General features: G+C 65.2%; 52 protein-coding genes, 2 tRNA genes, 1 rRNA gene and 1 riboswitch (1 of these 56 cut by a window edge). Of the genes, 23 read left to right on the top strand and 32 right to left on the bottom strand.

Features of this window, described 5'->3' with window-relative positions:
• Positions 1–243: 243 nt before the first annotated feature.
• The 3 genes from X268_RS01875 to X268_RS01865 all read right to left on the bottom strand — a co-directional run bounded on the left by X268_RS01875 (position 244) and on the right by X268_RS01865 (position 2,104).
• Positions 244–319, bottom strand: a tRNA-Ala gene (locus X268_RS01875).
• A gap of 33 nt (positions 320–352) precedes the next feature.
• Positions 353–429: transfer RNA gene (locus X268_RS01870), tRNA-Ile, on the bottom strand.
• Between the two features lie 186 nt (positions 430–615).
• A 16S ribosomal RNA gene (locus tag X268_RS01865) occupies positions 616–2,104 on the bottom strand.
• A 1,126-nt stretch (positions 2,105–3,230) separates the two neighbouring features.
• Between X268_RS01865 and X268_RS01860 the strand changes: the two genes are divergently transcribed.
• Together X268_RS01860 and X268_RS01855 are read left to right on the top strand one after the other, a co-directional pair.
• Complete coding sequence (locus X268_RS01860) at positions 3,231–5,294, top strand: M23 family metallopeptidase (protein WP_128923357.1); 2,064 nt, start codon at positions 3,231–3,233, stop codon at positions 5,292–5,294.
• A gap of 156 nt (positions 5,295–5,450) precedes the next feature.
• Positions 5,451–7,070 (top strand): NHL repeat-containing protein, encoded by a 1,620-nt coding sequence (locus tag X268_RS01855; RefSeq protein ID WP_128923356.1) that lies wholly within the window; start codon positions 5,451–5,453, stop codon positions 7,068–7,070.
• A 235-nt stretch (positions 7,071–7,305) separates the two neighbouring features.
• Here the strand turns inward: X268_RS01855 and clpB are convergent, their stop codons facing one another.
• A complete protein-coding gene (clpB, locus tag X268_RS01850) occupies positions 7,306–9,945 on the bottom strand; it encodes an ATP-dependent chaperone ClpB (RefSeq protein ID WP_128923355.1) in 2,640 nt (879 codons plus the stop codon).
• Between the two features lie 239 nt (positions 9,946–10,184).
• Between clpB and X268_RS01845 the strand changes: the two genes are divergently transcribed.
• Entirely contained in the window at positions 10,185–10,973 is a 789-nt protein-coding gene (locus X268_RS01845; protein WP_128923354.1) for an MOSC domain-containing protein, read from the top strand.
• Positions 10,974–11,175: 202 nt separating this feature from the next.
• On the opposite strand, the gene X268_RS01840 is transcribed toward X268_RS01845, so the two are convergent.
• Positions 11,176–11,841 (bottom strand): NlpC/P60 family protein, encoded by a 666-nt coding sequence (locus X268_RS01840; RefSeq protein WP_128923353.1) that lies wholly within the window; start codon positions 11,839–11,841, stop codon positions 11,176–11,178.
• Positions 11,842–12,057: 216 nt separating this feature from the next.
• On the opposite strand from X268_RS01840, the gene X268_RS01835 reads away from it, so the two are divergent.
• Entirely contained in the window at positions 12,058–12,921 is an 864-nt protein-coding gene (locus X268_RS01835) for an alpha/beta fold hydrolase (protein WP_128923352.1), read from the top strand.
• 115 nt (positions 12,922–13,036) lie between these two features.
• Here the strand turns inward: X268_RS01835 and metW are convergent, their stop codons facing one another.
• Together metW and metX are read right to left on the bottom strand one after the other, a co-directional pair.
• Complete coding sequence (metW, locus tag X268_RS01830; protein WP_128923351.1) at positions 13,037–13,699, bottom strand: methionine biosynthesis protein MetW; 663 nt, start codon at positions 13,697–13,699, stop codon at positions 13,037–13,039.
• Between the two features lie 2 nt (positions 13,700–13,701).
• The gene (gene metX / locus X268_RS01825) at positions 13,702–14,907 is read right to left on the bottom strand and encodes a homoserine O-acetyltransferase MetX (RefSeq protein ID WP_128923350.1); all 1,206 of its coding nucleotides are present in this window, start codon (positions 14,905–14,907) and stop codon (positions 13,702–13,704) included.
• A gap of 90 nt (positions 14,908–14,997) precedes the next feature.
• Positions 14,998–15,077, bottom strand: a riboswitch (SAM riboswitch).
• A 154-nt stretch (positions 15,078–15,231) separates the two neighbouring features.
• On the opposite strand from metX, the gene X268_RS01820 reads away from it, so the two are divergent.
• From X268_RS01820 to X268_RS01810, 3 genes are read left to right on the top strand one after another with little or no spacing between them, the layout of a single operon-like run.
• Entirely contained in the window at positions 15,232–16,080 is an 849-nt protein-coding gene (locus tag X268_RS01820) for a chorismate mutase (RefSeq protein WP_128923349.1), read from the top strand.
• 36 nt (positions 16,081–16,116) lie between these two features.
• Positions 16,117–17,214 carry a histidinol-phosphate transaminase gene (gene hisC, locus X268_RS01815; RefSeq protein ID WP_128923348.1) on the top strand — a complete coding sequence of 366 codons (1,098 nt, stop codon included), beginning with the start codon at positions 16,117–16,119 and terminating at the stop codon, positions 17,212–17,214.
• Positions 17,211–18,146, top strand: a complete 936-nt coding sequence (locus X268_RS01810; RefSeq protein WP_128923347.1) for a prephenate/arogenate dehydrogenase family protein — start codon at positions 17,211–17,213, stop codon at positions 18,144–18,146. Before hisC ends, X268_RS01810 begins: the two co-directional genes overlap by 4 nt.
• A gap of 122 nt (positions 18,147–18,268) precedes the next feature.
• Here the strand turns inward: X268_RS01810 and X268_RS01805 are convergent, their stop codons facing one another.
• On the bottom strand, positions 18,269–19,453 hold the full coding sequence (locus X268_RS01805; RefSeq protein WP_128923346.1) for a DUF2125 domain-containing protein: 1,185 nt from the start codon (positions 19,451–19,453) through the stop codon (positions 18,269–18,271).
• A 210-nt stretch (positions 19,454–19,663) separates the two neighbouring features.
• Here X268_RS01805 and X268_RS01800 point away from each other — a divergent pair, with 210 nt between their 5' ends.
• Positions 19,664–20,275 carry a gamma-glutamylcyclotransferase gene (locus X268_RS01800; protein WP_164937474.1) on the top strand — a complete coding sequence of 204 codons (612 nt, stop codon included), beginning with the start codon at positions 19,664–19,666 and terminating at the stop codon, positions 20,273–20,275.
• A 95-nt stretch (positions 20,276–20,370) separates the two neighbouring features.
• On the opposite strand, the gene X268_RS01795 is transcribed toward X268_RS01800, so the two are convergent.
• The 4 genes from X268_RS01795 to ftsE form a co-directional block, all read right to left on the bottom strand.
• Complete coding sequence (locus tag X268_RS01795) at positions 20,371–21,141, bottom strand: lysophospholipid acyltransferase family protein (protein ID WP_128923344.1); 771 nt, start codon at positions 21,139–21,141, stop codon at positions 20,371–20,373.
• 35 nt (positions 21,142–21,176) lie between these two features.
• Entirely contained in the window at positions 21,177–21,881 is a 705-nt protein-coding gene (locus X268_RS01790) for a YdcF family protein (RefSeq protein WP_128923343.1), read from the bottom strand.
• 73 nt (positions 21,882–21,954) lie between these two features.
• On the bottom strand, positions 21,955–22,923 hold the full coding sequence (locus X268_RS01785; protein ID WP_128923342.1) for a cell division protein FtsX: 969 nt from the start codon (positions 22,921–22,923) through the stop codon (positions 21,955–21,957).
• Positions 22,916–23,575 (bottom strand): cell division ATP-binding protein FtsE, encoded by a 660-nt coding sequence (gene ftsE / locus X268_RS01780; RefSeq protein WP_018646542.1) that lies wholly within the window; start codon positions 23,573–23,575, stop codon positions 22,916–22,918. The genes X268_RS01785 and ftsE overlap by 8 nt, the downstream gene beginning before the upstream one ends.
• Before the next feature lie 199 nt (positions 23,576–23,774).
• Between ftsE and X268_RS01775 the strand changes: the two genes are divergently transcribed.
• A complete protein-coding gene (locus tag X268_RS01775; protein ID WP_164937473.1) occupies positions 23,775–24,653 on the top strand; it encodes an MJ0042-type zinc finger domain-containing protein in 879 nt (292 codons plus the stop codon).
• 36 nt (positions 24,654–24,689) lie between these two features.
• On the top strand, positions 24,690–25,064 hold the full coding sequence (locus X268_RS01770) for a response regulator (RefSeq protein WP_128923340.1): 375 nt from the start codon (positions 24,690–24,692) through the stop codon (positions 25,062–25,064).
• Positions 25,065–25,223: 159 nt separating this feature from the next.
• Here the strand turns inward: X268_RS01770 and X268_RS01765 are convergent, their stop codons facing one another.
• On the bottom strand, positions 25,224–26,366 hold the full coding sequence (locus tag X268_RS01765; protein WP_128923339.1) for a DUF4175 family protein: 1,143 nt from the start codon (positions 26,364–26,366) through the stop codon (positions 25,224–25,226).
• Positions 26,354–28,291 carry a TIGR02302 family protein gene (locus tag X268_RS01760; RefSeq protein WP_128923338.1) on the bottom strand — a complete coding sequence of 646 codons (1,938 nt, stop codon included), beginning with the start codon at positions 28,289–28,291 and terminating at the stop codon, positions 26,354–26,356. Before X268_RS01760 ends, X268_RS01765 begins: the two co-directional genes overlap by 13 nt.
• Positions 28,292–28,466: 175 nt before the next feature.
• Here X268_RS01760 and X268_RS01755 point away from each other — a divergent pair, with 175 nt between their 5' ends.
• Positions 28,467–28,850, top strand: a complete 384-nt coding sequence (locus X268_RS01755; protein WP_128923337.1) for a carboxymuconolactone decarboxylase family protein — start codon at positions 28,467–28,469, stop codon at positions 28,848–28,850.
• A gap of 61 nt (positions 28,851–28,911) precedes the next feature.
• Complete coding sequence (locus X268_RS01750; protein WP_128923336.1) at positions 28,912–29,820, top strand: NAD(P)-dependent oxidoreductase; 909 nt, start codon at positions 28,912–28,914, stop codon at positions 29,818–29,820.
• 38 nt (positions 29,821–29,858) lie between these two features.
• Here X268_RS01750 and lysA read toward each other — a convergent pair whose 3' ends face one another.
• The 3 genes from lysA to argH form a co-directional block, all read right to left on the bottom strand.
• Positions 29,859–31,124 carry a diaminopimelate decarboxylase gene (lysA, locus tag X268_RS01745; RefSeq protein WP_128923335.1) on the bottom strand — a complete coding sequence of 422 codons (1,266 nt, stop codon included), beginning with the start codon at positions 31,122–31,124 and terminating at the stop codon, positions 29,859–29,861.
• A gap of 23 nt (positions 31,125–31,147) precedes the next feature.
• Complete coding sequence (lptM, locus tag X268_RS01740) at positions 31,148–31,444, bottom strand: LPS translocon maturation chaperone LptM (protein WP_128923334.1); 297 nt, start codon at positions 31,442–31,444, stop codon at positions 31,148–31,150.
• A gap of 94 nt (positions 31,445–31,538) precedes the next feature.
• Positions 31,539–32,936, bottom strand: coding sequence for an argininosuccinate lyase (gene argH / locus X268_RS01735; RefSeq protein WP_128923333.1), 1,398 nt, complete (start codon positions 32,934–32,936; stop codon positions 31,539–31,541).
• Positions 32,937–33,037: 101 nt separating this feature from the next.
• Here argH and tlpA point away from each other — a divergent pair, with 101 nt between their 5' ends.
• A complete protein-coding gene (tlpA, locus tag X268_RS01730) occupies positions 33,038–33,703 on the top strand; it encodes a thiol:disulfide interchange protein TlpA (protein ID WP_128923332.1) in 666 nt (221 codons plus the stop codon).
• 60 nt (positions 33,704–33,763) lie between these two features.
• Here tlpA and X268_RS01725 read toward each other — a convergent pair whose 3' ends face one another.
• From X268_RS01725 to X268_RS01700, 6 genes are all read right to left on the bottom strand, one after another.
• Positions 33,764–33,958: a hypothetical protein gene (locus X268_RS01725; RefSeq protein ID WP_128923331.1), complete on the bottom strand. Its 195-nt coding sequence runs from the start codon at positions 33,956–33,958 to the stop codon at positions 33,764–33,766.
• Between the two features lie 86 nt (positions 33,959–34,044).
• Positions 34,045–34,926, bottom strand: coding sequence for a 3-hydroxybutyryl-CoA dehydrogenase (locus X268_RS01720; RefSeq protein WP_128923330.1), 882 nt, complete (start codon positions 34,924–34,926; stop codon positions 34,045–34,047).
• Between the two features lie 194 nt (positions 34,927–35,120).
• Entirely contained in the window at positions 35,121–36,065 is a 945-nt protein-coding gene (locus X268_RS01715) for an electron transfer flavoprotein subunit alpha/FixB family protein (protein ID WP_128923329.1), read from the bottom strand.
• Positions 36,065–36,814, bottom strand: coding sequence for an electron transfer flavoprotein subunit beta/FixA family protein (locus X268_RS01710; RefSeq protein ID WP_128923328.1), 750 nt, complete (start codon positions 36,812–36,814; stop codon positions 36,065–36,067). Before X268_RS01710 ends, X268_RS01715 begins: the two co-directional genes overlap by 1 nt.
• Before the next feature lie 125 nt (positions 36,815–36,939).
• Positions 36,940–37,524: a cob(I)yrinic acid a,c-diamide adenosyltransferase gene (locus X268_RS01705; protein ID WP_128923327.1), complete on the bottom strand. Its 585-nt coding sequence runs from the start codon at positions 37,522–37,524 to the stop codon at positions 36,940–36,942.
• 2 nt (positions 37,525–37,526) lie between these two features.
• A complete protein-coding gene (locus X268_RS01700) occupies positions 37,527–37,721 on the bottom strand; it encodes a twin transmembrane helix small protein (protein ID WP_028134126.1) in 195 nt (64 codons plus the stop codon).
• Positions 37,722–37,993: 272 nt separating this feature from the next.
• Between X268_RS01700 and X268_RS01695 the strand changes: the two genes are divergently transcribed.
• Positions 37,994–38,887 carry a YihY/virulence factor BrkB family protein gene (locus X268_RS01695; RefSeq protein ID WP_128923326.1) on the top strand — a complete coding sequence of 298 codons (894 nt, stop codon included), beginning with the start codon at positions 37,994–37,996 and terminating at the stop codon, positions 38,885–38,887.
• Here the strand turns inward: X268_RS01695 and X268_RS01690 are convergent.
• Complete coding sequence (locus tag X268_RS01690; protein WP_128923325.1) at positions 38,814–40,076, bottom strand: ATP-binding protein; 1,263 nt, start codon at positions 40,074–40,076, stop codon at positions 38,814–38,816. The genes X268_RS01695 and X268_RS01690 overlap by 74 nt on opposite strands.
• A 105-nt stretch (positions 40,077–40,181) precedes the next feature.
• Complete coding sequence (gluQRS, locus tag X268_RS01685) at positions 40,182–41,051, bottom strand: tRNA glutamyl-Q(34) synthetase GluQRS (protein ID WP_128923324.1); 870 nt, start codon at positions 41,049–41,051, stop codon at positions 40,182–40,184.
• A 117-nt stretch (positions 41,052–41,168) separates the two neighbouring features.
• Between gluQRS and X268_RS01680 the strand changes: the two genes are divergently transcribed.
• Positions 41,169–41,822, top strand: coding sequence for a DNA-3-methyladenine glycosylase family protein (locus X268_RS01680; RefSeq protein ID WP_128923323.1), 654 nt, complete (start codon positions 41,169–41,171; stop codon positions 41,820–41,822).
• Here the strand turns inward: X268_RS01680 and X268_RS01675 are convergent.
• The gene (locus X268_RS01675) at positions 41,819–42,706 is read right to left on the bottom strand and encodes a LysR family transcriptional regulator (RefSeq protein ID WP_128923322.1); all 888 of its coding nucleotides are present in this window, start codon (positions 42,704–42,706) and stop codon (positions 41,819–41,821) included. The two genes, X268_RS01680 and X268_RS01675, sit on opposite strands and share 4 nt — an antisense overlap.
• A gap of 177 nt (positions 42,707–42,883) precedes the next feature.
• Between X268_RS01675 and X268_RS01670 the strand changes: the two genes are divergently transcribed.
• From X268_RS01670 to X268_RS01645, 6 genes are all read left to right on the top strand, one after another.
• Positions 42,884–43,858, top strand: coding sequence for an NAD(P)H-dependent flavin oxidoreductase (locus X268_RS01670; protein WP_128923321.1), 975 nt, complete (start codon positions 42,884–42,886; stop codon positions 43,856–43,858).
• Positions 43,859–43,894: 36 nt separating this feature from the next.
• Positions 43,895–45,079, top strand: a complete 1,185-nt coding sequence (locus X268_RS01665) for an ABC transporter substrate-binding protein (RefSeq protein ID WP_128923320.1) — start codon at positions 43,895–43,897, stop codon at positions 45,077–45,079.
• Between the two features lie 24 nt (positions 45,080–45,103).
• Positions 45,104–46,630 (top strand): acyl-CoA synthetase, encoded by a 1,527-nt coding sequence (locus X268_RS01660; protein ID WP_128923319.1) that lies wholly within the window; start codon positions 45,104–45,106, stop codon positions 46,628–46,630.
• 150 nt (positions 46,631–46,780) lie between these two features.
• Complete coding sequence (locus X268_RS01655; RefSeq protein ID WP_128923318.1) at positions 46,781–48,544, top strand: flavin-containing monooxygenase; 1,764 nt, start codon at positions 46,781–46,783, stop codon at positions 48,542–48,544.
• Positions 48,545–48,605: 61 nt separating this feature from the next.
• Positions 48,606–49,583, top strand: coding sequence for a peptidyl-alpha-hydroxyglycine alpha-amidating lyase family protein (locus X268_RS01650; RefSeq protein WP_128923317.1), 978 nt, complete (start codon positions 48,606–48,608; stop codon positions 49,581–49,583).
• Between the two features lie 211 nt (positions 49,584–49,794).
• Positions 49,795–50,352: an HNH endonuclease gene (locus tag X268_RS01645; RefSeq protein WP_128923316.1), complete on the top strand. Its 558-nt coding sequence runs from the start codon at positions 49,795–49,797 to the stop codon at positions 50,350–50,352.
• A 17-nt stretch (positions 50,353–50,369) separates the two neighbouring features.
• Here X268_RS01645 and X268_RS01640 read toward each other — a convergent pair whose 3' ends face one another.
• Positions 50,370–51,251, bottom strand: a complete 882-nt coding sequence (locus tag X268_RS01640) for a DMT family transporter (protein WP_128923315.1) — start codon at positions 51,249–51,251, stop codon at positions 50,370–50,372.
• A gap of 174 nt (positions 51,252–51,425) precedes the next feature.
• On the opposite strand from X268_RS01640, the gene X268_RS01635 reads away from it, so the two are divergent.
• Entirely contained in the window at positions 51,426–51,647 is a 222-nt protein-coding gene (locus X268_RS01635) for a dodecin (RefSeq protein ID WP_128923314.1), read from the top strand.
• Positions 51,648–51,730: 83 nt separating this feature from the next.
• Positions 51,731–52,378, top strand: a complete 648-nt coding sequence (locus X268_RS01630) for an HAD-IA family hydrolase (RefSeq protein WP_128923313.1) — start codon at positions 51,731–51,733, stop codon at positions 52,376–52,378.
• 20 nt (positions 52,379–52,398) lie between these two features.
• Here the strand turns inward: X268_RS01630 and X268_RS01625 are convergent, their stop codons facing one another.
• The 5 genes in view from X268_RS01625 to X268_RS01605 are tightly spaced (at most 29 nt apart) and all read right to left on the bottom strand, a layout consistent with a single transcriptional unit that may run on beyond the window.
• On the bottom strand, positions 52,399–53,367 hold the full coding sequence (locus tag X268_RS01625; RefSeq protein WP_128923312.1) for an ABC transporter ATP-binding protein: 969 nt from the start codon (positions 53,365–53,367) through the stop codon (positions 52,399–52,401).
• Complete coding sequence (locus X268_RS01620) at positions 53,364–54,359, bottom strand: ABC transporter ATP-binding protein (RefSeq protein ID WP_128923311.1); 996 nt, start codon at positions 54,357–54,359, stop codon at positions 53,364–53,366. The genes X268_RS01625 and X268_RS01620 overlap by 4 nt, the downstream gene beginning before the upstream one ends.
• Complete coding sequence (locus X268_RS01615; protein ID WP_128923310.1) at positions 54,359–55,276, bottom strand: ABC transporter permease; 918 nt, start codon at positions 55,274–55,276, stop codon at positions 54,359–54,361. The genes X268_RS01620 and X268_RS01615 overlap by 1 nt, the downstream gene beginning before the upstream one ends.
• Positions 55,242–56,201: an ABC transporter permease gene (locus X268_RS01610; protein ID WP_128923309.1), complete on the bottom strand. Its 960-nt coding sequence runs from the start codon at positions 56,199–56,201 to the stop codon at positions 55,242–55,244. Before X268_RS01610 ends, X268_RS01615 begins: the two co-directional genes overlap by 35 nt.
• Before the next feature lie 29 nt (positions 56,202–56,230).
• Positions 56,231–56,808, bottom strand: the 3' end of a protein-coding gene (locus X268_RS01605) for a peptide ABC transporter substrate-binding protein (RefSeq protein ID WP_128923308.1). It continues 1,216 nt past the right edge of the window; 578 of the gene's 1,794 nt are visible here — the last part of the coding sequence; its start codon lies beyond the right edge, outside the window; it ends in the stop codon at positions 56,231–56,233.

The raw sequence follows: 56,808 nt of genomic DNA, 5'->3' as shown, positions 1-56,808 counted from the left end.
GCGGTCAAGCTTCGCTAAAAGGATCATTTTACAACTTGCATCCAACCTCACGGCTGGAAGCAAGCGCCGAAAATGATCCGGAGATAATGAAGGATTCGCGCAACAATCTGCTGCACGACCCAACTCGGATCGATCTCCTCTTTACGATGTCAGAAAACACGCATCTTGCTGTCTATCCAGACTAGCAGGATGCGAAGTGATGTTTCGCGGACGACGGTATGAGATCTCGGTGATCAAACCATCTGGTGGAGCCAGACGGGATCGAACCGACGACCTCATGCTTGCAAAGCACGCGCTCTCCCAGCTGAGCTATGGCCCCGTAACCAGAAGACGAATGCTCACTCGATGAAAGTGGTGGGCCTGGGAAGACTTGAACTTCCGACCTCACGCTTATCAAGCGCGCGCTCTAACCAACTGAGCTACAAGCCCCTAACGCATATCCCGTTAAGGACCCTGGATCCTGCCGTTGCAGGCCCAGCGCGTGTTCGTCCGCGAAGAAAGAGAAACGAAGACGGCGAAATCCCGCCAATGCAGCTCAACGATCTGGCGATCTGTTGGCCACTGATGTTTCTAAAACGGTTCGATAGAAGCAAGCTTCTGAAGAACCATCCTTAGAAAGGAGGTGATCCAGCCGCAGGTTCCCCTACGGCTACCTTGTTACGACTTCACCCCAGTCGCTGACCCTACCGTGGCCGGCTGCCTCCCTTGCGGGTTAGCGCACCGTCTTCAGGTAAAACCAACTCCCATGGTGTGACGGGCGGTGTGTACAAGGCCCGGGAACGTATTCACCGTGGCGTGCTGATCCACGATTACTAGCGATTCCAACTTCATGGGCTCGAGTTGCAGAGCCCAATCCGAACTGAGACGGCTTTTTGAGATTTGCGAAGGGTCGCCCCTTAGCATCCCATTGTCACCGCCATTGTAGCACGTGTGTAGCCCAGCCCGTAAGGGCCATGAGGACTTGACGTCATCCCCACCTTCCTCGCGGCTTATCACCGGCAGTCTCCTTAGAGTGCTCAACTAAATGGTAGCAACTAAGGACGGGGGTTGCGCTCGTTGCGGGACTTAACCCAACATCTCACGACACGAGCTGACGACAGCCATGCAGCACCTGTGTTCCAGGCTCCGAAGAGAGGGTCACATCTCTGCGACCGGTCCTGGACATGTCAAGGGCTGGTAAGGTTCTGCGCGTTGCGTCGAATTAAACCACATGCTCCACCGCTTGTGCGGGCCCCCGTCAATTCCTTTGAGTTTTAATCTTGCGACCGTACTCCCCAGGCGGAATGCTTAAAGCGTTAGCTGCGCCACTAGTGAGTAAACCCACTAACGGCTGGCATTCATCGTTTACGGCGTGGACTACCAGGGTATCTAATCCTGTTTGCTCCCCACGCTTTCGTGCCTCAGCGTCAGTATCGGGCCAGTGAGCCGCCTTCGCCACTGGTGTTCTTGCGAATATCTACGAATTTCACCTCTACACTCGCAGTTCCACTCACCTCTCCCGAACTCAAGATCTTCAGTATCAAAGGCAGTTCTGGAGTTGAGCTCCAGGATTTCACCCCTGACTTAAAGACCCGCCTACGCACCCTTTACGCCCAGTGATTCCGAGCAACGCTAGCCCCCTTCGTATTACCGCGGCTGCTGGCACGAAGTTAGCCGGGGCTTATTCTTGCGGTACCGTCATTATCTTCCCGCACAAAAGAGCTTTACAACCCTAGGGCCTTCATCACTCACGCGGCATGGCTGGATCAGGGTTGCCCCCATTGTCCAATATTCCCCACTGCTGCCTCCCGTAGGAGTTTGGGCCGTGTCTCAGTCCCAATGTGGCTGATCATCCTCTCAGACCAGCTACTGATCGTCGCCTTGGTAGGCCATTACCCTACCAACTAGCTAATCAGACGCGGGCCGATCTTTCGGCGATAAATCTTTCCCCGTAAGGGCTTATCCGGTATTAGCACAAGTTTCCCTGTGTTGTTCCGAACCAAAAGGTACGTTCCCACGCGTTACTCACCCGTCTGCCGCTGACGTATTGCTACGCCCGCTCGACTTGCATGTGTTAAGCCTGCCGCCAGCGTTCGCTCTGAGCCAGGATCAAACTCTCAAGTTGGACTTGAACTTTGAACCGGCTGATCACAACGTTTGACGAGGTCCCACCATTTTTCATCGACCGAAGCCAATGAGCTGCCTGCGATTCACATCGCTGGCAACGATGGTGTTTCCTTTAAAACGTGTACCGCCGAAGTCTTTCGTCCGGTCTCGATCAGAAAAGCCGAGGCTTTTCAGAAGCGAGACCCGCAAGGACTCCGCCGTCCACGTTTCTCTTTCTTCATCTTCACTTGTCAAACAGCCCGGGACCGGAGAGGCCCCAACCTTCCCTAGCAGGAAGGGTTCCGACACCCTTACCGACGATGAATGAACTCCAACCGACTTGTGTCGGCTGTTGTGTCACTCAACAAGGTGAGGAGCATCAGTGGCGCGTTCGCTCGCCTTGGTCAGTGACCCGGCGGCGCCGCGCTCAGTGGTTGGGGTTATAGGCCCCACCTTCCGGGCTGTCAACGCCAATCGTCAACAAATCGTCGCACAGTGCATCGTCGGAAATATTCTAGCGATTCCAGTTAATTAGAGGGGCGGGAAGGGCGGCAACCGGACCCGGGCGGCAAAAAATCTGAAAAAAAGTTTGGCTGCCTGCGAGCTCCGGAGGGGGCTTTAGGGCCCTTCCCGGCGACCTCCCCGGCCCCTCCCCCGGCGCCCAGCCGCCCGAGGCGGACGGGGCCCGCGCCCAGCCCGACGGTCCCCGGCCAGAGGACCGTTCCCACGCCATAGAGCACCGTCCCAGCTCGGCCGAGCTCCGCCCGCGTGGTCAGACGGGGCCTCTTGGGGCCCGGCGTTCAGGAAACATTTTCCGTATTAGGCGCCGTACTTGAGCCACAATCCCGCGGCGTTCTGATAAGAGACAAGCTTGAATCGCAGGGATGCCAGTGGGGGCTGCCGGCGGTTTTCATGGGGTCAAAGGAAGGCGATCTTGCAGATGACGCGGCCTTCCCCGGACATTCGAGAGACATCGAGAGAGCTTTTTCCGTCCAGCTGTTCGTAATTTTGGCCGGGCTCCTTGCGGGGCCTCCTGAGCGCGAACGCCTGTGCGGCTTGCCTTTTTCCAGCGATCCCCCTTCAAGAGGGCGACCAGGGAGAAGGTTCGAAACGGGCCTTCTCGGGTCGTTGATTGGGGGACTTGAGTGAACCACAGGACGTCACGCGGTGCTTACGGGCGTGAGACCGGGATCATTGATCTCGGCCACGAGCCGCCGCTGTCCGTCGATGGTTCTGAAGCCGCCGTGATCGACCGCCGCCGCGTCTCGGTGCAATGGTTCAGCGGCACAATCCTAACCGGACTCTGCGGCGCAGCCCTGATCGGCGGCGCCGTTTTCGCATCGCTCGACGGCGAGATGACCTTCGCCAAGGTGCCGGAGCGCGTCGAGGGCGCGCTACGCGGGGCCTTCGGCGCCGCCGATCGCGCCGCCACGCTGCACAAGAGCGACCGCCTGCCGCCACCAAGCGAATCCACGGCGTCCCGCAACATCGTGCGCGTCTCCACGGTCGCACGCGTCGGCAACCGCGACGTGATGCGGGTGCGCCCCTTCGTGCGGATCGCCGGCAATCTGTCGATGACGACGAGCGATCTGTCGGCGAAAATTCCGCCGTTCAACGCCCAGCGCCTGCTCAGCGATGTCGGCTCCGATCCCAAGACGGCTGCTGAAGACCCGAACAATCCGGAAGCCGTCGAGCCCGACGCGGAAGTCTCCTTCGTCACCAAGGACCTGTCGTCGGTGCTGCCGAAGGCCAAGATTTCCGCGGTGGTGGCGCTCGACGACATCCTGATGCGGGTGCGCGATGCCGCCAACTGGCGCGGCAATGGCGGGGGGCGCTACGCCTCGCTCGCCAACGCCGCCGCCGACGTCTCCGGCGCGACCGGCCCGTCCGACATCAAGATGGCCTACGCCACCGAGGCGTCGCCGTCCGATCCCTACGCCGGCTTCGAGACGCGCGTGGTGCCGGAAAACGTCACGCTGCTGCCGAAGACCAAGGAGCAGATCACCGGCGGCAATCCCAACGGCGAACGCGTCCATCTGGTCAAGAAGGGCGACAGCGTCGCTGGCGTGCTGCGCGATCTCGGCGCCACGGCCGACGAGATCAAGGCGATCACCGCAACCCTCGGTCCGCGCGGCCGCGATGGCGGCCTGAAGGAAGGCGAAAAGCTCCGCATCCTGATGGCGCCCGCAAGTCCCGGCGCCCGCCTCCAGCCCTATCGCGTCGTGGTTGCAAACGACACCATGGTCGAGGCGATCGCGGCTTTGTCCGATCTCGGCAAATACGTCGCGGTCGACGTCTCCAGCATGAACACCGTCGCTGACGCTGCGGCCAACGCCAACAGCGACGACGATGACGACGATGACGGCACTGGCGTCCGGCTCTACCAGAGCATCTACGAGACCGCGATGCGCAACAAGGTGCCGATGCCGGTCATCGAGGACATGATCAAGATCTACTCCTACGACGTCGATTTTCAGCGCAAGGTGCAGCCGGGCGATTCCTTCGACGTCTTCTACGCGGGCGAAGACGAGGGCGTGACGTCGAGCGAAAAGAACGACGTGCTGTTCGCTTCGCTCACGGTCGGCGGCGAGACCAAGAAATACTATCGCTATCAGAGCCCCGACGACGGCGTCGTCGACTACTACGACGAGAGCGGCAAGAGCGCGAAGAAGTTCCTGGTCAGGAAGCCCGTCAACAACGCCATCATGCGCTCCGGCTTCGGCGGCCGCCGCCATCCGATCCTCGGTTATGTGAAGATGCATACCGGCGTCGACTGGGCCACCGCCTACGGCACGCCGATCTTCGCCTCCGGCAACGGCGTGATCGAAAAGATTGGCACTGAAGGCGGCTACGGCAAATATGTCCGCATCAAGCACAATAACGGCTACGAGACCGCCTACGGACACATGTCGGCCTATGCCAAGGGCATGGAAGCCGGCAAGAAGGTCCGCCAGGGCCAGGTCATCGGCTTCGTCGGCTCGACCGGCGCGTCGACTGGCCCGCACGTGCACTACGAAATCCTGGTGAACGGCCGCTTCGTCGACCCGCTGCGCGTGAAATTGCCGCGCGGGCGCTCGCTGGAAGGTCCGATGCTCGCAAGCTTCGAGAAGGAGCGCGACCGGCTCGAGGCCATGATGAGCGGCCGCAGCGGCGCCATCGCCCGCATGTCGGACGCAACCGGCGGCCCGCTGCAGGTCACCAACCGGTAAGCCGGCAACCGGCCAAGATCGCCGGACGTTTTCAAACAGGATTTCAAACACGGGACCTGCGCGGCGCAGACCGCTTCGCAGCGTCACAACGTCAAGTTTCGTTTGCCAAAGCAGCGTGAGAAGCGAATACTTTCCAAAAAAACGGGAGGTCTCGCCATGAAGAACAGGCTCGCCTGCGCAGCCCTGACCGCTGCGCTTTTCGCCGCCACGACCGCATCGGCCGACAATTGGGAGGTCACGAGGCTCGTCGCGGGCTCGGCATTCCATGGCGTGCACGGGCTTGGCATCGACAAGGCCGGCCATCTGTTCGCCGGCAGCGTCGCCGGCGCGGCGCTCTACGAAGTGGACATATCGGGCGGTACCGCCAAGGTTGCAATCCCTTCTCCCATCGGGATGGCCGACGACATTGCGTTTGCGCCCGATGGCACCATGGCCTGGACCGGATTTTTGACCGGCGATCTCTATTCGCGCAAGGGCGACGGCCCGATCAAGAAGCTCGCGAGCGGCCTTCCCGGCATCAACTCGCTCGCCTTCCGCAAGGACGGCAGGCTCTACGCCACCACCGTTTTCCTCGGCGACACGCTCTATGAGATCGACGTCGAGGGTGTGAAGCCGCCGCGCCAGATCATGGAGAAGATGGGCGGTCTCAACGGCTTCGAGTTCGGTCCCGACGACAAGCTCTACGGTCCGCTCTGGTTCAAGGGCCAGGTCGCAAAGGTCGACGTCGACAAGGCCGAGCTGACCGTGGTCGCCGACGGCTTCAAGGTCCCGGCCGCGGTGAACTTCGATTCCAAGGGCAATCTCTTTGTGGTCGACACTGCGCTCGGCCAGCTCGTCCGCGTCGATCCCAAATCTGGCAGCAAGACCACGGTCGCGCAATTGAAGCCGTCGCTGGACAATCTGGCGATCGACGACAAGGACCGCATCTACGTCTCCAACATGGCCGACAACGGCATTCAGGAGGTCGATCCGGCAACCGGCCAGGCCAGGCAAATCATCATCGGCAAGCTCGCACTGCCCGGCGGCATCGGCGTCACCTCGGAGAACGGCAAGGATACGATTCACGTCGCCGATGTGTTCGCTTATCGCACGGTGGACAGCACGACCGGTGAGGTCACCGAGAGGGCGCGCATGCACGCCGCCGGCACCACGCTCGAATATCCGATGAGCGCGACCGCGAAGGACAACGACGTGGTGCTGTCGAGCTGGTTCACTGGCACCGTGCAGGTGATCGACGCCAAGACCGGCGCGACGCGCGACATGCTGCACGGCTTCAAGGCGCCGCATGATGCGATCGTGCTCGCCGACGGCAGCATTCTGGTGGCCGAGCTCGGCACCAAGTCGCTGGTCAGGGTGAGTGGCGAGCACGGCAAGGACCGCACCACGGTGATCGGCGGCCTCGAGGGCCCGGTCGGGCTCGTTCGCGGTAAGGCGGACGACGTGTACGTCACCGAGGCTTTTGCAGGCACCGTGTCCCGGATCGACGCGAACGGCGAAAAGACCGTGGTCGCCAAGGAGCTGAAAATGCCGGAAGGCATCGCGCGCGGCAGCGACGGCCAACTGATCGTGGCGGAAGTCGGCGCCAGGCGCCTGATCGCGATCGCGCCGGAGAGCGGTACGGTCACCGAGATCGCGGCCAATCTCCCGATCGGCCTCGAGGGCGCGCCTGGCGGGCTGCCGAGCAACATTCCAACAGGCGTCGGCATCGGAGCGTCGGGCGTCATCTACTTCTCGTCGGACATCGAGAACGCGATCTATAAGGTGGTGAAGAAGTAGCGGGCTTGCTCAGCCTGCTCCGCTTGCACGGCCGGGTGAGCGCACTTCATCATTCAGGAGCGGCCGTCATACCCCGGGCTTGTCCCAGGCATCCACGTTCTTGGTGCCGCAGGGGGAGGCGTGAATGGACGAGCCCGGACATGCCTTGCGGAAGCCTCACGCGCCCAAGACAAACCGCCCCGGAGAGGCTGACCTCTCCGGGGCGGCTATCATTTCAGGCTTCGAATGCCGGCGCTCAGTTCAGCTTCCGCTTCGCCGCCGGCGCCTCGAACTGGGTGATCTCGGCGGTCTGCGGCGCCTTGCCGTTGAAGGTCAGCACGTTGCCTTCGGACGAGATCGCAACCGTGTCGCCGTCCCTGACGTCGCCGGCCAGGATCATCTCGGCGAGCGGATCCTGGAGGTGGCGCTGGATCACGCGCTTCAGCGGCCTTGCGCCGTAGGCGGGGTCCCAGCCCTTGGCAGCGAGCCAGTCGCGGCCAGCGGCATCAAGCGTCAGCACGATCTTGCGATCGGTCAGGAGCTTTTGCAGCCGCCCGAACTGGATCTCGACGATCCGGCCCATCTCGCTGCGCTGCAGGCGATGGAACAGGATGATCTCGTCGACGCGGTTGAGGAATTCGGGGCGGAAATGTCCGCGCACCATTCCCATCACCTGCTCGCGCACGGCCGAGGTGTCCTCGCCCTCCGGCTGGTTCACCAGGAATTCCGAACCGAGATTCGAGGTCATGATGATCAGCGTGTTGCGGAAGTCGACGGTGCGGCCCTGGCCATCGGTCAGGCGGCCGTCGTCGAGCACCTGCAGCAGGACGTTGAAGACATCAGGGTGCGCCTTCTCGATCTCGTCGAACAGCACGACCTGGTAAGGCCGGCGCCGCACCGCCTCGGTGAGCGCACCGCCCTCGTCATAGCCGACATAGCCCGGAGGCGCGCCGATCAGCCGCGAGACCGAATGCTTCTCCATGTATTCGGACATGTCGAGGCGGACCATCGCGGTCTCGTCGTTGAACAGGTACTCTGCCAGAGCCTTCGTCAGCTCGGTTTTGCCGACGCCGGTGGGGCCTAAGAACATGAACGAGCCGGTGGGACGGTGCGGGTCCTGCAGGCCCGCGCGCGAGCGGCGCACGGCGGTCGCGACCGCACGCACGGCCTCGGCCTGGCCGACGACGCGCTGTCCCAGCTGCTCCTCCATCTTCAGGAGCTTCTCCTTCTCGCCCTCCAGCATCTTGTCGACGGGCACGCCGGTCCAGCGCGAGACCACCTGTGCGATGTGGTTGGCGGTGACCGCCTCCTCCACCATCTCGCCGGAGTTCTCCTTGGCCTCGATGTCGGCAAGCTGCTTCTCGAGCTGCGGGATCCGGCCATAGGCCAGCTCGCCGGCCTTCTGGAATTCGCCGCGCCGCTGCGCGTTGGCGAGTTCGACCCGCAAGCCGTCGAGCTCGGCCTTCAGCTTCTGGGCATCGGAGAGCTTGTTCTTCTCCGCGCTCCAGCGCGCCGTCAGGGCCGCCGACTTCTCCTCGAGCTCGGCAAGATCCTTCTCCAGCGTCTGGAGCCGGGACTTGGAGCCGAGATCGCTTTCCTTCTTCAGCGCCTCCTGCTCGATCTTGAGCCGGATGATTTCACGGTCGAGCGAATCCAGCTCTTCCGGCTTGGAATCGACCTGCATCTTCAGCCGCGCCGCCGCCTCGTCCATCAGGTCGATCGCCTTGTCGGGCAGAAAGCGGTCGGTGATGTAGCGGTTGGACAGCGTCGTCGCCGCCACCAGCGCGGAATCGGTGATCCGCACGCCGTGGTGCTGCTCGTACTTGTCCTTCAGCCCGCGCAGGATCGAGATGGTGTCCTCGACCGAGGGCTCGCTGACGAAGATCGGCTGGAACCGGCGGGCCAGCGCCGCGTCCTTCTCGACGTGCTTCTGGTACTCGTCGAGCGTGGTCGCGCCGATGCAATGCAGCTCGCCGCGGGCGAGCGCCGGCTTGAGCAGGTTGGAGGCGTCCATCGCGCCGTCGCCCTTGCCGGCGCCGATCAGCGTGTGCATCTCGTCGATGAACAGGATGAAGGTGCCCTCGCTGGCGGTCACCTCCTGGAGCACGGCCTTCAGCCGCTCCTCGAACTCACCGCGATATTTCGCGCCGGCGATCAGCGCGCCGAGGTCGAGCGACAGCAGCTTCTTGTCCTTCAGGCTCTCCGGCACGTCGCCATTGACGATGCGCAGCGCGAGGCCTTCGGCAATGGCGGTCTTGCCAACGCCGGGCTCGCCGATCAGGACGGGGTTGTTCTTGGTCCGGCGCGACAGCACCTGGATGGTGCGGCGGATCTCCTCGTCGCGGCCGATGACCGGGTCGAGCTTGCCGTCGCGCGCAGCCTGGGTCAGGTCGCGGGCATATTTCTTCAGCGCGTCATAGGCGTTCTCGGCGGTCGCGCTGTCGGCCGTGCGGCCCTTGCGCAGCGCCTCGATTGCCGCGTTGAGGTTTTGCGGGGTGACGCCGCCCTTGTTGAGGATCGTGCCGGCCTCGCTGGTCTTCTCCAGCGTGAGCCCGAGCAGCAGCCGCTCGACCGTGACGAAGCTGTCGCCGGCCTTCTCGCCGGCCTTTTCGGCCGCGTCGAAGGTGCGGGCGAGCTCGGGCGCCAGATAGATCTGGCCGGCGCCGCCGCCGGAGACCTTCGGCACCTTGGCGAGGGCGTCCTCGGTCGCTTTCAGAATTGCACGGGAATTGCCGCCGGCGCGGTCGATCAGACCGGAAGCCAGCCCCTCATTGTCGTCCAGCAGGACCTTCAGCACGTGCAGCGTGGAGAACTGCTGGTGCCCCTCGCGCATCGCCAGCGACTGCGCGGACTGGATGAAGCCCCTAGAGCGTTCGGTATATTTCTCGATATTCATCTTTTATGTCCCTCGGCCTGCCCTCGGGGCCCTCTAAGGCACCCCAAACGGCATCTTCATTGGGTTTCCGATTACCGCATTGACGTTTCTCAACCGGTAACGGTCGTCTTTTGCCGGCGTTGCCGCCGGCCTGAGCCAGATGTGGGAAGCAGGTTGCGGATGCGAAAGAGGCGCCTTCACAATTTCGTGCGCTGATGCGCCGGCTTGGCGGGACCGGGGCGAATCCCTTAAGTAACGGCATGACAGCTAGCCATACCGCCGAAATCACCGGCCTCTACCGCTACCCGATCAAGGGCCTGACGCCGGAGCCGCTGCGCCGCGCTCCCTTGCGGAGCGGCCAGCCCCTCCCCGCCGACCGCCGCTACGCCATCGAGAACGGCCCGAGCGGCTTCGATCCCGAGCAGCCCCAGTGGAAGCCGAAAATCCAGTTTCTGATGCTCGCGCGCAATGAGCGGCTGGCCGCGCTCGACAGCCATTTCGACGACGCCACCAATCTCCTGACCATCCGCAAGGACGGCCAGATCGTCGCCAGCGGTGATCTCGAGACCGCCGCAGGCCGCACCGCCATCGAGCGCTACTTCGCGGAGAATTTTCAGCCGGAGCTGAAGGGCCCGCCCAAGGTGCTGTCGGGCCGCGACCACAGTTTTTCCGACGTCGCCCGCAAGGTGGTCTCGATCATCAATCTGAACAGCGTGCGCGCGATCGAGACCATGCTGGGCGGCGCCGCCGTGCATCCGCTGCGCTTCCGCGCCAATCTCTACGTGAAGGGCTGGCCGGCCTGGTCGGAGCTCGACCTCGTCGACCAGACGCTCGCGATCGGGCAGGCCCGGCTGAAGGTGGTCAAGCGCATCGTCCGCTGCCCCGCCACCAATGTCGACCCGGTGACGGCCAAGCGCGATCTCGAGATCCCGCCGACCCTCTCGCGCCATCTCGGCCACATGGACTGCGGCATCTATGCCGAGGTGATCGCCGATGGTGAGATTGGCGTCGGCGATGCGGTCGCGTTGGAAGAGCCGAAGCTGGTTTGAGCTTCTTCCCGTCGTCCCGGACAAGCGCGCCCTAAGCGCGCGCCGATCCGGGACCCATAGTCACATGAATTGGTTTGGCGAGAACTCGTAGTTACCAACTCGCGCGACGACATAAGCCTGTGGTTATGGGTCCCGGATCTGCGCTGACGCTTGTCCGGGACGACAACCTCATCTGACGCAAGCGCCCCCTACGCACCTCACCTCAATTCGGCATCACATACGCATAGATCCGGCCGCGCGAGACCGGCGCCTCGCGGACACGGTTGCCGTTGTTGCCGGAGATCATGATCGGGTTGCCCTGCGCGTCGATGCCGGTGATGATGCCGACATGCCCGCCGCGGCGGCCGCGCGACATCACCGCGATGGCGCCGACCTGCGGGCCCGACACACGCGTGCCGTAGCGCGCGAACGAGCTTGCCATGTCCGATCCCGTGCCCTGATGACCGGTGTGCTGAAGCACCATGTTCATGAAGCGCGCGCACCACAGGCTGCCGCGTCCGGTCGGGTTGCCGCCAAGATGACGGCGCGCCTCGGATACGAGGCCCGATCCGCCTCCGAAGCCGCCGCTTGCAGCCATCGTGTTGTTAACCATGCCACCATTGCTGGCGTTGGGATCGTAGCTCGCCTGGGTGTCGGCGAAGCCGCTCGCCTGCAACTGCGCCGCGCTGCGCTCGAAGCGCGAGCTGCGGGCATGGTGGCGATGACGATAATGATGATGTCTGGCGTGGTGCACGTCAGCGTGCCGCTCTGCGCTATGACGGTGATGCGGCCGCGCCGAGGCCGGAGAAACGAACGCGGCGACCGCCGCGAAGAAAACCGCCAGCGCGACAACACGACGCGACAGGCGGAACGCAAACAACTCAAACATTCTTCATCCTTCGTTGACACCCCACTTCCCGTCGGCCGGGGCGGCGGCCGACATCCGCCGGGCCGTAAAGCTTCCGGATGTGGCGAGAAAAAGACGCGGGTCGCCTGCGAATGGCTGCGATGATTTTGTGCTGGTGCTGGTGCAGCGCTGCCGCATTGCAGACAACAGCATTAACTGCGATCCTGCAAAGGCGGCTTGAAGAGAGGGAAATGGTTAATGCCCCACGCCACGACCAGGGACGACGTCCGCATCTATTTCGAAGAGGCGGGGCAGGGAACGCCGATCATTTTTCTGCACGAGTTTGCGGCCGACTACACCAATTGGGAGCCGCAGATGCGCTACTTCTCGCGCGGTCACCGCTGCATCACCTACTCGGCGCGCGGCTACACGCCATCGGACGTGCCCGAGGGGGAGGTCTACAGCTATACGCACTTCTACACCGACGCGCTCGCGGTGCTCGATCATCTCGGAATCGAGCGCGCGCATCTCGTCGGCCTTTCGATGGGCGCCTACTCGTCGCTGCAGATCGGTTTGAACGCGCCGCAGCGCGCGCTGTCGATGACGCTGGCCGGGGTCGGCTCGGGTTCGGAGATCGAGAATCTGGAGGCCTGGCGCAAGCAGTGCCGCGCCAATGCCGAGCAGTTCGAGACGCTGGGCTCCGCCGAGGTCGCAAAGGTCACACGCGAGGCGCCGAGCCGGATTCCCTTCCTGGTGAAGGACCCGCGCGGCCACGCCGATTTCTATGCCGCGCTGGCGCGGCACGATGCCAAGGGTTCGGCGCGCACGATGCGCGGCTTCCAGGGCGGCCGCCCCTCGATCTTTGCGATGACCGACGCGATCAAAGGCGTCGCGACGCCGGCACTGATCATCTGCGGCGACGAGGACGATCCCTGCATCGGGCCGAGCCTGTTCTTGAAGAAGCACCTCCCCGCAGCCGGACTGGCGATGTTTCCAAAGTCCGGCCACGTGCTCAACCTCGAGGAGCCTGCGCTGTTCAACGCGAGCGTGGAGCGGTTCGTGACGCTGGTGGAAGCTGGGCGCTGGCCAGTGCGGGATCCGCGGTCGCTGGCTCCCCATTAGCTGTCATTCCGGGATGCGCCGAAGGTGCAGGCCCGGAATCCATCGGGCTGCAGGCGCTGTTGGACGATTGATTCCGGGCTCGATGCTTCGCATCGCCCGGAATGACGGACAGAGGCTATTTCCCCCCGCCTCGGCTCAGCAAGAACACCGCTTGCTCGCCGAACATATTCCACACCCACCAGGGCAGGTTCAGCGGCACCGGGCGGCCGTAGAGATCGAGCGCCACCGAGCGCTCCATCTTGACGTTGATCTCGTCGCAGAGCTGCACGAAATCCTTGATGGTGCAGAAGTGGATGTTGGCGGTGTCGTACCAGGTCGCCGGCAGGTTCTCGGTGCGCGGCATGTGGCCGCCGATCAGGAGCTGGAGCCGCATCTTCCAGAAGCCGAAATTCGGGAACGAAACGATGGCGCGGCGCCCGATGCGCAGCAGGTTTTCCAGCACCACGCGCGGCTGCCGCGTCGCCTGCAGCGTCTGCGACAGGATCACGTAGTCGAAGGCGTCATCCGGATAATTGACGAGGTCGGTGTCCGCATCGCCCTGCACCACCGCAAGGCCCTTGGCGACGCAGCGGTTGACGCCCTCGCGCGACAGCTCGATGCCGCGGCCGTCGATGCCGCGGGTCTCCAGCAGCTGAAGCAGATCGCCCTCGCCGCAACCGACGTCGAGCACTTTCGAGCCGGGCTTGACCATGTCGGCGACCAGGAGATGGTCGGCGCGATACTGACCGGAGGGCCCGGTCGCAAGACCGCCGAGCGGCAGCACTTCCTGTACGCTCATCGCTAGCCGTCCTTCTTGCCCGTGAGCCCGCGCGCCTTGCCCGCCGATTGCAGGAAGGCGCGAGAGATGTCGAAGAATTCGGGCACGTCGAGCAGGAAGGCATCGTGGCCGCGATCGGTCTCGATCTCGGCGAACGACACCCGCGCGCTCGACGCATTCAGCGCGTGCACCAGTGCGCGCGATTCCGAGGTCGGAAACAGCCAGTCGCTGGTGAAGGAGACCACGCAGAAGCGGGTCTTGATTCCCGCGAACGCCCTTGCGAGCACGCCGCCATGGTCGGCGGCGATGTCGAAATAGTCCATCGCCCGCGTCAGATAGAGATAGGAGTTGGCATCGAATCGCTCGACGAAGGAGGAGCCCTGGTAGCGCAGATAGGATTCGACCTGGAAATCGGCGTCGAACGAGAAGGTCGGCAGCTCGCGGTCCTGCATGCGCCGGCCGAACTTGCGGTGCAAGGCCGCGTCCGAGAGATAGGTGATGTGCGCCGCCATCCGCGCCACCGCGAGCCCGCGATGCGGATGGATGCCGTGATCGGCATAGCCGCCACCGTGCCAATCTGGATCGGCCATTACGGCCTGGCGGCCGAGCTCGTGGAAGGCGATGTTCTGCGCCGAGTGCCGCGTGGCGCAGGCGATCGCCAGCGCGGAGAACACGCGGGCCGGATAGGCGGCGGTCCATTGCAGCACCTGCATGCCGCCCATCGAGCCGCCGACGACCGCAAACAACGTGTCGATGCCGAGCCGGTCGATCAGCATGGCCTGCGCGCGCACCATGTCGGGGATGGTGATGACGGGAAAATCCAGACCCCAGACCTTGCCGGTGGCGGGATTGATCGAGGCCGGCCCGGTCGAGCCCATGCAGCCGCCGATCACGTTAGAGCAGATGATGAAGTAGTGCTTGGGATCGATGGGGCGGCCGGGGCCGACCAGCGTCTCCCACCAGCCCGGCTTGCTGGTCACGGGATGCACGTTGGCGACATGCTGGTCGCCGGTCAGCGCATGGCAGATCAGCACCGCGTTGGAGCGATCGGCGTTGAGCTCGCCATAGGTCTGGTAGGCAATCTGGAACGGGGTGAGATCGACGCCGCAATCGAGCCGCAGCGGCTGCTCGGTGCCGAAATGCGCGACCTGCGAGCTCGGATGATCCACCTCATGCGACCGCTCATCGGCGCTGATCGCAGGACTCGGTATCGACTTGACGCCAACCATCTGACCATCGACCTCGTTTGCGATCAACGCTCGACCGCCACTTGCATCAGGCCATGAAAAACCCGGCCTGAACGATAGGTTCGGCCGGGATCGGAAGCGTCCCCGGCCTGTTTAGCGAGTTTTTTAACGTGGCTGCAAGCCGGCCGGCTCAAATGACCACGGAACGGGCAAAAGTTACTGTCTTGGGCGGTTTTCGTCAAGTCACGGCCCGGATCGGCCCAATTCGCCTCCGTCGCGTCGCCCGCGAAGCACGTCATTTCTCTTTGCTTTCGCCGCCCTGACTGCCTAATCAGGACATCCCCCTCGAAACCATCGCAGCCAGCTATGTCCCAACGTCCGCCCGCGCCACCATCGCTCCAGGAACTGCGCAAGGAGATCGACGCGATCGACGAGGGGATGCATCGCCTGTTGATGCAGCGCGGCGACATCATCGACCGCCTGATCCAGGTGAAGCAGACCCAGGAAGTCGGCTCGGCGTTCCGTCCGGCACGCGAGGCCGCCATGATGCGCGAGATCGTGCAGCGCCATCGCGGCATCCTGCCGCTCGACACGGTCGAGAGCATCTGGCGCGTCATCATCTCGACCTTCACCTATGTGCAGGCGCCGTTCTCGGTGCATGCCGACATCTCGGTGAGCGAGCCGGCGATGCGCGATTCCGCGCGCTTTCATTTCGGCTTCACCGTGCCTTACGTCGCGCATTTCAGCGCGCAGGCCGCGGTCGAGGCGGTGGCGAAATCCAAGGGTGACCTGGCACTGGTCTCGGCAACCTCGAGCCGCACGCCGTGGTGGCTGGAGCTGGAAGCCGACGGCGCGCCCAAGATCATCGCACGGATGCCCTTCGTCGAACGCGCCGACCATCCGGCCGCATTGCCGGTGTTCGCGATCTCGCGCGTCGCCGACAGCGCCCTGGTGACGGAGGTCGAGACCTTCAGCGTGCGCGTCTCCGGCTGGAACGCCGAGGTCGCACGCGCCCTGTCACCGCTCGCCGAGATCGTGGCGGTGCCCGATACCGCCTTCGACGGCGCGGCCCTGCTGGTCTCGGTCACGAGCGCGACCAGCATCGACAAAATCAAGGCTGCCCTGATCGAGGCGGGGGGCTCGGGGCGATCCACGGCCCTCGTCGGCAGCCACGCAACGCGCTATACGGTGCCCCCGAGCGGGGCGAAATCGTAGATCGCGCGCCTCGCCCCGCCATTTTCGGAGTTCAAGATGTCCCGCCCCGTGCCGAATCCCGGCATTCTCGATATTGCGCCCTACACGCCCGGCAAGAGCCCGGTCGCCGAGCCGGGCCGCAAGGTGTTCAAGCTCTCCGCCAACGAGACGCCGTTCGGGCCTTCGCCCAAGGCGATCGAAGCCTTCAAGCGCGTCGCGGATCATCTTGAGGACTATCCGGAAGGAACCTCGCGCGTGCTGCGCGAGGCGATCGGCCGCTCGTTCGGGCTCGACCCCAACCGCATCATCTGCGGCGCCGGCTCGGACGAGATCCTCAATCTGCTCGCGCACACTTATCTCAGCCACGGCGACGAGGCGATCTCGACCACGCACGGCTTCCTGGTCTACCCGATCGCGACCATGGCAGTCGGCGCCAAGAACGTGGTCGCGCAGGAGAAGAACCTGACCTGCGACGTCGATGCCATCCTGAGCGCGGTGACGCCGAAGACTAAGCTGGTCTGGCTCGCCAACCCCAACAATCCAACCGGCACCTATGTGCCGTTCGACGAGGTCAAGCGACTGCGCGCCGGCCTGCCGTCGCACGTGCTGCTGGTGCTGGACGCCGCCTATTGCGACTACGTTTCGCGCAACGACTATGAAATGGGGATCGAGCTCGTCGCCACCACCGAGAACACGGTGGTGACGCACACCTTCTCGAAGATCCACGGTCTCGCCGCGCTGCGCATCGGCTGGATGTTCGGCCCCGAGCACATCATCGACGCCGTCAACCGCATCCGCGGCCCCTTCAACGTGTCGACGCCGGCGATGTACGCCGCCGTCGCCGCGATTGAGGACACCGCGCATCAGGCGATGTCGAAGCAGTTCACCGAGACGTGGCGTAACTGGCTCACCGAGGAGATCGGCAAGCTCGGGCTGAAGGTGACGCCGAGCGTCGCCAATTTCGTGCTGATCCACTTCCCGACCGACAAGGGCAGGACCGCCGACGACGCCGACGCCTTCCTCACCAGGCGCGGCCTCGTGCTGCGCGGCTTAAAGAACTACGGCTTGCCGCATTCGCTGCGCATGACCATCGGCACCGAGGAGGCCAACCGCCTCGTGGTCGACGCCTTGCGCGACTTCATGGCGGGCAGATGAGCAGCGCGCCGCACTTCCAGCGCGTCGCGCTGATCGGCTTCGGCTTGATCGGCGGGTCGATCGCGCGTGCTGCGAAGCTCCAGGGGCTGGCCGGCGAGATCGTCACCACCGCGCGCTCGGAGAAGACGCGCGCACGCGTCGCCGAGCTCGGCATCGTCGATGAAGTGGTGACGACCAATGCCGAAGCGGTGAAGGATGCCGATCTCGTCATCCTCTGCATTCCCGTCGGCGCCTGCGGCGAGGTGGCGCAGGAGATCGCGCCGCATCTGAAGCCGGGCGCGGTCATCTCCGACGTCGGCTCGGTCAAGGGCGCGGTGGTCAGGGACATGGCACCGCATCTGCCGAAATCGGTTCATTTCGTGCCGGCGCATCCTGTCGCCGGCACCGAGCATTCCGGGCCGGACTCAGGTTTCGCCGAGCTCTTCATCAACCGCTGGTGCATCCTGACCCCGCCGGAAGGCGTCGACGCCGCGGCCACCGACCGCTTGCGCGCGTTCTGGGCGGCGATGGGCGCCAAGGTCGAGGTGATGACGCCGGATCATCATGACCTCGTGCTCGCGATCACCAGCCATCTGCCGCACCTGATCGCCTACACCATCGTCGGTACCGCCGACGAATTGGCCCAGGTGACGGAATCCGAGGTGATCAAGTTCTCCGCCGGCGGTTTTCGCGATTTCACCCGCATCGCGGCCTCCGACCCGACGATGTGGCGTGACGTGTTCCTCGCCAACAAGGAGGCGGTGCTGGAAATGCTCGGCACCTTCACCGAGGATCTGGCAAAATTGACCCGCGCGATCCGCCGCGGCGACGGCGAAGTGCTGTTCGACCACTTCACCCGCACCCGCGCCATCCGCCGCGGCATCGTCGAGATCGGCCAGGATTCGGCGGCTGCGGATTTCGGCCGGCAGCATGGCGCGCTGAAGAAGCCGTAGCGGGCGCCTTTCTCAGCTCGCGTCATTCCGGGGCGACGCGCAGCGTCGAACCCGGAATCCCGAGATTGTGGCGCGAGATTCCGGGTTCATTCGCTGCGCGAATGCCCCGGAATGACGACAGCTCAATACAGCGGCGGGATCTGGCCGACCTTGACCGGGCCGAGCAGCACGGCGCCGTCGACGAATTTCAGCGGGAAGCTTCTCGCCTTCTTGCCTTCCAGCGTGCTCTCGGTGCCGATCGAGTTGATGCCGGCGGCAAGGCCCGCATTGGCGTTCTGCTTGATGACCTTGCCAAGGCCAGGCACGGCGCGGTCGAGCGCGCCGAACAGATTGGTGAGGTCCTGCGACTTCACGCCGGGTGCGACGCGATCGAGCGTTGCCTGCGGCACGCCCTCCTCCAGCATCTTCTCGATGCCCAGCGCCGGGATCACGCGCTCAAGACCGGTCACCGTCATCTGCAACTCGCCGTCGAGCCTGCCGCTGGCCGAGAGGCCGAGCGTGCCCGCGGCGACCGCGATCATCTCGCCCTGCTGGATCCGCGACTGCACGATCTCGATATGACCGCCGGCAGCCTGGATTTCGCGGAAACGCTGCGGCCAGGGCTTTGGCGTGAGGTCGGAGAGGCCGGTGATCTTGGCGCGCGTGTCCGCCTCGAACGGCTCGGCGAGCAGGGGATGGACGCCCTGGATGCTGCCCTGCGCAAGGTGGAGCACGGTCTCGATCACGGGATGATCGGCCGGCGATCCGTCGGCGAGGCGGCCGTGCAACTCGATCTGCTTGGCGCGCGCCAGCGGCACCTGCACGCTGCCGTCGAGCCGGTTGAGCGAGGGATCGTCGAACACGATGGAGGCCCGATCAGGCACGGCCGGCAGGCCGACCACGCTGCTGCGCCCCTTGCTCCAGTTCACCACGAAGGTGTTTTGCGTGACGCCGTCGGTCAGCGTCGCGGGCGCGGAGAATTCGGCGATGACGAGCTTGGGATCGTAGATCTGGGCGACGACCAGGATGTTGTCGAGCTTGGCTGTGAACGGCGTCTTGCTCGCATTCTGCGAAACCAGGGTGACGCTGGCACCGGAGCACTGGACCTCGAAGCGGAACGGGAAGCCGGCGATCGAGCGCTTGGCGCAATCATAGATGCGGCCGGACTTGGCCTCCTGCGCCCGCCAGGCGTCCGCGGCAATCTCGGCTCGCGAGGCCGCATAGAACCAGAAGCAGCTCCACGCGACGGCGAGGATCAGGACGAGAACGGGTGCGATGAAAAGGCCCCAACGGGAGCGGCGGCCTGCGGCAACGGTCATATTGGACATGCGGCGACCCTTTGACCCCGGATTTTGGCAAATGTAAGCGGGGCCGGCCTGCGACGGAAGGCGGAGAATTCACTTCGCTTGGCGCCTTCATTCTGCTAAAGCGCGCTGCGATTTGGAAAATCGTCATCGCGCTTTAGCTCCTTGTTTGAGCATGATCTTTTCGGAAAACCGCTTCACACTTTTCCGGATCATGCTCTAGCCGTGCCCGAAATGTCCGAGATCACCCTCCCCTCCGTCACGACAGCCGCAGGCGACCTCTGGGTGTTCGGCTATGGCTCGCTGATGTGGCGGCCGGGATTCGAGTTCGAGGAGCGCGTTCCGGCGCGGCTGGTTGGCGAGCATCGCGCGCTCTGCGTCTATTCCTTCGTTCATCGCGGCACGCCGGAGAAGCCGGGCCTGGTGCTCGGGCTGGACCGCGGCGGCGCCTGCCGCGGCATCGCGTTCCGCGTCGCCGAAAAGAACCGCGCCGACGTCGTCGCCTACTTGCGCGCGCGCGAGCAGGTCACCTCGGTCTATCGCGAGGTGACGCGCTCGGTATGGCTGGAGAACGATGCGCGCCAGCGCGTCTCCGCGCTCGTCTATGTCGTCGACCGCGGCCACGTGCAATATGCCGGCCGGCTGTCGCTCGCCGAACAGTACCGCCATGTCGTCCAGGGCCACGGCCAATCCGGCGCCAACCGCGACTACGTCACCGCTACGGTGAAGGCGATCGAGGCCGAAGGCTTTCGCGACACGCAGCTGCACCAGCTCGCATTGATGCTGCATGGTGATGCGCATTCCCTGCACCCGCCGACTCCAAGCGAAGACCGCGAAAGCCGCTAAAGCGCGATGAGATTTATCAATCGTCATCGCGCTTTGGGTTGTTGTTTGCGCATGATCATTCCGGAAGACCGCTTCGCACTTTTCCGGATCATGCTTTAGCCAGTCGGCGCGTAGCTCGGTGCCGAGCCGATCAACTGCTCCTGCTCTTTCCGGCCCGCTTCGACGAGACGACCGGTCGCGTCCTCGATCGCGGCTTGCACGCGCCCGAGAAACTCGTCCTTCGGCAGGCCCGGCGGCAACGGATCGAGGAACTCCACCACGAGCGTACCGGGATAGCGCATGAAGGTACGGCGAGGCCAGAACAGGCCGGAGTTGAGCGCGATCGGCAGGCACGGCACGCCGCAGGACGAATAGATCTGCGCAAAGCCGGTCTTGTAGTCGGGCGGCGCACCCGGCGCACGGCGCGTGCCTTCCGGAAAGATGACGAGCTGCTTTCCGCTGCGCACCGCCTCGCGCGCCCGCCGGGTCATGTCCAGCAGCGCCTTCACGCCGGCATTGCGGTCGATCGCGATCATCCCGGTCTTGACCAGGAACTGGCCGAACACCGGGATCTGCATCAGCTGACGCTTGAGGATGAAGATCGGGCGATTGAAGAAGCCCGGCAGCACGAAGGTCTCCCAGAACGACTGGTGCTTGGCCGCGATCACCAGCGGCCCCTGCGGAATCTTCTCGGCACCCCGAAATTCCACCTTGATGTTGCAGACCACGCGCATCAGAAAAAGCGTCGCCTTCGCCCACCATTGCGCGACTGTGAGCATGGCACGCGGCGGCAGGGCGAAGGTTGGCAGCGCCACGATCGCGAGGCACACCAGCACGGCGTAGAACAGCACGTTGAACACGAGCGATCGCAGGAAAATCAGAAACATCGAGGATCCGATCAATTGGCCTGTCAGTTGGCCTGTCAGTTGGCTTGGGCGGTAGCGGGCCGCCTCGGCTGCTGACCTGCAGGCTGGTCCGACACTTCAGGCCAAAGGTCAATCCCGAAATCCTCCAGCCGCACCCTGACCTCGGCCGCGATGTACTTGACATATTCCGACAGCAGGAGCCGCAAGGTGGACGCCGAGGTCCACCACGGCTCCTCGCGCCATTTGTCGCCGACCACCGCGAACGGGATCAGTGTCATCTGCGGCATCGCATGCGAGAATTCGACCAGCGCGCGCGGCATGTGGTAGTTCGAGGTGACCACGATCAGCGACTTGAAGCGGCGCCCCTCGGCCCAGCGCCGCGCCTCCGCCGCATTGCCACGGGTCGAGAGCGCGGAGCGGTCGAGGTCGACGCAGCAGGTCATGAAGGACTGGTTCTCCGGCAATGTCCTGGAGATGTCGCTCGCCGTCGAGGTCGGATGCACGCCGGAGATCAGCAGCCTCCTGCCGTAGCCGGCAGCGAGCAATTCCATCGCGTCCGACACTCGCGAGGAGCCGCCGGTCAGGACGACGATGCCGTCCGCCTTGCTGCCCGGCGCCATCTCGCCGCCCCGCAAATGCGACAGGAACGCAACGAAGCCCGCCGCAGCGCCGACGAAGGCGAGCGCAACCATCGACACGACGGCCGCGCGCAGCCAGCCGCGCGGCAGTTTCGGCGATCGATCGTCGGTCGGCGAGGTCATGTGATGTCGGCAGTCCCTTCCCTGAAGCGATTTTAGGACGTTTTAAGGCGAAGTGGAGTCCAGTTTATCTGGCCTAGTCGATGTCATTCAGCGTCGCGAACAGCGTCTGGCGCGAGGCAACCGCGGTGACGGCGCCGATCAGCACCGCCTGCACCGCGAGCACGACATAGCCGGACGGGCGCAGCGAGAAGGTGCCGAGCAGGGCTGCGAACTGGTCACCGACCGGCGTGCCGGAAAACCAGCCGGCGATCGACTCCGAGAAGCCGAACAGCAGCATGGCGACGCCGCCGCCGATCACGCCGCCCTCCAGCCCCAGGCGGAGGAAATGGCGCAGGAAGTGGTTGGCAATGTAGCGGTCGCCGGCACCGACGAAATGCAGCACCTCGACGATCGGGCGGTTCGCCGCCATGGCGCCGCGGGTCGCGAACGAGACGGAGATGATCGTGGCGACGATGACGAGCGCGAGGATGCCGAGGCCGGCGAGCACGGTGGCGTTGGTCATCGAGCGCATCCGCTCGATCCAGGCGCGATGATCGTCGACGCTGGCACCCGGCGCGACCTGGCTCACCCGGGCGCGCAAGGCACTGAGATCGAGCGGCGTGCCGGGTTGCACCCGCGCGATGATCATGCGCGGCACCGGCAGATCGTCCATCGACAGCCCGGTGCCGAGCCAGGGCTCGAGCAGCTTGCCGCTCTCCTCCTTGCTGAACGGCTTTACTTCGACGATGCCAGCTTGCGCCCGCATCGCCTCCGTCACCGCGGCCGCGTCGCGTTCGAGATCGCGGCCGGTCTGCGGACGAACCTGGATGGTGATTTCGCTCGCGACCTCCGACTGCCATTCCGCGGCGGAGGCACTCACCAGCAGCACCGTGCCCGTCGTCATCGAGGCGAGGAAGGTCATGATGGCAACGACGGCGACCAGCGCCCGGCCCTGGATCGAGGCGCGCGGCACGATCGGCGACATGTTGCGCGCCCTGGCCGGCAGCTGCGGACGCTCCTGTCCGAGGTCGACCAGCACGCCGCGCTCGTCCAGCCTACTCATAGACGTGCAGCCGTCCCTGATGCAGCACCAGCCGCCGCGCCTCATACTGGTCCATCAGGCCGATGTCGTGGGTCGCGATGATGACGGCCGTGCCCGACTTGTTGAGCTCGATGAAGAGCCGCAACAGGCGGCGTCCGAGCGTCGGATCGACGCTGCCGGTCGGTTCGTCCGCGAGCAGCAGCTGCGGCCGCGAGATCACGGCGCGCGCGATCGCCGCGCGCTGCTTCTCGCCGCCCGACAGGATCGGCGGCAGCGCGTCCATGCGGTCGCCGAGTCCGACCCAGCGCAGCAGATCGATCACCTCCTTGCGGTAGCTCGACTCGCTGCGGCCCATGACGCGGAACGGCAGCGCGACGTTCTCATAGGTCGTCATGTGGTCGAGCAGGCGGAAGTCCTGGAGCACGATGCCGATGCGCTTGCGCAAATCGGCGATCTCGTCCTTGCCGAGCTGCGAGATGTCGTGGCCGAACAGATTGACGAGGCCTCGCGTCGGCCGATGCGACAGAAAAAGCAGCCGCAGCAGCGAGGTCTTGCCGGCACCGGACGGACCGGTGAGAAACTGGAACGAATGCGCCGGGATCTGGAAGCTGAGGTCGCGCAGGATCTCCGGCCCCAGACCGTAACGCAATCCGACATTTTCGAACCGAACCAAGCTCAGCTCCGTTCGAGAGGGGGGCGCGGGTCGCAATGCAGCGCTCCGCCATGCGCGATCACCGGTTTTTGCCGCCGTTATGGTTTCCGGTTCGTTAACGGTCCGCCTGTAGCATATTTGACAGCATCCTGCCGCCCGGTTCTCCGCGACAGGTATCGTCAAGTTCTCGGTCTACTCATCCATGCATCAAGGCTCGTCCATGCATATCGTCTGCCCCCATTGTATGACATCCTACGCCATCAAGCTCGCGAGCCTGGGAGCGAACGGGCGGGCGGTCCGCTGTTCCCGCTGCAAGGAGACCTGGATCGCCCATGCAGAGGATGCCATCGAGGAGGCGTCCGTTCCGGCAATGGTCGCAGCCAGCCAAGCCGACGACCAGTCCGACCTCGCCGAACAGTGGAATTCCTACGCCAAGGACGACGGCGCCGCCGATGCGCCGGTCGTCGACAGCCCCTCGATCGCCAGCGACTGGCCGGATGAAGCGGCCAAGGAAACCGAGGACGAGTGGTCGGCGGCGGCCCGGGAGGCCGAGGAGGAGGTCGCCGGCGCGCAGCACCAGTCCTGGTTCCGCGGCCTGTTCCGCCGCCCCGGTGCGCGGGTCAGCCGCCCCGCCGCCGCCATAGCCCCCCGAAAATCCTATTTCGGCCTGCCGACCGCCTGTGCGGCGATGGGCGCACTGGTGCTGGCGCTGGTGATCTGGCGTGGCGACGTGGTGCGGCTGCTGCCCCAGACGGCAGCGTTCTACAAGCTGGTCGGGCTCGAGGTGAACCTGCGGGGCCTTGCCTTCAAGGACGTAAAGCTCTCCAGTGAGACCGTGGACGGTAAGCAGGTGCTGGTGATCGAGGGCGTGATCGTCGGCGAGAGCAAGAAGCCGCTCGACATCCCGCGGCTGCGCTTCGCCGTGCGCGACGCGCAAGGCGCGGAAATCTACGCCTGGAATACTGTGCTGGAGCAGACCGTGCTGCGGCCCGGCGAGCGCGCCTTCTTCCGCTCGCGCCTCGCCTCGCCGCCGCCGGAGGGCCGCAATATCGACGTTCGCTTCTTCAACCGGCGCGACATTGCCGGCGGCAGCGTGTAATCAGCTGATAGAGTTCCGCACGGGAAGGTTCGTCCCATGCCCAAAATCCTGATCGCCGACGACGAGGATTCGATGCGCACGCTGGTGGCGCGCGCCATCGCCATGGACGGCCACGAGACCGTCACCGCGCAGGACGGCGCCGAGGCGCTGGAAATCCTGATCCGCGAGGACGGCGCCTTCGATCTGTTGCTCACCGATATCCAGATGCCGGTCATGGACGGCATCGCGCTGGCGCTCTCTGCTGCGCGCGATTTCCCCGATTTGACCATCCTTTTGATGACCGGCTTTGCCGACCAGCGCGAGCGCGCCTCGAACCTCAATGCACTGGTGCACGATGTCGTGACCAAGCCATTCTCGGTCGCCGACATCCGCACCGCCGTGGCGGACGCGCTGGCGGCGAAGAAGGGATAGCGCGGCGGTCGCCACATGCTCCGCTGTCATGCCCCGGCTTGACCGGGCATCCAGTACGCCGCGGCGGAAGCGATGAGAGCGAGCTCTTCAGGCAGGTCTCTGGAATACTGGGTCGCCCGGTCAAGCCGGCGATGACAGTGAGCCAGAGGCGAGCCCGCCTCAGAAATCCTTCAGCAGCCGCTCGATGTAATCGAGCTCGATCTGCGGGCGCGAGCTGTCGCCGAGGCGGCGGCGGAGCTCTTCGAGGATGCGGCGGACACGCTGGGCGTCGATCTCGCCCGGAATCTTGACGGTGTAGTCGTCGCTGAGATCGCGGCCGTGAAGCGGGCGTCCCAGCGGATCGGTCTGGCTGCCGCCGCTCTGCTGACGGCCGGCCCGATTGCCGGGACCATCGCCCTGTCCGTCGCCATCGCCCTGCTGCATCGCCTCGGCCATCTTCTGCGCGCCCTTGCGCATGGCCTCGAGAGCCTTGCCCTGCGAGTCCACGGCGCCATCGGCATTGCCCTCGCCGAGCTTCGAGCCGGCATCCCCCATGGCGCCGTCGGCGGCGTCGAGGCTACCGTCGTCATCGCCCTGGTCGCCGTCCTGATCGCCGTTCTGGCTCGGGTCGCCCTGCTGGCCTTTTTGTCCCTGCTGACCTTTCTGACCCTTTTGCCCCTTCTGCGCGAGGCCGCGCTTGGCGAGCTCGTCCTGCAGCTTCTTCAGGCGGTCGCGCAGCGACTGCTGATCCTGCTGCAGGTCCGACATCGACTGGTCGCCCTGCTTGCCGCGCGAGCGGTCGCGCCGGGAATCCTGGCCCTGCTTGAACGTCTTGTCGCGCAATTGCTGCTGCTTGCGGATCATGTCGCTCAGCTCGTTCAGCGCCTGCTCCATCTCGCTGTCGCCGGACTGCCCCGGCTGCGCCATCTGGAGATTTTCCATGATCTGCGCGAGCTGCTCGAGCAGGCGCTGCGCCGCTTCCTTATTGCCCTCGCGTGCGGCCTTCTCGATCTGCCGCAGGAGGTCGTCCAGATCGCGCTGCGTGACGACGTTGCGATCGCGACTGGAGGATTGGCTCCGCTCCGTCGCCCGCTTGTACTCTTCGAGCTTCTGGATGGCATCGGACTGATTGCCGAGGCTCTTGCCGGATTCTTTCTGCCTGAGGCTGTCGCCGGACTCCTGCATCGCCTTTTCGGCGCTATCGAGCAGCGCGTCGGGATCCTGACCCAGCTGAGCAGCGGCCGGCGAGACGCCGCCGAGCAGCAAGGCGAAGCAGGCGATCGACATCGCCTTCAAGACTGGCACGCGCGCTAGCTTCCGCATTTCCGGTCTCGCGTAAACTGGTTGGTCTGGTCGTCCCCCGCCTTGTTGGCACGGCTGTTCGCCGACTTTCGATAGGCCTGAAGCTGCTCGCGCAACGCGTCCTGCTGCTGCGCCAGCTCTGCGAGCTGCTCAGGCGTCGCATGCTGAGTCTTCTGTCGGAGCTCGATCGCCTTGTCGAGGATGAGCTGGACCTCCGCAGGGAACGGCTGCCGCGGCCCGAGCGGGTTCTGCTCGGCGCGCCGGGCGAGATCACGCACCTTGCCCGCCATGGCCTCGCGAAGCTTTTGCGTCAGCACCCTGAGCTCATCCTCGCTGGCACCGCGGTCCAGCGCCGCCTTGAGCGCATCCTGCGCCGAGCGCAGCGCGGCATTGACGCTGCCGGCAACGCCGTCGTCCTCGATGGTGACCGCGAAGGCCCACATGCTCGCCACCACATTGCGCAGCGCATCGTCGGTGCGGGCAGCCTCGAGCTGGGTCGCGAGGCTCCGAAGGCCGAGATAGCAGCCGGCATCCGGCGTGAACAATTCGGGTGCGATCATCAGCGCGTCGAGCGCGGTGTAGACGTCCGAATTCCTGTTGGCGTCGAGCGCGAGGATACGGCGCTGCTCGATCAGCGCGCGCGCCAGCGAGTTGGTGAACAGACGCTCGGGCAGGCGCATGTTGAAGGGTTCGCTCTTGGCCTCGTTGCCGGCCTCGTCCTTGGCGGTGAGCGTCAGCGTGACGTCGGCGCCGGCATAGGGATCCTCGCTGAGGTCCTTCACCGTCTGGCCGACGCCGTTGCGGGTGCGCGCGTTCGGCAGCACGAGCGGGAATTGCGGCGGCTCGAACAGCGGCCGCGCCGCGGCCTTGCCGTCAGAATCCTTGCCGCCATTCTTGGCGTCGTCGGAGCGCAAGGCAATATGCGCATCCGCACCTGTCACGCCGTAGTCGTCCTCGATCTTGTAGGAGAGCTGCAGCCCGCCGCGCGCCTGGCGCTCGGGATCCTTAGCGAGCGCGATCGTCGGCGCACGGTCCGGCGTTGCCGCGAACGCCCATTGCGGCTGACCGGACGGCGCGCGGACATGCGCGGTGCCGTCGCCGGTGATGGCAAAATGCTTCTCGTTGGTGCCCTTGGGCGCGGCCTCGGCCGGGGCGACCTCCTTGAGGCCGCCGGAGACGACGACATCCAGACTGCCGCCGGAGGAGCGCACGATCAGGGTCGAGCCTGCGGGAACAGCAAGCGGTCCGCTGGTGGGCAGCGCCGCAGCCTCCTTGTTGGCGGCCGACAGAATGACCGGCGGCTTGCCGGTATAGAGCGGCGGGGGGACCCAGGCATCGACGCGAACATTGGCGGGCGCCAGCACGCCGTTCCAGTCGAACGCGGCCCCCAGCCGCATCGCGCGTTCATCGCCGGCCGCGAAGAAGGTCGCAACCAGCAGCACCATCACCAGCGCACGCAGCGCCCAGGGATCATGCAGCGCGAGCCGCGGATGCGGCAGGCCGGCGCGGATGCGCTTGAGCGAAGCCAGCGTCCGTTCGCGCTGCGCCTGCCACAGCGCCAGTGCGACCGGATCCTGCGAGGACAGCGTATCTGTCAGCGTCGTGGCCGGGCGGTGACGGATGCCGGAGCCACGATCGAGCCGGCCAAGGGCCTCCTCGCGGCTCGGCCAGCGGAAGCGAATCAGGGGAAGCAGGGCAGCGATCGCAATGCCGGCGAAGATGACAAGACCGATCGCACGGGCCACGAACGGCAGCGCCAGCCAGAGGCCGGCCCAGGACACCACCAGGAACAGGCCGACGACGGTCAGCAGCCGTGCGAAATCTGGCCAGGCACGCTCCCACGCGATGGCATAGACGGCCCGATCGAGGGCCTGCGCCAGCTTCAGCCGCGACAGAGCGTCGCCGTTGCGGATCGGGTCTGACGGGTCGGGGGTGACGCCGTTCAATCAGCTCTCCAGGTTGCCCGGTAGAGAGAAGCGTACCACAACGGCAGCACTGAGGCATCCGTTCCTGTACGGGAGACACCCCTTTTCCCGCATAACACGAGGACGTGACTGGCCCGGCCCAACCCCGTAATTTCCGCGCCACCCGCGACAAGCGCAAGGAAACAAGGGGAACGCCATGGACAAGAAGATGCACGACAAGGGCCTGGAGGTCCGCAAAGCGGTGCTGGGCGAGGCCTATGTCAACAATGCCCTGAAGAACGTCGACGAGTTCAACCGTCCGTTCCAGGAAATGCTGAACGAATATTGCTGGGGCACGGTGTGGGGCCGCGAGGAACTACCACGCAAGACCCGCAGCATGCTCAATATCGCGATGATCGCGATCCTCAACCGCCAGCACGAATTCCGCGCGCATCTGAAGGGCGCGCTGACCAACGGCGTCACCCGCGAGGAAATCCGCGAGATCCTGATGCAGGTCGCGATCTATGGCGGCATGCCCGCCGCGGTCGACAGTTTCCGCATCGCGCGCGAGGTGTTCGCGGAGATCGACGCCAAGGCCTGAGCAGCAGCGCCAATCGCCGCCTCCCGTACAACGAACAACGAAGAAGAAACAAGGAAGCACCATGGACATCGGATTCATCGGCCTCGGAAACATGGGTTTGCCGATGGCGCGGCGGCTGATCGAGGCCGGGCACAGGCTCGTCGTGTTCGACACGCGCAACGAGGTCGCGGGCAAGCTGGCGGCGCTCGGCGCGACGGCCGCGACATCACCGAAGGACGTCGCCGATCAGGTCGAGACCGTGATGGCGAGCCTGCCTTCGCTGCAGGCTTCGCTCGAGGTTGCAACCGGCGCGAACGGCGTGATCGAAGGCAAGCGGGCCAAACGCTTCGTCGATCTCTCCACGGTCGGCTCGGCGATGGCCGTGAAGATTCACGGCCTGCTCGCCAAGCGCGACATCGTGCAGATCGACTGTCCCGTCTCCGGCGGCGTTGGCGGCGCCGAGAAGGGCACGCTGGCGGTGATGGTGTCGGGGCCGAAGGCGGAGTTCGAGCTGCTCAAACCGGTTCTCGACGTGATTGGAAAAGTGTTCTTCATCGGCGAGAAGCCGGGCGCGGCGCAGACCATGAAGCTCGCCAACAATTTCCTGTCGGCGACGGCGATCGTGGCGACCTCGGAAGCCGTAGTGATGGGCGTGAAAGCCGGGCTCGACCCCGCCGTGATGATCGACGTCATCAACGCCGGCTCCGGCATGAACACGGCGAGCCGCGACAAGTTTCCACGCTCGGTGCTGCCGCGCAGCTTCGACTTCGGCTTCGCCACCGGACTGATGGTGAAGGACGTCCGGCTGGCGCTGGAGGAGATGAAGCAGCTCGGCCTGTCGATGGAGGTTGCGGATGCGGTCGGGCGGCTGTGGGAGACCGTCATAGCTGCGGAAGGCGCCGAGTCGGATTTCACCGCGGCGATCAAGCCGATCGAGAAGAAGGCGGGCGTCGTGGTCGGTGGAGCGAAGGGCGGATTGGGGGGGAAGTAGCCGTCCCACAACGCTCCATCCGGGCTACGGTCGTCACCTCACAGCCACGGCGCGGGCGTATCCATCGCGATCAGCTGCTCGACCTCCACACGCGGGCGAATGACGGCGAACTGGTCGTCCTTCACCAGCACCTCCGGCACCAGCGGGCGGGTGTTGTAGGTGCCGGCCTGCACTGCGCCATAGGCCCCCGCAGTCATGATGGCGAGGAGGTCGCCGGGCTTCGGCGCGGGCAGCGTACGGTCGAGCGCGAGATAGTCGCCGGTCTCGCAGACCGGGCCGACGACATCGGCCATGATGGTGGCGGCGCCCGCGGCGGGCTGCGTCACCGGCAGGATGTCGTGATGCGCCTCATACAGCGTCGGGCGAATGAGGTCGTTCATCGCCGCGTCGATGATGACGAAATTCTTGCCGTCGCCGTGCTTCACATAGATCACCCTGGCGACCAGGATGCCGGCATTGCCGACGATCATGCGGCCGGGCTCGAACATCAGCGTGCAGCCGAGATTGTGGCTGACGCGCTTGACCATGGCGGCATAGGCAGCCGGCGCCGGCGGCGCCTCGCGATCCATGTAATAGGGAATGCCGAGACCGCCGCCGAAATCGACGTGGCTGATGTTGTGGCCGTCGGCGCGCAGCGTCTGCACGAATTCGGAGAGGATGCGGAACGCGGTCTCCATCCCGGACAGGTCGGTGATCTGGCTGCCGATATGCACGTCGGTGCCGGTCACCTCGATGCCCGGGAGTGTCGCAGCGCGGGCATAGACCTCGCGGGCATGCACGATCGGGATGCCGAACTTGTTCTCGGACTTGCCGGTGGAGATCTTGGCATGCGTGCCGGCATCGACATCGGGATTGACCCGGAGCGAGATGCGCGCGGTCTTGCCCATCTCGGTCGCAAGGCGCGACAGCAGCTCGAGCTCGGGCTCGGATTCGACGTTGAGGCAGAGGATGTCGGCGGCGAGCGCGGCGCGCAGCTCCGTCTCGGTCTTGCCGACACCGGAGAACAGGATCTTGTTCGGCGGAATGCCGGCCGCCAGCGCCCGCTTCAACTCGCCGCCGGAGACGACGTCGGCGCCGGCGCCGAGCTTGGCCAGCGTGCGCAGCACCGACTGGTTGGAGTTCGCCTTCATGGCGTAGCAGACCAGCACCTTTTCACCGGCGAAGGCGTCGGTGAAGACGCGGTAGTGCCGCTCCAGCGTCGCGGTCGAATAGCAATAGAACGGCGTGCCGACGGTGGCGGCCAGCTCGGACAGGTTCACCGCCTCGGCGTGCAGCACGCCGTTGCGATAGTCGAAATGGTTCATGGCTTAGGCTCGGTTGTCCCGGCTTATTTCCTGCCGGGAGGTTCGTCCAGGAGCGGGTCGAGAATAAACGGTTTCTTCCGACCCTTGGCCGCCGCGGGCGCGGCATCCGCGCCGGAAGTGGAGGTGGGGTCGAACAGGCTCGGCGTCTTCTGGGCTGCGGTCTCGTCGACGGGCGCGCCGCCGGTGGCTGCAGGCGCGTTGGCGGCGGTCGGCGGCAGATCCAGCGGACCCTTGCGGCCGCATCCGGCCAGCGCGAGCGCCGTCAGGCTCAAGACAATGATGGCCCACCCCGAACCGGCCGGGCGAAACTTTGACGTCACGACGAAATCCCCACTACGCGGGCGGCACCATACAGAGATTGGCACGCTCTGGCGAGAGCCCGGATGACTATGAAACATCAGCGAAATTTTGCCCTCAGCCCAATTTTCGCTCTTTTTCCAGCCGTCTCAACCAGGCCTTGGCCTGCGACGCCACGTTCTTCGGCGCGGTGCCGCCGAAGCTGGTGCGGCTCTTCACCGACGATTCGACCGAGAGCACGCCGAACACGTCCTTGGTGATCTTCGGCTCGATCGCCTGCATCTCCTTGAGCGGCAGCTCGTGCAGCGCCACGCCGCCCTCGGCGGCCTTGGCGACGATGCGGCCGGTGACGTGATGGGCCTCGCGGAACGGCATTTTCAGCGTCCGCACCAGCCAGTCGGCGAGATCGGTTGCGGTGGCATAGCCCTCGCCCGCAGCAAGCTTCATCTTGGCTTGGTCAGGCACGAGGTCGCGGACCATGCCGGTCATGGCACGGATCGCCAGCGACAGCGCCGCGAAACCTTCCATGGCGCCCTGCTTGTCCTCCTGCATGTCCTTTTGATAAGCGAGCGGCAGGCCCTTCATCACGATCAGCAGGCCGTTGAGCGCGCCGATGACGCGGCCGGTCTTGGCGCGCACGAGCTCGGCGGCGTCCGGATTGCGCTTCTGCGGCATGATCGAGGATCCCGTGGTGAACTTGTCGCTGAGCCGGATCATGCCGACCAGCGGCGAGGTCCAGATCACGATCTCCTCGGCGAAGCGCGACATATGCACGGCGCAGATCGAGGCCGCCGACAGCGTCTCCAGCACGAAGTCGCGGTCGGAGACGGCATCGAGCGAGTTCGCCATTGGCCGGTCGAAGAGGAGCGCCTTCGCTGTGGCATGGCGGTCGATCGGGAACGAGGTGCCGGCCAGAGCGGCGGCGCCGAGCGGGGATTCGTTGAGCCGCTTGCGCGCATCCTGGAAGCGGCCGCGATCGCGCGCGGCCATCTCGACATAGGCAAGCAGATGATGGCCGAAGGTCACGGGCTGCGCGGTCTGCAGATGCGTGAAGCCGGGCATCACGGTGCCGGCGTGCTCCAGCGCACGCTCGACCAGGGCGTGCTGGAACGCGGCGAGCGCCGCATCGGTCTCGTCGACGATGTCGCGGACATAGAGACGGAAGTCAGTCGCGACCTGGTCGTTGCGTGAGCGCGCGGTGTGCAGGCGGCCGGCAGCCGGGCCGATCAGCTCGGACAGGCGGCTCTCGACATTCATATGGATGTCCTCGAGCGCGCGCTTGAACGCGAAGCCGCCCTTGCCGATCTCTGACAAAATCGTGTCTAGACCCTTGCCGATATTTTTCGCATCAGAGCCCGTGATGATGCCTTGGCTGGCGAGCATCGCAGCGTGGGCCTTGGACGCGGCGATGTCCTGGGCGAAGAGGTGACGATCGACGTCGATGGAGACGTTGATCTCTTCCATGATCTCATCGGGACGTTCCGAGAACCGGCCGCCCCACATCTTGTTGCTCATGATCCCCTGCTCACGCCTTGATTTGCCGCACGTTTGCTGCCCGCCCCCAGCCGTATTAAGAGGCCCCTGATAGCCATATCTGCGACCGGATGACAAACGATATGCTCGACCAGAAGCCCTCCGCCACGCGCCGGATCCCCCTCGTCATCGCCACCGTGGCGATCGGGGGCCTGGCGGGCTTTGCCGCGCTGTACGGGCTGGGCCTGGGCCGGTCGCCTGGCGGCGATCCGACCTGCAAGCCGGCGGTGGCGACGGCGCAGAAAATCGCCCCGCTCGCCCATGGCGAGCTGGCGGCGCTGACCATGGCGAGCGCGCCACTGAAGCTGCCCGACCTCGCCTTCGAGGACACCGACGGCAAGCCGAAGAAGCTGTCGGATTTCCGCGGCAAGACGCTGCTGGTCAACCTTTGGGCCACCTGGTGCGTGCCGTGCCGGAAGGAAATGCCGGCGCTCGACGAGCTCCAGGGCAAGCTGTCGGGCCCGAATTTCGAGGTGGTGGCGATCAATATCGACACCCGCGACCCCGAGAAGCCGAAAAACTTCCTGAAAGAGGCCAATCTGGCCAAACTCAGCTATTTTAGCGATCAGAAAGCCAAGGTTTTTCAGGATCTTAAGGCCATAGGCCGGGCCCTGGGCATGCCGACCTCCGTGTTGGTCGACCCGCAAGGCTGCGAGATCGCGACGATCGCTGGGCCGGCGGAATGGGCGAGCGAGGATGCGCTCAAGCTGATCCGGGCCGCAACCGGCAAGGCCGCCGCGTCGCTTTAGAGGCTCGTTTTTCGCATGATCTGATCGGAAAACCGGTTCCCACGTTTCCGGATCATGCGGCTAGGCCGTCACGTTGAGATTGCCGCCGACGCCAGGGCCGACATTGGCGAGCGAGGGCTGGCCGGCGCCGAGCAGCGTCAGGACGGTGGATCTCTCCATATCCGCGTTCTGCTTGGTCAGCGTCGCCGCGATATTCGACTGCAGCGCCCCTTGCTGAGCGGCCAGCATCGTGCTGACCATTGCCATCATGTCCATTACGCGAACCCTCGTACCGGCCGTAACCTAGGCGCGAGAGGTTAACGCGACATGAATTGATACAGGCCGAGGTGCCGTAAGGTGGATCAGCGCGTCGGAACCGGCTTGGCGCCGCGGTAGTCGTAGAAGCCGCGCTGGGTCTTGCGGCCGAGCCAGCCAGCTTCGACGTATTTCACCAGCAGCGGGCACGGGCGGTACTTGGAGTCGGCGAGGCCCTCGTGCAGCACCTGCATGATGGAGAGACAGGTATCCAGCCCGATGAAATCGGCAAGCTCGAGCGGGCCCATCGGATGGTGCGCCCCAAGCTTCATCGCCGCGTCGATCGCCTCGACATTGCCGACGCCCTCGTACAGCGTGTAGATCGCCTCGTTGATCATCGGCAGCAAGATGCGGTTGACGATGAAAGCCGGGAAATCCTCGGAGACCGCGACCTGCTTGCCGAGCTTGGCGACGAATTCCTTTGATGTCTCGAAGGTCGAATCGTCGGTGGCGATGCCGCGGATCAATTCCACCAGCTCCATCAGCGGAACCGGATTCATGAAGTGAATGCCGATGAAGCGCTCGGGGCGGTCGGTGGCGGCGGCCAGCCGGGTGATCGAGATCGAGGACGTATCGGAGGCGACGATCGCCTCCGGCTTCAGCACCGCGCAGAGCTCGTGGAAGATCTTGCGCTTGACCTCTTCCTTCTCGACCGCGGTCTCGATCACGAGGTCGCAATCGGCGAGGTCGTCGAGCTTTTCGGCGGGCGTGATGCGCGCCATCGCCTTGGTCTTGTCGTCCTCGGAGACGGCCTTCTTGGAGACCTGGCGCGCCAGATTGCCGTTGATGGTGGCCATGCCCGATTTGAGGCGATCGGCCGAGACGTCGTTGAGCACCACGTCGAAGCCGGCGAGCGCCGCGACATGCGCGATGCCATTGCCCATCTGCCCCGCGCCGATCACGCCGACCTTCTTGATCACTGCCGCCATAATGTCATCCACCGGAACGGCGCGCGAGGCGCGCGCCCTGCCTATACCCCTTGAGCCGGGAGGTCTGATTTAATCAGAACCTTGGCTCGAAACCTAGATTGGATCGCTTCGAAGGCGCGCCCCACGCCAAGAAAACGGCTCAAAAAAGCAACACCGGCCGGAGTTATACCTCCGGCCGGTGGTTTTGAGGTCTTTTACTTGCCGAGCTTGCCGAGTTCGGTCGTCAGCTCCGGAACCGCCTGGTAGAGGTCGGCGACCAGGCCATAATCGGCAACCTGGAAGATCGGCGCGTCCTCGTCCTTGTTGATCGCGACGATCACCTTGGAGTCCTTCATGCCGGCCAGATGCTGGATCGCACCGGAAATGCCGACGGCGACATAGAGCTCGGGGGCCACGACCTTGCCGGTCTGGCCGACCTGCCAGTCGTTCGGCGCATAGCCGGCGTCCACCGCCGCACGCGAGGCACCGACGCCGGCGCCGAGCTTGTCGGCGAGCGGCTCGATGTACTTGGCAAAATTCTCGCGGCTCTGCATGGCGCGGCCACCGGAGACGATGATCTTGGCCGAGGTCAGTTCAGGACGGTCGCTCTTGGCAACCTCCTCACCGACAAAGGTCGACAGGCCGGGATCGGCTGCCGCCGCGACGCTTTCGACCGGCGCGTTGCCACCCTCGCCTGCAGCAGCGAAGGTCGAAGTCCGCACCGTGATGACCTTCTTGGCGTCCTTCGACTTCACGGTCTGAATGGCGTTGCCGGCATAGATCGGGCGCTCATAGGTGTCGGGCGCGACCACCTTGATGATCTCCGACACCTGCATGACGTCGAGCAGAGCGGCGACACGCGGCATCACGTTCTTGAAGCGCGAGGTCGCGGGCGCGACGATCGCGTCATAGCTGGAAGCCAGCGAGACGATCAACGCGGCCAGCGGCTCGGCGAGATCGTGCGCGTAGAGGGCTCCGTCGGCGAGCAGCACTTTCTTCACGCCGGCGAGCTTGGCCGCAGCATCGGCGGCAGCCTTGGCGTTCTGGCCAGCGACCAGGACCTCGACATCCGCGCCGAGCGCGCCAGCTGCGGTCAGGGCCTTGTTGGTCGCATCCTTGAGCGAGGCATTGTCATGTTCGGCAATCAGAAGCGTCGTCATCAGAGCACCCCGGCTTCGTTCTTGAGTTTCGACACCAGCTCGGCGACGTCCTTGACCTTGACGCCCGCCTTGCGGCCCGCCGGTTCGGTCGTCTTGAGAACCTCGAGACGCGCGGCAACGTCGACGCCGTAATCGGCGACGGCCTTCTCTGCGATCGGCTTCTTCTTCGCCTTCATGATGTTGGGCAGCGAGGCGTAGCGCGGCTCGTTGAGACGGAGATCGGTGGTGACGATCGCCGGTCCCTTCAGCTTCACGGTCTGCAGGCCGCCATCGACTTCGCGGGTCACCTTGAAGTCAGAACCTTCGACCTCGAGCTTCGAGGCAAACGTCGCCTGCGACCAGCCGAGCAGCGCAGCCAGCATCTGGCCGGTCTGATTGGAATCGTCGTCGATCGCCTGCTTGCCGAGAATGATCAGGCCGGGCTGCTCTTCGTCCGCGACCTTCTTCAGGATCTTGGCGACCGCGAGCGGCTCGACTGTGCCTTCCGCTTTCACCAGGATGCCGCGATCGGCGCCCATGGCAAGACCGGTGCGGATCGTCTCCGACGCCTGCGCAGGTCCAATCGAGACCACCACGACTTCGGTCGCCTTGCCGGCTTCCTTCAGGCGCAGCGCTTCCTCGACTGCGATTTCGTCGAACGGGTTCATCGACATCTTGACGTTGGCGAGTTCAACGCCCGATCCATCGCCCTTGACGCGGACCTTGACGTTGTAATCGACCACCCGCTTTACCGGCACTAAGACCTTCATCGATCCTCTTTCACTCAATTTGGGAGGGGGGTTATCAACTGGCGCGGAACCTAAAGGCCTGATCTGCCCCGGTCAACGCGCGAACGGGCCTAATTTTGGCCTTCTGAAATGCGGGAGTGCGATGGTCAGCGGTTCTGACCCGGAACCCAGAGCACGTCGCCGCCCCCATTGCCGTTGGCGGCACGGCTCGCCACGAACAGGAAGTCCGACAGGCGGTTCATATATTGGATGCCAGCCGCGCTGACCGGCTCGCCGGGCTGGGCCGCCAGTTCCACGATTACGCGTTCCGCCCTGCGGCATATCGTGCGCGCCACATGGAGATGTGCCGCCGCCGGCGTACCGCCGGGAAGTACGAAGGAGGTGAGCGGGGCAAGCTTGTCGTTGAGCGCGTCGATGTCGCGCTCGAGCCGCTCGACCTGGCTCGCCACCACCCGCAGCCGCTCCGCCTTGCCTTTGTCCTTGTCTTGGCGCTCGGGCACCGCGAGATCGGCGCCGAGATCAAACAGATCGTTCTGGATGCGGCCGAGCATCGCGTCGAGCTCGGGCATCGCCCCAGCGTGGAGCCTGACGACGCCGATCGCGGCGTTGGTCTCGTCGACGGTGCCATAGGCCTCGATGCGCAGATCGTATTTCGGACGCCGCTCGCCGGTTCCGAGCGCCGTCGTGCCGTCGTCACCGGTCTTCGTGTAGATGCGGTTCAGCAGCACCATGATTAACGTCCCATCGCCCAAACGGCGAGCATCGCGATGATGATCGCCACGAACTGCAGCAGCACGCGCCAGCGCATCAGCTTCTGCGAAGTGTTGGGCGAGCCGCCGCGCATCATGTTGATGAGACCAAGCAGCAGCACCAAGGCGACTGCACCGGCTGCCGCCGGCAGGATGAAAGTGGTCAGGAGAGATGCCATTGGGGTTAGATAACACCGTGCGCGTCGGTCCGCCATGGTGCCTCGGCAGCCTCCGGCGTCATTCCGGGGCGATGCGCAGCATCGAACCCGGAATCCATCGGGCCACAGGTGCTGCGGCGGAATCGACTCCCGGCTCGCGCGGCGCTTCGCAAACTGGCTTTTGGGCCAATAATATCAGATGGTAGCGCGATGATTTCCGATTTGCGCCCATTGCCTGTTCTCCCGCTCTCTCCCTGCGCGCAGGGGAGAGAGAGCAGCGGTGTAGGTGCCACGTGAAAGCGATCCGCTACATCTACGTCGTGGTGATGGATGCGTTCTACACGTTCCTGGCCGATGACGGCTGGGCGATCGCAAGCCACATCGCGCTGTCGACGCTGATGGCGCTGTTTCCGTTCCTGATCGTGCTGACCTCGCTCGCCGGCTTCTTCGGCTCCAAGGAACTCGCCGACCAAGCCGCCAGCCTGATGCTGCAGATCTGGCCCAAGCAGGTCGCCGATTCGATCTCGGGCGAGGTCCACGACGTGCTGACCACGACCCGCACCGGCATTCTGACCATCGGCGCGGCGCTGTCGGTCTACTTCGCCTCCAACGGCGTCGAGGCGCTCAGGGTCGCGCTCAACCGCGCCTATGCGGTAGTGGAGATGCGGCGCTGGTACTGGCTGCGGCTGGAATCGATCGCCTACACGCTGATTGCAGCCTTCACTGCCCTCGCCATGGCTTTCCTGATCGTGCTCGGTCCGCTGATCATCGAGGCCGCGCGGCGACACATTCCGCTGTTCGTCGAATCGAACGAAAGCATCCTCACCTGGCTGCGCTACGGCATCACCATCGGTGCGCTGGTGGTGGCGCTGATCATCCTGCATGCCTGGCTGCCGGCGGGACGGCGCGGCTTCCTCCAGATCCTGCCCGGCATCGTCTTCACCATCGTGGCGTCGCTGATCTCCGGTATCGTGTTCGGGCAATATCTGGCGCGCTTCGCCAATAACTACGTGACGATGTATGCGGGGCTCGCCTCGGTGATCATCGCGCTGGTGTTTCTGTACTTCATCGCCGCGATCTTCGTGTACGGCGGCGAGCTCAACGCCGCGATCATCAAGTCGCGGCTTCCTCACGGCGTGTCGCTTCAAGCAGCGCAGTCGCTAGCGCCCGCGGAGACACAGGCTTGACCAGGAAGGCGTCGGCGCCGGCCTCGCGCGAGGCGGCCTCGTCCTCGCCGCGGCCGGACACTCCGATGATCGGGATCTGAGCCAGCGGCGCATCCATGGTGCGGATCCGCCGGATGGCCTCGACGCCGTCGATGCCCGGCAACACCATGTCCATCAACACCGCATCGAACGCGCCCTGCGCCAGCCGGCCGACGGCATCCTCGCCGCGCCCGATGAACTCGGCTTGATGACCGAGCTCGGTCAAAATGGTGTTGAGCACGACGCGGCCGAACGGATTGTCCTCGACACTGAGAACGCGCAGCGGCGCGACCGCGTCCGTCTCGGCCTCGCCTTTCTTGCTGCGGGATTTGCCCGATCCCGAGGCGTCCAGCGATACCGTCAGGGTGAAGGTGGCACCGCCGCCGCGGCGCTGTGAGACGGTGATGTCGCCGCCCATCGCTCGCGCCAATTGCTTGACCGAGGAGAGCCCCAAGCCGGCGCCGCCGAAGCGCGAGGCGATGGTGACATTGGCCTGGGTGAAGGGGCGAAACAGCCGCTTGATCTCGGGCATGGTCAGGCCGATGCCGCTGTCGGACACCGCGAAAGCAACGCCGACCCTGCCTTTGGCTTTGCTCTTATCTTTGCTCTTGGCGGGCGCGATCGCGAGCGCGACGCCGCCCTGGTCGGTGAACTTCACGGCATTGTCGATCAGGTTCTCGAGCGCGGCGCGAAGACGGATGGGATCGCCGACCACGAGGCCTGGGAGCTTTTCGGAGATGTCGACCTGGGCCTGGAGACCCTTGGCCGCAGCGCGCCCCGCCAGCGAATCGCCGGCACTGCGGGCGAGCGTGCGCAGATCGAACAGATCCTGCCGCAGCGTGCCGCCCTTCCCGGCCCCCTTGCCGGTTCTGCCCGCGTCCACGAACAGGGTGGCAAGGCTCGCCAGATGCTCGGCACCGGCCTTGATGGTGTCGGCCCAGCGCCGCTCCCGTTCACCGAGATCGGAGGTCGCGAGCAGATCGCTGATCGCCAGAATGCCGGTCAGGGGGGTGCGAACCTCATGGGCAAAGGCAGCGAGCGCCGCCTGGACCACATCAGGCGCGACCGTCCTGGTGCTGCGCTTGCGCACCTGTCCGGTCGCCTCGGACCTCTTCCGAGGCGGCCGCCTGGACGTCCACGTGCTGCGCGCTGGGCGCTTCTTCGCCGCCATGAATCCCCTTCGAAGTATTCCCTTCGGGCCCCCGGGCTGTTCGCCGAGCATGGCACGGCGGAACACCCGGAGTCACGGCAGCCTTTTGCTAACCCCCAGAGAAACTTAACCTAATCCCACCAGCTGGCAGATGCCGGCGGGCGTAACGCCAGCCGCACGCAAGGCACGCAGACCGGTCGAGCGGCTCGATTTCGACAGCTTCCGCCCCGCGCTGTCGCAAATCAGCCGGTGATGGCGATAGACGGGCTCCGGCAGGCCAAGCAGGACCTGGAGCAAGCGGTGCACCGCGGTGGCGTGAAACAGGTCTTGGCCCCGCACGATCTCGCTGACGTCCTGCAGCGCGTCGTCGACGACCACAGACAGATGGTAGCTGGTCGGCGTCTCCTTGCGGGCCAGGATCACGTCGCCCCAGACCTCCGGCCGCGCCGGGACGATGCCGCGCTCGCCATCCGGCCCCTCGCCGAGTTCGTTCCAGCTCAGGCCCCCGACGCGCCGGCAGGCGGCCGCCATGTCGAGCCGCAGCGCGTGAGGCGCGCCCGACGCCAGCAGGCGTGCCCGCTCGTCGGCAGGCAGCGATTTGGAATCGCCGGGATAAAGCGGCGCGCCGTCGGGATCGCGCGGCCACGGGCCTTCTGCCTCGCGCGTAGCAACGAGCCTTGCGATCTCGGCACGGCTTTCGAAGGCGGGATAGACGAGCCCGAGCGCCGACAGCTTTTCAAGCACGGCGCGATAATCGGCGAGATGCTCCGACTGCCGCCGCACTGGCATCTCCCAGTCAATCCCGAGCCAGGCGAGATCCTCGTAGATCGCCGCCTCGAATTCCGGCCGGCACCGCGTCGCGTCGATGTCCTCGATCCGCAGCAGCAATCGGCCGCCGGTCGCGCGCGCCCGCTGGAAGTTCAGCAGTGCGGAATAGGCGTGGCCGAGGTGCAGCAAGCCGTTGGGGCTGGGAGCGAATCGGAAAACGGGTGGCATCGATTCTCGCAAGACTTGTCATTGCCGGGCTTGCCCCGGCGATCCATCCTCCAAGACTCTGTTACGATAGGAGATGGATGCGCGGGTCAAGCCCGCGCACGACGAGTCTGGAACATCATGACCATTCACCTCGAAACCCAGTCCGACCTCGAAGAGGCGGTCCACGCGCTGGTCAAGCGCGCCCCGCGCCTGAAGCCGGTGCTCGAGATCGCGGGCATGCCGGCGTTGCGGCGGCGTGAGCCGGGCTTTACCGGGCTTGCGCACATCGTCTGCGGGCAGCAGCTGTCGACCGCGAGCGCATCGGCGATCTGGGGACGGTTGTCGGCGGCGTTCGATCCGTTCGACCACGACGCGGTGCGCCGCGCCCGCACCGACCGGCTGGGGGGGCTCGGACTCTCGGCCGCCAAGATCAAGACCCTGAAGCATCTCGCCCGCGAGATCGGCGCAGAGCGGCTGAACCTCGACGTGCTCGCGGAGGAGGATGCCGACGCCGCGCACCACACGCTGATCGCACTGCCCGGCATCGGCCCGTGGACCGCGGACGTCTATCTGCTATTTTGCCTTGGCCATGGCGACGCCTGGCCGGCCGGCGATCTCGCCGTGCAGGAGGGCATCAGGATCGGCCTCGGCCTCAAGGCGCGGCCCACGGAGAAGCAGATGGCGCCGCTCGCCGAACCCTGGCGTCCGCTGCGCGGCGCGGCGGCACATTTGTGGTGGAGCTATTATCGCGCGGTGAAGAAGCGCGAGGGCGTGCTCGCGGGATCAGGCTAGCCCCGCAGCCTGGCGCGGTCGGCCCGGGCGCATTCGGCGACGAAGTCGACCACGGCGCGCACCGCCGGGAGTTCGACGAGGTCGGGATGGGCCAGCAGCCAGAGATCCGCGACGCTGGCGAGCTTCTGCGGGGCGACGCGCACCAGATCGGAATAGGCTTCGGCGACGAAGCACGAGAGCGCGGAGATGCCGATCCCGGCGCGGACCGCCGCCAGCATGTCGCCCTGCGACGAGCAGCGCATCACCACCCTGGCCTGCCGCGTGACGACGTCGCTCCAGCGCGCAAGCTGCGCATTGGAGGTCTGGTCGGCAAAGCCGATGACGCTGTGCTCCTTCCACTCGCCGCGCCGTTCAGGCAAGGACCGTCCGGCGGCATAATCGCGCGAGGCATAGAACCCCGTACCGAGACGGCCGATCTTGCGGCCGACCAGGTTTTCCTCGCCGCTGTCGAAGGGCCGCAGCACCACGTCGGCCTCGCGCCGGCGCACGCTCGCCGGAAACGGGTGGGTGATGATCTCGAGCTGGATATGATCGTGCGCCCGCAGGAAGGTGGGCAGACACGGCATCAGCCAATGCGAGGCCAGTGTCGCGCCGATCGACAGCTTGACGATGCCGCGAGCCTTGTGCCCTTTCGCCGCCACCGCGGTCTCAGCCCGCAGCGCCGCCGCCGCCATGGCCTCGGCGTGCTCGCGCAATGTCCTCCCATCCGCGGTCAGCGCCAAGCCGTCGGTGGCACGCGCCACCAATCGGGTGCCGAGCTGGGCTTCCAGCGCCGCGATCTTGCGGCTGACCGTGGGATGGCTGGTGTGCAGGCGGCGCGCAGCGGCGGTGAAGCTGCCGGTATCGGCGACCGCGACGAAGGTCTTGCAAAGGTCCCAGTCCATCAGCAGCTCCGTTCATACCTGAATAGCCGTCCGTTCATTATTGAACGGTCCGGGCGCGCCGTCCAACCTTATAGTGGGATCAAATGTGCAACACGGGCGGTAATCCGCCCGCGCAACAATCAACAGGAACCGCCCCGTCACCCGCCCGCCGGCGGAGCCGCGTTTCAGGAGGACATGATGGCGCTGCCCACTCTCTTGAAAGATTCGCTCAAGCTGCCCGTGGTCGGCTCGCCCCTCTTCATCGTCTCCGGGCCGGAGCTGGTGATCGCCCAGTGCAAGGCGGGCGTCGTGGGCTCCTTTCCCGCGCTCAATGCCCGTCCCGTCGAGAAGCTGGACGAGTGGCTGAGCCGCATCGAGGACGAGCTCGGCGAATACAAATCGCTCAATCCCGGCAAGAAGGTCGCGCCCTACGCCGTCAACCAGATCTGCCATGCCTCCAATGACCGGCTGATGAAGGACATGGAGACCTGCGTGAAGCACAAGGCGCCTATCATCATCACCTCGCTGCGGCCGCCGTCGGAGATCGTCGAGGCCGCGCATTCCTATGGCGGGCTGGGGTTCCACGACGTCATCAACGTCAAGCATGCGCGCAAGGCCGCCGAGCAGGGGGTCGACGGCCTGATCCTGGTCTGCGCCGGCGCAGGCGGACACGCCGGCACACTGTCGCCCTTCGCCCTGGTGCGCGAGGTCAAGCAATGGTTCGACGGCGCCATTCTGCTGTCGGGTGCGATCAGCGACGGCTTTGGCATCGCCTCGGCGCTGACGCTGGGCGCCGACCTCGCCTATATGGGCACGCGCTTCATCGCGACGCAGGAAGCCAATGCCGACGACGCCTACAAGTCCGCGCTGACCCAGCACGCCGCGCACGACATCGTCTACACCAACCTGTTCACCGGCGTGCACGGCAACTATCTCGGCCCCTCGATCGCCGCGGCAGGCCTGGACCCCGACAATCTCCCGGTCGCCGACAAATCGAAGATGAATTTCGGCTCCGGCGGCAACATGAAATCGAAAGCGTGGCGCGACATCTGGGGATCGGGCCAGGGCATCGGCCAGATCACCGACGCCCCTCCGGTCGCCGAGCTCGTCGGCCGCATGAAGCGTGAATTCGACCAGGCCCGGCAGGAATTCCTGATGCGCGCCAGTGCCTGACGGCTGAGACTGATAGAAAGAACACGGGAGGACATCATGAAGCTGGCAGCCGCATTGATCGGCCTGTCCCTGCTGGCGTTCGCCGGCGGCGGCGCCCATGCCGAAGGCACGGACGAGATCCGGATCGGACAGACCCTGCCCTATAGCGGTCCGGCCTCCGGCTTTGGCGCGATCGGCCGGACGCAGGAAGCCTTCTTCGAAAAGATCAATGCCGAGGGCGGCATCAACGGCCGCAAGGTCAAGTTCATCACGCTGGACGATGCCTACTCGCCGCCGAAGACGGTCGAGCAGACCCGCAAGCTCGTCGAGCAGGATGAGGTGCTGATGATGTTCGGCTCGCTCGGCACCGCCACCAACAGCGCCGTGCAGCGCTATCTGAACAGCAAGAAGGTGCCGCAACTGTTCGTGCTCTCGGGCGCGACCAAATGGGCCGATCCGCAGAAATATCCGTGGACCATGCCCGGCATGGCCGCCTATGAATCCGAGGGCGTGGTCTATGCCAAGCACGTGCTGCGGACCAAGCCCGACGCGAAGATCGCCATCCTGTCTCAGAACGACGATTTCGGCCGCGACTATGTCGCGGGCTTCAAGCGCGCGCTCGGCGCCAAGGCTGCCGGCATGATCGTGGCGGAGGCGACCTACGAGACCAGCGCGCCGACGATCAGCTCACAGCTCTCGACCCTGAAGGCGTCGGGCGCGGACGTGCTGTTCGGCGTCGTGCTCGGCAAGTTCACCTCGCAGATGATCAAGGGCGTGGCCGAGATCGGCTGGAAGCCCGAGCTGTTCTTCGTGCCGACCTCGGCCTCGTCGATCTCGTTTCTCGAGCCGGCGGGGCTCGACAACGCCGTCGGCCTGATCTCGTCGAGCAACCAGAAGGACACGATGGACCCGCAATGGGCCGGCGATCCCGGCGTGAAGGAGTATTTCGCGTTCATGAAGCAATACATGCCGAACGCCGACCTCTCCAACTCCAACTACGCGGCGGGCTACCACTACGCGACGCTACTGATGACAGTTCTGAAGGCGTGCAAGGATGATTTCAGCCGCGACAACATCATGCGTCAGGCCGCCTCGCTGAAGGACGTCAAGCTGCCGCTGCTGCTGCCGGGCATGTCCGTCAGCACCGGCCCCGACGATTATCTGCCGTTCCAGCAACTTCAGCTCCGGCGCTTCAACGGCAAGAGCTGGGTCGGCTTCGGCGACGTGCTGGACGATCGCTAGCCTCGAGCGGAACAAGGACGAACCATGATCATCAGCGGCGAACGCCGGATCGGCTATAACGAGATCCAGGCGCGCATCAAGCGCGCGGCGAGCGGGCTCCGCGCCCTCGGCCTTGCCGAAGGCGCGCCAGTCGCCATGATGCTGCGCAACGATTTCGCCTTGTTCGAGGTGGTCGCGGCCTCGGCCGCGCTGGGCAGCCCCGTGGTGCCGATCAACTGGCACCTGAAGGCCGAGGAGGTCCGCTACATCCTGACCGACAGCGGCGCGAAGATCCTGGTCTGCCACGCCGATCTGTTGCCGCAAATTCGCAGCGGGCTGCCCGGGGATGTCCGCCTGCTCGTCGTCGCAACGCCGCCCGAGCTGGCGCCGACCTTCGCGATTGCGCCCGAGCTGACCGGGGTTCCCGCGGGACTGGTTGATTGGGATCGCTGGCGCGACAGCCACACCGAAACGCAGGAGCCGCCGCGCCGGGCCGCTGCGATGATCTACACCTCGGGGACAACAGGCATGCCGAAAGGCGTACGGCGCATGCCGATGCAGCCGGAACAGGCCGCCGCCTCCGAACGCGTCGGCGCGATCGCCTACGGCATCAAGCCGCGCGAGGGCCAGGTCGTGCTGATCAACGGGCCGATGTATCACTCGGCGCCGCACTCCTATGGCATGATGGCGTTCCGCAACGGCTGCACCATCGTTCTCCAACCGCGCTTCGATGCGGAGGAGCTGCTGGCGCTGATCGCACGCCACCGTGTGACGCATATCCACATGGTGCCGACCATGTTCGTGCGCCTGCTCCGTCTGCCGCAGGCTGTCAGGCAACGTTACGACCTGTCGTCGCTGCGCTTCGTCGTGCATGGCGCCGCACCCTGCCCGCCCGAGGTCAAGCGGGCCATGATCGCGTGGTGGGGACCTGTCATCAACGAGTATTTCGGCTCGACCGAGACCGGAATTCCGGTCTGGCACTCGGCCGAGGAGGCGCTGAAGAAGCCTGGCACGGTGGGCCGCGCCATCGAAGGCGGCATCGTCAAGATCTTTCGCGATGACGGCAGCCTCTGCGGCGCTGGTGAGGTCGGCGAGATCTACATGCGCCAGACCGCGGTGCCCGATTTCGATTATCACGGCAAGGCGCAGGCCCGCGCCGAGGCGGGGCGCGACGGCCTCGTCAGCGTCGGCGACGTCGGCTATCTCGACGAGGACGGCTATCTTTTCTTGTGCGACCGCAAGCGCGACATGGTGATCTCGGGCGGCGTCAACATCTATCCCGCCGAGATCGAGAACGTTCTGATCGCAATGCCCGGCGTGCGCGACTGCGCCGTGTTCGGCATCCCGGACGCGGAATATGGCGAGCGGCTGTGCGCCTGCATCGAACTCGACACCAGCGCGCAGCTCTCCGCCAGTGCGGTGCAAGCCTGGCTGCGCGACCGGCTGGCCAATTTCAAGGTGCCGAAGGAGATCCAGTTCCTGGACGCACTGCCCCGTGAGGCGACCGGAAAGATCTTCAAGCGCAAGCTGCGCGAACCCTACTGGGCCGAGCACAGGGCGGCTGGGCCTTAGCCGCCCGGACCCGCCCTGAAGCATCGCCGGCATATACCGTCCGAGCAGGGCCATATGCCGGCATTGCTCGGGTCATCGGCTTTTGGCGACCTGCGAAACCATATAGCTTCGACCAGAGGAAACGCCGCGAAGACGGCCACGAGGTCGCACATGCTGGACAGGACGAAGGATATTTCCGTCGCCGCGCAAGGCTGGCTCGACGCGTTCGAGCGCATTCTGGGCAAGAGCGATCCCACCACGCTGGCCGCCCTCTTCGTCGCCGACAGCTTTTGGCGCGACGTGCTGGCGCTGAGCTGGAACCTGCAAACGCTCGCCGGCCGCGAGGCGATTGCGCAAGCATTGGCCGCACTCGCGCCCAAGGCGACACCAGCCAAATTCGAGATTGCTCCCAACCGCGCGCCGCCGCGCTGGGTGACGCGCGCCGGCACCAGCAGCATTGAGGCGATCTTCAATTTCGAAACTGCGATCGGGCGCGGCAGCGGCATCGTCCGGCTCGTTCCTGATTCCGCTGACGGCGACCGTCTGAAGGCGTGGACGCTGCTCACCGCGCTCGACGAATTGAAGGGCTTCGAGGAGCAGCTCGGCACCTCACGCCCGCGCGGCCAGGCCTATTCGCGCGATTTCCGCGGGCCGAACTGGCTCGATCAGCGCAACGCCTCGCGCGACTATGCCGATCGCGACCCGGCCGTGCTAGTGGTCGGCGGCGGTCAGGCCGGGCTCGCGATCGCGGCGCGGCTGAAGCAGTTGCAGGTCGACGCGCTGATCGTCGATCGCGAGATGCGGATCGGCGACAATTGGCGCAAGCGCTATCACGCGCTGACCTTGCATAACCAGGTGCAGGTCAATCACCTGCCCTATATGCCGTTTCCGCCGAGCTGGCCGACCTACATCCCCAAGGACAAGCTCGCCAACTGGTTCGAGGCTTACGTCGATGCGATGGAGCTGAACTTCTGGACCGGCACCGAGTTCGAGGGCGGCGCCTATGACGAGGCGAAAGGACGCTGGACGGTGACGCTGCGGCGCGCCGACGGCAGCAAGCGGACCATGCATCCGCGCCATGTGATCATGGCCACCGGCGTCAGCGGCATTGCCAACGTGCCCGACATTCCGACCCTCAACAATTTCCGGGGGACGCTGCTGCATTCCAGCCGCTACGAGGACGGCGAGAACTGGACCGGCAAGCACGCGATCGTGATCGGCACCGGCAACAGCGGTCATGATATCGCGCAGGATCTCTATTCCAGCGGCGCCGAGGTGACGCTGGTGCAGCGCTCGCCCACGCTCGTCACCAATATCGAGCCGTCGGCGCAGCTGGCTTATGCCACCTACAATGAAGGCACGCTCGAGGACAACGACCTGATCGCGGCCTCGATGCCGACGCCGCTCGCGAAGAAGACTCATGTGATGCTGACGGAGCGGTCCAAGGAGCTCGACAAGGAGCTACTCGACGGGCTCGCCCGCATCGGCTTCAAGCTCGACTTCGGCGAGGCCGGCACCGGCTGGCAATTCAAGTACCTCACCCGCGGCGGCGGCTATTACTTCAATGTCGGCTGCTCCAACCTGATCGTCGAGGGCAAGATCAGGCTCAGGCAGTTCGCCGACATCGAAAGTTTCACGGCCGAAGGTGCGCGGATGAAGGACGGCACGATCACCCCAGCCGATCTCATCGTGCTCTCGACCGGCTACAAGCCGCAGGAATACCTGGTGCGGAAGCTGTTCGGCGATGCCGTCGCCGACCGCGTCGGCCCGATCTGGGGCTTTGGCGACGGCCACGAGCTCCGCAACATGTATGTGCGCACGAAGCAGCCCGGCCTCTGGTTCATCGCCGGCAGCCTTGCGCAATGCCGGATCAACTCGAAATATCTCGCGCTGCAGATCAAGGCGATCGAGGAAGGGATTTTGGTACGAATTTAGCTACAGCCGTCATTCCAGGGCGCGCGAAGCGCGAGCCCCGGATTGACGAGAGGAGAGACCAATGCCGGCCATTCTCGGCAGCGGCGAGCACCGCTACCGCGTCGTGGACAATTTCGCGAAGCTGCCGGACGGCTGGCAGCTCACCGATGTCGCCTCGGTCGCGGTCGACAGCAAGGACCGCGTCTATGTCTTCAACCGCGGCGCCCATCCGATGGTGGTGCTGGACCGCGAGGGCAATTTCCTGCGCAGTTTTGGCGAAGGCCTATTCTCGCGCGCGCACGGCCTGCACATCGACGCCGACGACAATCTCTATTGCACCGACGATGGCGACCACACCGTGCGCAAATGCACCACCGACGGCAAGGTGCTGCTGACGATCGGGATCCCCGAGAAGCCGCCCCCCTTCATGAGCGGCGAGCCGTTCCATCGCTGCACCCACACCGCGCTGTCGCCGAAGGGCGAGATCTACGTCTCCGACGGCTATGGCAATGCGCGCGTGCACAAGTTCACGCCCGACGGCAAGCTGATCAAGAGCTGGGGCGAGCCGGGCACCGATCCCGGCCAGTTCAACATCGTGCACAATATCGCCACCGATGCCGACGGCTGGGTCTATGTCGCCGACCGCGAGAACCATCGCATCCAAGTGTTCGACGGCGAGGGCAGATACGAGACGCAGTGGAACAACCTGCACCGCCCCTGCGCGCTGTGCTGCTGCGGCGGGCCCAAGAACCCGACCTTCGTGGTCGGCGAGCTCGGCCCCGGCCTTGCCATCAACCGCAAGGTGCCCAATCTCGGCCCGCGGCTGTCGATCGTGGACGCCAGGGGAAATCGCATCGCGCGGCTCGGCGGCGAGGAGGGGCCGGGCGTTGGCAGCGGAAAATTCCTGGCGCCGCATGGCATCGCGCTGGACTCGAAGGGCGATATCTATGTCGGCGAGGTCGGCGTCACCAACTGGGAGACGAGCTTTCCGGACGAGGAGATGCCGCCCGTCGTGCGCGCGAGTCGCTGCTTGCAGAAGCTGGAGCGGGTACGGGAGTAGCCGCCGCGGCAAGGCATCCGCGCCGAAGGGGGTTCCGCGCCGCCGCGAGGCCAGCGGCGAGATCGCGGCATTTTGAGTGCTTTTGCCACCCCGCCGCCGCATTGCTTGCGCCTGAATAAGTCGCTCAACGGGCTTCACAATCCCGTCACGCTGCATGTAGTATGTCAGTACGTGCTGCTTCGCAGCGTATATTGGAGGCCGGGAGCGTTACTTGAACGCACATGTCTCGCAAGGCAGTTGGCCGGTGTTGGTGCTGAATGCGGACTTCCGGCCGCTGAGTTACTACCCGCTGTCTCTCTGGTCGTGGCAGGACGCGATCAAGGCGGTGTTCCTCGACCGCGTCAACATCGTCGCTCACTACGATCAGGCGGTTCACAGTCCCACGCTGCAAATGCAGCTGCCGAGCGTCGTCTCGCTCAAATCCTTCGTCAAACCAACGACGCATCCCGCCTTCACCCGGTTCAACGTCTTCCTGCGCGATCGTTTCCCCTGCCAATATTGCGGCTCGCCCGAAGACCTCACCTTCGACCACATCATCCCGCGCAGCAAAGGCGGCCAGACCACCTGGGAGAACGTGGTCGCGGCGTGCTCGCCGTGTAACTTACGCAAGGGCAATCTGACGCCGGCGCAAGCCAAGATGTTTCCGCGCCAGAGCGCATTCGCGCCGACCGTGCACCAGCTCCACCGCAACGGACGCCTGTTCCCGCCGAACTATCTGCACGACAGCTGGCTGGACTATCTGTACTGGGATACGGAGCTGGATCCGTAGGGGCGCGCCTTCGCGCCTCATCCCCGCTGCAAGGCCAGCGTCACGCCGCCGAGCGTGAGCGCCATCGCGGTCCATTCGCGATAGCCCAGCGGCTCGCCCAGAATGATGGCGGCGGAGACCACGCCGATCACGGGCACGATCAGCATGCCGGTCGAGGCCGTGGTCGGTGGCAGACGACGCAGCGTCTCGAACCAGGTGACGTAGCAGACGCCCATCGGCACCAGGGTCATATAAGCGAAGCAGCCGAGCCCCAGCGGGGTGATTGCGGTGATGTCGGGACGCTCGAACAGCACACCGAGGACCAGCATCGTGGCGCAACCGAGCCCGACCTGCCAAGCGACGACGACCAGCGGCGGCATCGGCAGCGGCTTGCGGTTCAGCACGTTGCCGAGCGCGAACAGGATGGCGCAGAGCAGCGCCAGCACAATGCCCAGCAGCTTGTCGGCGCCGAACGCGAAGCCGTTGCCGCTCAGGAGCAGCGTGACGCCGGCAACACCGAGGACGAGCCCGATTATATCCCGCAGGGTCGGCCACGTCTGTAGCAGCGGCCAGGCGAACAGCATCGCCCAGATCGGCATGGTGTGGGCGAGCAGAGCGCCCTCGCTCACCGTCACATATTTCATCGCGACCGTGCCGAGCCCCATCCAGGCCAAGACGTTTGTGAAGGCGGCAAACAGCAGCCGCGGGATGGCCTCGCGCGGAACGGCGAACGACTCCTTTCGGCTCAGCGCCAGAGTCCCGAGGATGAGCGAGGCGCAAACGCCCGCAAGCCCGCGCGCGAACAAAGGCGGCCATTGCTGGAGCAGCAGCTTCATCAGCGGCCAATTCAACGCCCAGCCGACGGCCGTCACGCAGAGGCAGAGAGAGCCGATCGTCCTGTCGCGTCGCGCCGAATCCATGACCAGCGCTTAGCAGGCAAGTGCGGCCCGCTCCACCTCGGCTGGCGCATGCGGCCCATCACAGGGCAAGGAACCTGAGGCGGCCATGCCCGTTCAGAGTCAACGCCAGGCGCACTCGCATGCACGTTCCGCGAAACGCGTTCGTCGGCCGCAAATCGAAACAGGGGAAGACCCATGCCCGCACCCGAGAGCGATCACGTCTACAAGATCCTGGACCTCGTCGGATCATCCGAGACCTCGATCGAGGACGCGATCAAGAATGCGATCAGCCGCGCCGCCAAGACCGTTCGCGAGATGAAATGGTTCGAGGTGGTGCAGACGCGCGGTCACATCGAGAACGGCACCGTGCGCCACTATCAGGTAACCTTGCGCGTCGGCTTTACGCTGGAGGGCTGAGACGGCGGGCGCACCGCGGCCACCCGGCACCACCCCGGATTTGTCGCCCGCCTCCAGGCGGGATATGACGCTGATCGGGGCCGATCTCCGGCCGATCCGCGAGTGCCGCCGTGACCGACGCAATCAAGCTCGTCCTGTTCGACATGGACAATGTCCTCTGCGCCTATGACAGGGCGACGCGCGTCGCCTACCTGGCGGAGATCGCGGGAGCGACAAGCGACGCCGTGCACGAGGCGATCTGGGACAGCGGATTCGAGCTGCTCGGCGATTCCGGTGCGCTCGAGGCCGCCGACTATCTGCGAGGCTTTGGCGAACGAATCGGCTATCCTCTCTCGCTCGCGGAGTGGGTGGAGGCGCGGCGCCGCTCCATGAGGGCGGATCACGCGATGCTGGAGATTGCCCGCAGCTTGCGCAAGACCGTCGATGTTGCCGTCCTGACCAACAACACCACGCTAGTCGCCGACCACATCGACACGTTGTTGCCGGAGCTGCGTCCGCTGTTCGGCTCCCGGATCTACGCCTCGGCCCAATTCAAGACGGCCAAGCCGGACCCGGACTGCTATCGCCTCTGCCTGTCGGAGCTCGATGTGAGGCCGCAGACCGTCCTGTTCGTCGATGATCTCGCGGCCAATGTCGCTGGAGCGCGACAGGCGGGCCTGTTCGCGCATCACCACACGTCCGTGGAGGCTTTCAGACAGGCCCTGTCGGAGCACGGCGTGCCGCTCGACTGAATCCGCGTTTTCGCGTCTCGTCAGGCCAGGTGGCACGCCACGAAGTGACCGCCCGCCCCCTCCTTCAGCACGGGCGCGCTCTCCGCGCAGCGCGGCTGGGCGATCGGGCAGCGGGTGTGGAAGTGACAGCCCGCTGGCGGCTTCATCGGGCTCGGCACGTCGCCCTTGAGGCGGATGCGCTCGCGTTTGAGCTTGGGATCGGGCACCGGCACCGCAGAGAGCAGCGCCCTGGTGTAGGGGTGCTGCGGATTGCGGTAGAGGTCGCTGGCCTTGGCGAGCTCGACGATGCGGCCGAGATACATCACCGCGACGCGGTCGGAGATGTGCTCGACCACCGAGAGGTCGTGTGCGACGAAGAGATACGTCAGGTTCAGCTCGGCCTGGAGATCCTCCAGTAGATTGATGACCTGGGCCTGGATCGACACGTCGAGCGCGGAGACCGGTTCGTCGCAGACAATCAGCTTCGGCTCGACCGCGAGCGCTCGCGCGATCACGATGCGCTGGCGCTGGCCGCCGGAGAATTCATGCGGATAGCGCCGCATGTGCTCGGCCTTAAGCCCGACCTTGACCAGCAAGCCGGCGACGCGCTCCTCGCGCTCCTTGGCGGAGCTCGCGAGATTGTGGATGGTGAAGGCCTCGCCGAGGATCGTACCGACCGTCATGCGCGGATTGAGCGAGGCGAACGGGTCCTGGAACACCAGCTGCATGTTCCGCCGCATCGCGCGCAGATCGTTGCCGCTGAGCTTGCGCACGTCCTGGCCGTCGAAGGTGACCTCGCCGTCGGTCGGCTCGATCAGGCGCAGCACGCAGCGCCCCGTGGTCGACTTGCCGCAGCCGGATTCGCCGACAAGACCGAGCGTCTCGCCGCGGTTGACCGAGAACGACACGCCATCGACCGCATAGACGGTGCCGACCTGGCGCGACAGCAGGCCGCCGAGCACGGGGAAATGTTTCTTCAGGCCGCTGACGCGGAGCAAGGGCTCGCTCATGACGCGGCTCCCAGGTTCGGATCGCCGAGGTGACAGGCCATGCGGTGACCGGGTGCGATCTCGCGCAGCAGCGGCTCCTTCTCGGTGCAGACATTCATGGCGAACTTGCAGCGCGGCGCAAAACGGCAGCCGACTGGCGGATTGATCAGGATCGGCCCCGAGCCGCCGATCGCCTCCAGCCGCGTCTTGTGCTCGCTGTCGAGGTCGATGCGCGGGATCGAGCGGATCAGCCCTTGCGTATAGGGATGACGGGGATCGCCGAACAGGTCGTCGACCAGCGCCTCCTCCACCACCTTGCCGGCATACATCACGACGACGCGCTGGGCGGTTTCGGCGACCACGCCCATGGCATGGGTGATCAGCATCACCGCCATGCCGAAGCGGTCCTTCATGTCCTGGAGCAGGTCGAGGATCTGGGCCTGGATGGTGACGTCGAGCGCCGTGGTGGGCTCGTCGGCAATGATCAGTTTCGGCTTGCAGGCGAGCGCCATCGCGATCATCACGCGCTGGCGCATGCCGCCGGAGAACTGGTGCGGGTAGTTGTGCACGCGGCCTTCGGCGTTCGGGATCTGCACCAGCTTCAGCATCTCGATGGTGCGCTCGAGCGCCTGCTTCTTCGTCACGGCTTCGTGCCGGCGCAGGCTCTCGGCGATCTGCTCGCCGATGGTGAGCACCGGGTTGAGGGAGGTCATCGGCTCCTGGAAGATGAAGCCGATCTCCTTGGCGCGGATCTCGTCGAGCTGGTTGCTGGTCAGCGGCACCAGATCGCGGCCCTCGAAGATGATCTGGCCAGCCGCGATGCGCCCCGGCGGCATCGCGATCAGCTTCAGGATCGACATCGCGGTCACGGTCTTGCCGCAGCCGGATTCGCCGACGACGCAGAGCGTTTCGCCCTTGTTGATGGAGATGTCGACACCGTCGACGGCCTGGAGGATGCCGTCGTCGGTGGAGAAGTGGGTCTTCAGTCCCTTGATCTCGAGCAGCGGCGCCATCAGATCACCCGTCGCGCATCGAGCGCGTCACGCAGACCGTCGCCGATGAAGTTGATGGCCACCACCGCGATGAAGATCGCACCGCCCGGAAACAGCGCCCAGTGCGGACCAATGTCGAGAAAATCCTTGGCGTCGTACAGCAGCCGGCCCCAGGTCGGGGTATCCGGCGGGAAGCCGAGGCCGAGGAAGGACAGCGTCGATTCCGCGATGATGGCAGCGGCGACGTCGATGGTGCCGGCGATGATCACCGGACCGACCGCATTGGGCAGGATATGACGCACCACCTGCCGCACCGGGCCGGCGCCGAGCGCGCGGGCAGCCTCGACGAACTCCTTCTCGCGGATCGACAGGAACTGCGCGCGCACGAGCCGCGCCACCGGCATCCAGCGCAGGCCACCGATTACGAGCACGATCAGGATGAAGATGCCGCCTTCGGGGCCGAACACCTGCTTCAGCCCGTCGCGGAAGAGATAGATCAGCAGCAGCAGCAGCGGCAGCTGCGGCAGCGACAGGAACAGGTCGGTGAGCCACATCAGGGCGTGCCCGAGCGCGCCGCGCGACATGCCGGCGAGCGCGCCGATCAGCGTGCCGATGAAGACCGAGACCAGCATCGCGGCGAGGCCGACCGCGAGCGAGATGCGGCCGCCATAGATCATGCGCGCCAGAATGTCCTGGCCGAGATCGTCGGTCCCGAACGGATGGGCCAGCGAGGGGCCCTGCAGCCCGGCGACGATGTCGATGTCGTTGATCTTGATGCGCCAGACGAAGGGCCCGACCACGACGGCGAGCACCAGAACGAGGAGCAGAAAGGCGCTGACGCCCGCGAGCCTGTGCCGGCTATAGCGCCGCCACGTCTCGCGCCAGGGCGAGTAAACACGCCGCTCAGCGGAAGGAGATGCGAGGGTCAAGCCAGCCATAAAGAACGTCCGCGATGAGATTGAACAGCACGACGAGGCACGCGAAGACGAACGTCACGGCCATCACGACAGGCGTGTCGTTGGACAGGATCGAGGAGATCAGCAGCGAGCCGATGCCGGGAATGCGGAAGATCTGCTCGGTGACGATGGCGCCGCCGAACACCGCGGGCATCTGCAACGCGATCAGCGTCACCACCGGGATCATGGCGTTGCGCATCACGTGCTTGACGATGACCTTGGCCTGCCCGAGCCCCTTGGCGCGCGCCGTGGTGACGTAGTCGAGCCGGATCACGTCCAGCATCGCTGAGCGCACGAAACGCGTCATCGACGCCGCCTGGAACAGGCCGAGCACCGCCACCGGCATGATCGCCTGACGGATCATCTCCAGCACCCAGCGGACGCCGGTGGCCTTGATGTCGGTGGTGTAGACGAACGGCAGCCAGTCCAGCGTGACCGAGAAGATCAGGATGAACAGGATGCCGGTGAAGAAGGTCGGCAGCGAGAAGCCGACGAAGGCGAGCGTGTTGGCGATCTGGTCGAACAGCGAATAAGGCCGGGTCGCGGCATAGACGCCGACGGGTATCGCGATCAGCAACGCCAGGATCTGCGCCGAGCCGATCACGTAGAGCGTTGCGGGCAGGCGCTGCAGAATCAGCTTGTCGACGTCCATCCGGCTGACGAAGGAGAAGCCCCAGTCGCCGTGCAGCATGGCGTTGAGCCAGTGCAGGTAGCGGAGGTGGATCGGATCGTCGAGGCCGAACTTGGCCCGAAGCGCGGCCTGCACCTCGGGCGGCACGTTCGGGTTGGTCGCCAGCTCCGAGAATGGATCGCCGGGGGCGAGCGCGAGCACGACGAACAGTACGACCGAGATTCCGAGCAGGCTCGGAATCGCGATCAGCAGACGACGCAGGATGTACTGACTCATGAGGGAAGGCCCCGTCTAGCGCTGGGGGATCATTCCTCGCGGTACCAGTCGAACAGATTGTCGGTTTCGTTGGCCCAGCCCGAGATCACCGGACGCAGATTGTTCGCGGCCGCCTCGACCTTCAGACGATGCATCACGGGGATGAACACGGTGTCTTCCCACATCAGGTCGTTGGCCTTGATGTAGAGCGCCGCGCGCTTGACCGGATCCATTTCCATGTCGGCCGCGTTGATCACGGCGTCATAATCCTTGTTGACCCAGCGTGGGAAGTTCGTGCCTTGCCACTTGTTCTCCTTGGTCGCGACCGCCGTCGAGACATAGCGGCGCATGTGCTGCGACGGGTCCGGCTGGCTGAGCGGGATCTGGAACATCTCGAGGTCGGCGTAGAACTTCGGATAGGTGTCGGGATTGGCGACGTCCGATGAGAAGAACACCGAGGCCACAACCGACTTCAGCTCGACGTCGATGCCGGCCTTCTGACAGGCCTGCTTGATGATGGCCTGGGTTTTCTGGCGCGGGCCGTTGATCGAGGTCTGATAGACAAGCTTGAGCTTCTTGCCGTCCTTCTCGCGGATGCCGTCGGCGCCGGGCTTCCAGCCGCCGTCGT

Origin of the sequence: Bradyrhizobium guangxiense, assembly GCF_004114915.1 — a bacterium.
Lineage (GTDB): Bacteria > Pseudomonadota > Alphaproteobacteria > Rhizobiales > Xanthobacteraceae > Bradyrhizobium > Bradyrhizobium guangxiense.
This window is presented reverse-complemented; position numbering and strand designations above follow the sequence as displayed.

Coding starts and splice junctions, on each gene's coding strand:
- X268_RS01855 (WP_128923356.1), top strand. CDS start 5,451: ATGAAGAACAGGCTCGCCTGCGCAGCCCTGACCGCTGCGCTTTTCGCC.
- clpB (WP_128923355.1), bottom strand. CDS start 9,945: ATGAATATCGAGAAATATACCGAACGCTCTAGGGGCTTCATCCAGTCC.
- X268_RS01845 (WP_128923354.1), top strand. CDS start 10,185: ATGACAGCTAGCCATACCGCCGAAATCACCGGCCTCTACCGCTACCCG.
- X268_RS01840 (WP_128923353.1), bottom strand. CDS start 11,841: ATGTTTGAGTTGTTTGCGTTCCGCCTGTCGCGTCGTGTTGTCGCGCTG.
- X268_RS01835 (WP_128923352.1), top strand. CDS start 12,058: ATGCCCCACGCCACGACCAGGGACGACGTCCGCATCTATTTCGAAGAG.
- metW (WP_128923351.1), bottom strand. CDS start 13,699: ATGAGCGTACAGGAAGTGCTGCCGCTCGGCGGTCTTGCGACCGGGCCC.
- metX (WP_128923350.1), bottom strand. CDS start 14,907: ATGGTTGGCGTCAAGTCGATACCGAGTCCTGCGATCAGCGCCGATGAG.
- X268_RS01820 (WP_128923349.1), top strand. CDS start 15,232: ATGTCCCAACGTCCGCCCGCGCCACCATCGCTCCAGGAACTGCGCAAG.
- hisC (WP_128923348.1), top strand. CDS start 16,117: ATGTCCCGCCCCGTGCCGAATCCCGGCATTCTCGATATTGCGCCCTAC.
- X268_RS01810 (WP_128923347.1), top strand. CDS start 17,211: ATGAGCAGCGCGCCGCACTTCCAGCGCGTCGCGCTGATCGGCTTCGGC.
- X268_RS01805 (WP_128923346.1), bottom strand. CDS start 19,453: ATGTCCAATATGACCGTTGCCGCAGGCCGCCGCTCCCGTTGGGGCCTT.
- X268_RS01800 (WP_164937474.1), top strand. CDS start 19,664: ATGTCCGAGATCACCCTCCCCTCCGTCACGACAGCCGCAGGCGACCTC.
- X268_RS01795 (WP_128923344.1), bottom strand. CDS start 21,141: ATGTTTCTGATTTTCCTGCGATCGCTCGTGTTCAACGTGCTGTTCTAC.
- X268_RS01790 (WP_128923343.1), bottom strand. CDS start 21,881: ATGACCTCGCCGACCGACGATCGATCGCCGAAACTGCCGCGCGGCTGG.
- X268_RS01785 (WP_128923342.1), bottom strand. CDS start 22,923: ATGAGTAGGCTGGACGAGCGCGGCGTGCTGGTCGACCTCGGACAGGAG.
- X268_RS01775 (WP_164937473.1), top strand. CDS start 23,775: ATGCATATCGTCTGCCCCCATTGTATGACATCCTACGCCATCAAGCTC.
- X268_RS01770 (WP_128923340.1), top strand. CDS start 24,690: ATGCCCAAAATCCTGATCGCCGACGACGAGGATTCGATGCGCACGCTG.
- X268_RS01765 (WP_128923339.1), bottom strand. CDS start 26,366: ATGCGGAAGCTAGCGCGCGTGCCAGTCTTGAAGGCGATGTCGATCGCC.
- X268_RS01755 (WP_128923337.1), top strand. CDS start 28,467: ATGGACAAGAAGATGCACGACAAGGGCCTGGAGGTCCGCAAAGCGGTG.
- X268_RS01750 (WP_128923336.1), top strand. CDS start 28,912: ATGGACATCGGATTCATCGGCCTCGGAAACATGGGTTTGCCGATGGCG.
- lysA (WP_128923335.1), bottom strand. CDS start 31,124: ATGAACCATTTCGACTATCGCAACGGCGTGCTGCACGCCGAGGCGGTG.
- argH (WP_128923333.1), bottom strand. CDS start 32,936: ATGAGCAACAAGATGTGGGGCGGCCGGTTCTCGGAACGTCCCGATGAG.
- tlpA (WP_128923332.1), top strand. CDS start 33,038: ATGCTCGACCAGAAGCCCTCCGCCACGCGCCGGATCCCCCTCGTCATC.
- X268_RS01725 (WP_128923331.1), bottom strand. CDS start 33,958: ATGGACATGATGGCAATGGTCAGCACGATGCTGGCCGCTCAGCAAGGG.
- X268_RS01720 (WP_128923330.1), bottom strand. CDS start 34,926: ATGGCGGCAGTGATCAAGAAGGTCGGCGTGATCGGCGCGGGGCAGATG.
- X268_RS01715 (WP_128923329.1), bottom strand. CDS start 36,065: ATGACGACGCTTCTGATTGCCGAACATGACAATGCCTCGCTCAAGGAT.
- X268_RS01710 (WP_128923328.1), bottom strand. CDS start 36,814: ATGAAGGTCTTAGTGCCGGTAAAGCGGGTGGTCGATTACAACGTCAAG.
- X268_RS01705 (WP_128923327.1), bottom strand. CDS start 37,524: ATGGTGCTGCTGAACCGCATCTACACGAAGACCGGTGACGACGGCACG.
- X268_RS01700 (WP_028134126.1), bottom strand. CDS start 37,721: ATGGCATCTCTCCTGACCACTTTCATCCTGCCGGCGGCAGCCGGTGCA.
- X268_RS01690 (WP_128923325.1), bottom strand. CDS start 40,076: ATGGCGGCGAAGAAGCGCCCAGCGCGCAGCACGTGGACGTCCAGGCGG.
- gluQRS (WP_128923324.1), bottom strand. CDS start 41,051: ATGCCACCCGTTTTCCGATTCGCTCCCAGCCCCAACGGCTTGCTGCAC.
- X268_RS01680 (WP_128923323.1), top strand. CDS start 41,169: ATGACCATTCACCTCGAAACCCAGTCCGACCTCGAAGAGGCGGTCCAC.
- X268_RS01675 (WP_128923322.1), bottom strand. CDS start 42,706: ATGGACTGGGACCTTTGCAAGACCTTCGTCGCGGTCGCCGATACCGGC.
- X268_RS01670 (WP_128923321.1), top strand. CDS start 42,884: ATGGCGCTGCCCACTCTCTTGAAAGATTCGCTCAAGCTGCCCGTGGTC.
- X268_RS01665 (WP_128923320.1), top strand. CDS start 43,895: ATGAAGCTGGCAGCCGCATTGATCGGCCTGTCCCTGCTGGCGTTCGCC.
- X268_RS01660 (WP_128923319.1), top strand. CDS start 45,104: ATGATCATCAGCGGCGAACGCCGGATCGGCTATAACGAGATCCAGGCG.
- X268_RS01655 (WP_128923318.1), top strand. CDS start 46,781: ATGCTGGACAGGACGAAGGATATTTCCGTCGCCGCGCAAGGCTGGCTC.
- X268_RS01650 (WP_128923317.1), top strand. CDS start 48,606: ATGCCGGCCATTCTCGGCAGCGGCGAGCACCGCTACCGCGTCGTGGAC.
- X268_RS01640 (WP_128923315.1), bottom strand. CDS start 51,251: ATGGATTCGGCGCGACGCGACAGGACGATCGGCTCTCTCTGCCTCTGC.
- X268_RS01635 (WP_128923314.1), top strand. CDS start 51,426: ATGCCCGCACCCGAGAGCGATCACGTCTACAAGATCCTGGACCTCGTC.
- X268_RS01625 (WP_128923312.1), bottom strand. CDS start 53,367: ATGAGCGAGCCCTTGCTCCGCGTCAGCGGCCTGAAGAAACATTTCCCC.
- X268_RS01620 (WP_128923311.1), bottom strand. CDS start 54,359: ATGGCGCCGCTGCTCGAGATCAAGGGACTGAAGACCCACTTCTCCACC.
- X268_RS01615 (WP_128923310.1), bottom strand. CDS start 55,276: ATGGCTGGCTTGACCCTCGCATCTCCTTCCGCTGAGCGGCGTGTTTAC.
- X268_RS01610 (WP_128923309.1), bottom strand. CDS start 56,201: ATGAGTCAGTACATCCTGCGTCGTCTGCTGATCGCGATTCCGAGCCTG.